This window comes from Prevotella sp. Sow4_E9_plate, assembly GCF_052116205.1.
Taxonomy (GTDB): domain Bacteria; phylum Bacteroidota; class Bacteroidia; order Bacteroidales; family Bacteroidaceae; genus Prevotella.
In genome coordinates this window covers 1-57,671 of sequence record NZ_JBQKLN010000005.1, presented here as the reverse complement: position 1 = coordinate 57,671, position 57,671 = coordinate 1, and the positions used below count along the sequence as shown (strand labels likewise).

Annotated in this window: 50 protein-coding genes and 3 pseudogenes (1 of these 53 running past the window's edge); 29 read left to right on the top strand and 24 right to left on the bottom strand. The window is 45.4% G+C overall.

Annotated elements, in window-relative coordinates; all coding sequences use genetic code 11:
* Positions 1-104 carry the beginning of a Rossmann-like and DUF2520 domain-containing protein gene (locus ACTQ53_RS03235; protein ID WP_441932003.1) on the bottom strand. 730 nt of this gene lie to the left of the window's left edge, so only the first 104 of its 834 coding nucleotides appear in the window; the start codon lies at positions 102-104; its stop codon lies off the left edge, out of view.
* Between the two features lie 101 nt (positions 105-205).
* Between ACTQ53_RS03235 and ACTQ53_RS03230 the strand changes: the two genes are divergently transcribed.
* On the top strand, positions 206-1,180 hold the full coding sequence (locus ACTQ53_RS03230; RefSeq protein ID WP_294968207.1) for a GNAT family N-acetyltransferase: 975 nt from the start codon (positions 206-208) through the stop codon (positions 1,178-1,180).
* A gap of 67 nt (positions 1,181-1,247) precedes the next feature.
* On the opposite strand, the gene ACTQ53_RS03225 is transcribed toward ACTQ53_RS03230, so the two are convergent.
* Positions 1,248-1,868, bottom strand: a complete 621-nt coding sequence (locus ACTQ53_RS03225; RefSeq protein WP_295346896.1) for a TetR/AcrR family transcriptional regulator — start codon at positions 1,866-1,868, stop codon at positions 1,248-1,250.
* A 174-nt stretch (positions 1,869-2,042) separates the two neighbouring features.
* On the opposite strand from ACTQ53_RS03225, the gene ACTQ53_RS03220 reads away from it, so the two are divergent.
* Positions 2,043-4,331: an NADP-dependent malic enzyme gene (locus tag ACTQ53_RS03220; RefSeq protein ID WP_441932002.1), complete on the top strand. Its 2,289-nt coding sequence runs from the start codon at positions 2,043-2,045 to the stop codon at positions 4,329-4,331.
* 411 nt (positions 4,332-4,742) lie between these two features.
* Here ACTQ53_RS03220 and nqrF read toward each other — a convergent pair whose 3' ends face one another.
* The 6 genes from nqrF to ACTQ53_RS03190 form a co-directional block, all read right to left on the bottom strand.
* Positions 4,743-6,017, bottom strand: coding sequence for an NADH:ubiquinone reductase (Na(+)-transporting) subunit F (gene nqrF / locus ACTQ53_RS03215; RefSeq protein WP_089542481.1), 1,275 nt, complete (start codon positions 6,015-6,017; stop codon positions 4,743-4,745).
* A 144-nt stretch (positions 6,018-6,161) separates the two neighbouring features.
* Positions 6,162-6,785, bottom strand: a complete 624-nt coding sequence (nqrE, locus tag ACTQ53_RS03210; RefSeq protein WP_006848996.1) for an NADH:ubiquinone reductase (Na(+)-transporting) subunit E — start codon at positions 6,783-6,785, stop codon at positions 6,162-6,164.
* Between the two features lies 1 nt (position 6,786).
* Positions 6,787-7,413 (bottom strand): NADH:ubiquinone reductase (Na(+)-transporting) subunit D, encoded by a 627-nt coding sequence (locus ACTQ53_RS03205; RefSeq protein ID WP_441932000.1) that lies wholly within the window; start codon positions 7,411-7,413, stop codon positions 6,787-6,789.
* A 123-nt stretch (positions 7,414-7,536) separates the two neighbouring features.
* Entirely contained in the window at positions 7,537-8,139 is a 603-nt protein-coding gene (locus ACTQ53_RS03200; protein ID WP_089542478.1) for an FMN-binding protein, read from the bottom strand.
* Positions 8,140-8,157: 18 nt separating this feature from the next.
* The gene (locus ACTQ53_RS03195) at positions 8,158-9,315 is read right to left on the bottom strand and encodes an NADH:ubiquinone reductase (Na(+)-transporting) subunit B (RefSeq protein ID WP_441931999.1); all 1,158 of its coding nucleotides are present in this window, start codon (positions 9,313-9,315) and stop codon (positions 8,158-8,160) included.
* Positions 9,316-9,342: 27 nt separating this feature from the next.
* Positions 9,343-10,698, bottom strand: coding sequence for a Na(+)-translocating NADH-quinone reductase subunit A (locus tag ACTQ53_RS03190; protein WP_294968191.1), 1,356 nt, complete (start codon positions 10,696-10,698; stop codon positions 9,343-9,345).
* A 390-nt stretch (positions 10,699-11,088) separates the two neighbouring features.
* Between ACTQ53_RS03190 and ACTQ53_RS03185 the strand changes: the two genes are divergently transcribed.
* The 6 genes from ACTQ53_RS03185 to ACTQ53_RS03160 all read left to right on the top strand — a co-directional run bounded on the left by ACTQ53_RS03185 (position 11,089) and on the right by ACTQ53_RS03160 (position 21,911).
* The gene (locus tag ACTQ53_RS03185) at positions 11,089-15,390 is read left to right on the top strand and encodes a translocation/assembly module TamB domain-containing protein (RefSeq protein ID WP_441931997.1); all 4,302 of its coding nucleotides are present in this window, start codon (positions 11,089-11,091) and stop codon (positions 15,388-15,390) included.
* Positions 15,391-15,713: 323 nt separating this feature from the next.
* Positions 15,714-16,961, top strand: a complete 1,248-nt coding sequence (locus ACTQ53_RS03180) for a phosphoglycerate kinase (protein ID WP_089542760.1) — start codon at positions 15,714-15,716, stop codon at positions 16,959-16,961.
* A gap of 197 nt (positions 16,962-17,158) precedes the next feature.
* A complete protein-coding gene (locus tag ACTQ53_RS03175; protein ID WP_295347418.1) occupies positions 17,159-18,853 on the top strand; it encodes a putative transporter in 1,695 nt (564 codons plus the stop codon).
* A gap of 225 nt (positions 18,854-19,078) precedes the next feature.
* Positions 19,079-20,092 carry an OadG family protein gene (locus ACTQ53_RS03170; protein WP_441931995.1) on the top strand — a complete coding sequence of 338 codons (1,014 nt, stop codon included), beginning with the start codon at positions 19,079-19,081 and terminating at the stop codon, positions 20,090-20,092.
* A gap of 111 nt (positions 20,093-20,203) precedes the next feature.
* On the top strand, positions 20,204-20,668 hold the full coding sequence (locus tag ACTQ53_RS03165; protein WP_441931994.1) for a biotin/lipoyl-containing protein: 465 nt from the start codon (positions 20,204-20,206) through the stop codon (positions 20,666-20,668).
* 94 nt (positions 20,669-20,762) lie between these two features.
* Positions 20,763-21,911, top strand: coding sequence for a sodium ion-translocating decarboxylase subunit beta (locus ACTQ53_RS03160; protein WP_441931993.1), 1,149 nt, complete (start codon positions 20,763-20,765; stop codon positions 21,909-21,911).
* A gap of 86 nt (positions 21,912-21,997) precedes the next feature.
* Here the strand turns inward: ACTQ53_RS03160 and ACTQ53_RS03155 are convergent, their stop codons facing one another.
* Complete coding sequence (locus ACTQ53_RS03155; RefSeq protein ID WP_295347412.1) at positions 21,998-22,801, bottom strand: DUF4738 domain-containing protein; 804 nt, start codon at positions 22,799-22,801, stop codon at positions 21,998-22,000.
* Between the two features lie 13 nt (positions 22,802-22,814).
* A complete protein-coding gene (rfbC, locus tag ACTQ53_RS03150) occupies positions 22,815-23,369 on the bottom strand; it encodes a dTDP-4-dehydrorhamnose 3,5-epimerase (protein ID WP_295347410.1) in 555 nt (184 codons plus the stop codon).
* A 138-nt stretch (positions 23,370-23,507) separates the two neighbouring features.
* Here rfbC and ACTQ53_RS03145 point away from each other — a divergent pair, with 138 nt between their 5' ends.
* From ACTQ53_RS03145 to ACTQ53_RS03095, 11 genes are all read left to right on the top strand, one after another.
* Positions 23,508-24,602, top strand: coding sequence for an HU domain-containing protein (locus ACTQ53_RS03145; RefSeq protein WP_295347408.1), 1,095 nt, complete (start codon positions 23,508-23,510; stop codon positions 24,600-24,602).
* Positions 24,603-24,634: 32 nt separating this feature from the next.
* Positions 24,635-25,168, top strand: coding sequence for an FHA domain-containing protein (locus tag ACTQ53_RS03140; protein ID WP_153122835.1), 534 nt, complete (start codon positions 24,635-24,637; stop codon positions 25,166-25,168).
* Between the two features lie 202 nt (positions 25,169-25,370).
* On the top strand, positions 25,371-26,012 hold the full coding sequence (hisH, locus tag ACTQ53_RS03135; RefSeq protein WP_294968158.1) for an imidazole glycerol phosphate synthase subunit HisH: 642 nt from the start codon (positions 25,371-25,373) through the stop codon (positions 26,010-26,012).
* On the top strand, positions 26,009-26,728 hold the full coding sequence (gene hisA, locus ACTQ53_RS03130; protein WP_217759853.1) for a 1-(5-phosphoribosyl)-5-[(5-phosphoribosylamino)methylideneamino]imidazole-4-carboxamide isomerase: 720 nt from the start codon (positions 26,009-26,011) through the stop codon (positions 26,726-26,728). The genes hisH and hisA overlap by 4 nt, the downstream gene beginning before the upstream one ends.
* Before the next feature lie 55 nt (positions 26,729-26,783).
* Complete coding sequence (gene hisF / locus ACTQ53_RS03125) at positions 26,784-27,563, top strand: imidazole glycerol phosphate synthase subunit HisF (protein ID WP_153122829.1); 780 nt, start codon at positions 26,784-26,786, stop codon at positions 27,561-27,563.
* A gap of 30 nt (positions 27,564-27,593) precedes the next feature.
* Entirely contained in the window at positions 27,594-28,241 is a 648-nt protein-coding gene (gene hisIE, locus ACTQ53_RS03120; RefSeq protein WP_441931991.1) for a bifunctional phosphoribosyl-AMP cyclohydrolase/phosphoribosyl-ATP diphosphatase HisIE, read from the top strand.
* A 28-nt stretch (positions 28,242-28,269) separates the two neighbouring features.
* A complete protein-coding gene (locus tag ACTQ53_RS03115; RefSeq protein WP_153122825.1) occupies positions 28,270-28,986 on the top strand; it encodes a cell division ATP-binding protein FtsE in 717 nt (238 codons plus the stop codon).
* A 38-nt stretch (positions 28,987-29,024) separates the two neighbouring features.
* On the top strand, positions 29,025-30,344 hold the full coding sequence (locus tag ACTQ53_RS03110; RefSeq protein WP_217759855.1) for an aspartate kinase: 1,320 nt from the start codon (positions 29,025-29,027) through the stop codon (positions 30,342-30,344).
* A gap of 117 nt (positions 30,345-30,461) precedes the next feature.
* The gene (lysA, locus tag ACTQ53_RS03105; RefSeq protein WP_153122821.1) at positions 30,462-31,619 is read left to right on the top strand and encodes a diaminopimelate decarboxylase; all 1,158 of its coding nucleotides are present in this window, start codon (positions 30,462-30,464) and stop codon (positions 31,617-31,619) included.
* 57 nt (positions 31,620-31,676) lie between these two features.
* Entirely contained in the window at positions 31,677-32,834 is a 1,158-nt protein-coding gene (locus tag ACTQ53_RS03100; RefSeq protein WP_441931989.1) for a glycosyltransferase, read from the top strand.
* A gap of 78 nt (positions 32,835-32,912) precedes the next feature.
* Complete coding sequence (locus ACTQ53_RS03095) at positions 32,913-33,686, top strand: glycosyltransferase (RefSeq protein WP_441931988.1); 774 nt, start codon at positions 32,913-32,915, stop codon at positions 33,684-33,686.
* 538 nt (positions 33,687-34,224) lie between these two features.
* Here ACTQ53_RS03095 and ACTQ53_RS03090 read toward each other — a convergent pair.
* On the bottom strand, positions 34,225-34,575 hold the full coding sequence (locus tag ACTQ53_RS03090; protein ID WP_441931987.1) for a hypothetical protein: 351 nt from the start codon (positions 34,573-34,575) through the stop codon (positions 34,225-34,227).
* Positions 34,576-34,943: 368 nt separating this feature from the next.
* Here ACTQ53_RS03090 and ACTQ53_RS03085 point away from each other — a divergent pair, with 368 nt between their 5' ends.
* The 3 genes from ACTQ53_RS03085 to aroC all read left to right on the top strand — a co-directional run bounded on the left by ACTQ53_RS03085 (position 34,944) and on the right by aroC (position 37,149).
* Positions 34,944-35,231 carry a hypothetical protein gene (locus ACTQ53_RS03085; protein WP_294968134.1) on the top strand — a complete coding sequence of 96 codons (288 nt, stop codon included), beginning with the start codon at positions 34,944-34,946 and terminating at the stop codon, positions 35,229-35,231.
* 70 nt (positions 35,232-35,301) lie between these two features.
* A complete protein-coding gene (locus ACTQ53_RS03080; RefSeq protein ID WP_153122812.1) occupies positions 35,302-35,898 on the top strand; it encodes an FKBP-type peptidyl-prolyl cis-trans isomerase in 597 nt (198 codons plus the stop codon).
* Between the two features lie 126 nt (positions 35,899-36,024).
* Positions 36,025-37,149: a chorismate synthase gene (gene aroC, locus ACTQ53_RS03075; RefSeq protein ID WP_441931985.1), complete on the top strand. Its 1,125-nt coding sequence runs from the start codon at positions 36,025-36,027 to the stop codon at positions 37,147-37,149.
* Positions 37,150-37,217: 68 nt separating this feature from the next.
* Here aroC and nth read toward each other — a convergent pair whose 3' ends face one another.
* The 3 genes from nth to ACTQ53_RS03060 form a co-directional block, all read right to left on the bottom strand.
* Complete coding sequence (nth, locus tag ACTQ53_RS03070; protein ID WP_294968131.1) at positions 37,218-37,865, bottom strand: endonuclease III; 648 nt, start codon at positions 37,863-37,865, stop codon at positions 37,218-37,220.
* A gap of 5 nt (positions 37,866-37,870) precedes the next feature.
* On the bottom strand, positions 37,871-38,482 hold the full coding sequence (locus ACTQ53_RS03065) for an OmpH family outer membrane protein (RefSeq protein WP_218416334.1): 612 nt from the start codon (positions 38,480-38,482) through the stop codon (positions 37,871-37,873).
* A gap of 73 nt (positions 38,483-38,555) precedes the next feature.
* Entirely contained in the window at positions 38,556-38,750 is a 195-nt protein-coding gene (locus tag ACTQ53_RS03060; RefSeq protein WP_217759863.1) for a hypothetical protein, read from the bottom strand.
* A 126-nt stretch (positions 38,751-38,876) separates the two neighbouring features.
* Between ACTQ53_RS03060 and ACTQ53_RS03055 the strand changes: the two genes are divergently transcribed.
* Together ACTQ53_RS03055 and ACTQ53_RS03050 are read left to right on the top strand one after the other, a co-directional pair.
* Positions 38,877-40,334: an aminoacyl-histidine dipeptidase gene (locus ACTQ53_RS03055; protein ID WP_441931984.1), complete on the top strand. Its 1,458-nt coding sequence runs from the start codon at positions 38,877-38,879 to the stop codon at positions 40,332-40,334.
* 36 nt (positions 40,335-40,370) lie between these two features.
* A complete protein-coding gene (locus ACTQ53_RS03050) occupies positions 40,371-40,757 on the top strand; it encodes a hypothetical protein (RefSeq protein WP_294968126.1) in 387 nt (128 codons plus the stop codon).
* Between the two features lie 108 nt (positions 40,758-40,865).
* Here ACTQ53_RS03050 and ACTQ53_RS03045 read toward each other — a convergent pair whose 3' ends face one another.
* The 7 genes from ACTQ53_RS03045 to ACTQ53_RS03015 all read right to left on the bottom strand — a co-directional run bounded on the left by ACTQ53_RS03045 (position 40,866) and on the right by ACTQ53_RS03015 (position 49,375).
* A complete protein-coding gene (locus ACTQ53_RS03045) occupies positions 40,866-41,399 on the bottom strand; it encodes an RNA polymerase sigma factor (protein WP_441931982.1) in 534 nt (177 codons plus the stop codon).
* Positions 41,400-41,594: 195 nt separating this feature from the next.
* Complete coding sequence (gene htpG / locus ACTQ53_RS03040) at positions 41,595-43,652, bottom strand: molecular chaperone HtpG (protein WP_295347387.1); 2,058 nt, start codon at positions 43,650-43,652, stop codon at positions 41,595-41,597.
* A gap of 72 nt (positions 43,653-43,724) precedes the next feature.
* Positions 43,725-44,585, bottom strand: a complete 861-nt coding sequence (locus tag ACTQ53_RS03035) for an N-acetylmuramoyl-L-alanine amidase-like domain-containing protein (protein ID WP_295347385.1) — start codon at positions 44,583-44,585, stop codon at positions 43,725-43,727.
* Positions 44,586-44,597: 12 nt separating this feature from the next.
* On the bottom strand, positions 44,598-45,821 hold the full coding sequence (locus ACTQ53_RS03030) for a DUF4421 domain-containing protein (RefSeq protein WP_441931981.1): 1,224 nt from the start codon (positions 45,819-45,821) through the stop codon (positions 44,598-44,600).
* Between the two features lie 23 nt (positions 45,822-45,844).
* Positions 45,845-46,828, bottom strand: coding sequence for a Gfo/Idh/MocA family protein (locus ACTQ53_RS03025; protein WP_294968118.1), 984 nt, complete (start codon positions 46,826-46,828; stop codon positions 45,845-45,847).
* Positions 46,829-46,843: 15 nt separating this feature from the next.
* Complete coding sequence (gene yihA, locus ACTQ53_RS03020) at positions 46,844-47,449, bottom strand: ribosome biogenesis GTP-binding protein YihA/YsxC (protein ID WP_153122788.1); 606 nt, start codon at positions 47,447-47,449, stop codon at positions 46,844-46,846.
* Positions 47,450-47,551: 102 nt separating this feature from the next.
* On the bottom strand, positions 47,552-49,375 hold the full coding sequence (locus ACTQ53_RS03015) for an ABC-F family ATP-binding cassette domain-containing protein (protein ID WP_441931979.1): 1,824 nt from the start codon (positions 49,373-49,375) through the stop codon (positions 47,552-47,554).
* 169 nt (positions 49,376-49,544) lie between these two features.
* On the opposite strand from ACTQ53_RS03015, the gene ACTQ53_RS03010 reads away from it, so the two are divergent.
* The 3 genes from ACTQ53_RS03010 (at position 49,545) to ACTQ53_RS03000 (ending at position 54,670) form a co-directional block, all read left to right on the top strand.
* A complete protein-coding gene (locus tag ACTQ53_RS03010) occupies positions 49,545-52,226 on the top strand; it encodes a valine--tRNA ligase (RefSeq protein ID WP_264949946.1) in 2,682 nt (893 codons plus the stop codon).
* Positions 52,227-52,313: 87 nt separating this feature from the next.
* On the top strand, positions 52,314-53,606 hold the full coding sequence (locus tag ACTQ53_RS03005; protein ID WP_441931977.1) for a clostripain-related cysteine peptidase: 1,293 nt from the start codon (positions 52,314-52,316) through the stop codon (positions 53,604-53,606).
* A 68-nt stretch (positions 53,607-53,674) separates the two neighbouring features.
* Positions 53,675-54,670 (top strand): GYF domain-containing protein, encoded by a 996-nt coding sequence (locus ACTQ53_RS03000; protein WP_441931976.1) that lies wholly within the window; start codon positions 53,675-53,677, stop codon positions 54,668-54,670.
* Positions 54,671-54,865: 195 nt separating this feature from the next.
* Here the strand turns inward: ACTQ53_RS03000 and ACTQ53_RS02995 are convergent.
* Positions 54,866-54,970 (bottom strand): annotated as a pseudogene (locus ACTQ53_RS02995) (AAA family ATPase); the annotation flags it as partial.
* 591 nt (positions 54,971-55,561) lie between these two features.
* On the bottom strand, positions 55,562-55,723 hold the full coding sequence (locus tag ACTQ53_RS02990) for a hypothetical protein (protein ID WP_441931975.1): 162 nt from the start codon (positions 55,721-55,723) through the stop codon (positions 55,562-55,564).
* 153 nt (positions 55,724-55,876) lie between these two features.
* Here ACTQ53_RS02990 and ACTQ53_RS02985 point away from each other — a divergent pair, with 153 nt between their 5' ends.
* Positions 55,877-56,818: an ORF6N domain-containing protein gene (locus ACTQ53_RS02985; RefSeq protein WP_441931973.1), complete on the top strand. Its 942-nt coding sequence runs from the start codon at positions 55,877-55,879 to the stop codon at positions 56,816-56,818.
* On the opposite strand, the pseudogene ACTQ53_RS02980 reads toward ACTQ53_RS02985, so the two are convergent.
* Positions 56,816-57,280, bottom strand: a pseudogene (locus ACTQ53_RS02980) (IS982 family transposase); the annotation flags it as partial. The gene ACTQ53_RS02985 and the pseudogene ACTQ53_RS02980 sit on opposite strands and share 3 nt — an antisense overlap.
* Positions 57,281-57,527: 247 nt before the next feature.
* Between ACTQ53_RS02980 and ACTQ53_RS02975 the strand changes: the two are divergent.
* Positions 57,528-57,671 (top strand): annotated as a pseudogene (locus tag ACTQ53_RS02975) (IS256 family transposase); the annotation flags it as partial.

The window sequence follows — 57,671 nt, the reverse complement described above, 5'->3', positions numbered from 1 at the left end:
TGCATCGTCCTACTATAAACCTGTAAAATATCGTGACCGGCATCGGTTAAAGCCACAGCCAAACTGGTGGCTAAATTGCCAGCACCTATCATAATTATCTTCATAATGTGCAAAAATACTAAAAATAAGTCATACTTTTGATAAAAGACTTGCATTTTTATGATTAATTTATTATTTTTGCATAAAACAGCAGAAAGAGAAAGATATGAATGATTTCAGCATCAGGATATATACAGAAAGCAATGAGTTGCCCGAACTCCTGGAAGGCAACTTCTTTCACAGCAAAACACTGTTCCTGATAGAGGAACAGACACCCAAAGACACCCCTTACATGGCCGTAGCAACCAGAGACGGCGAAGTAAGAGGACAGCTGCTCGTCATCGTACGCAGACGAGGTTCGCTCTTTCCACCTTATTTATATACGCACGCACATGCGCATGGGGAAGGATGCTATGCGGACGAGACAGAGACAGAAACCCTCTTTCCACTGCTGCTGAAGGCCATCACCCTGAAGCTTCGCCACCGCCTCTGCTTCTACATCGAATTTTCGGACATGAAGAAGAAAATGTTCGGCTATCGCTTCTTCCGCAGACTGGGCTACTTCCCTATCGCCTGGCAGGAAATACACCATTCGCTCCACAGCAAGGCACCGGAAAGCAGACTCTCTGCCAAGATGGCAAACATAGTAGAGCGCATGACGGCAAAGGGAGTGGAAAACCACGAAGCCACATCGGCTCAGGACATCGCCCTCTTCTACCGGATGCTCAAGAATTTCTATCGGTTAAAGCTGAGAAGATTCGTCCCAGCTAAGGAGTTTTTCATGCACTTTGCAGGAAACCCCGAGAGCAGAATCTTCGTTACCACATACAAGGGGAAAGTGATAGGAGGCTGTGCCTGCGTCTTCTTCCAGGGCAATGCCTACCTTCTTTATGCAGTGGGCAAGCGCAAGAGCCGCCTCCATCTGCATCCAGAAGCCATGACCATCTGGTATGCCCTGAAGTATGCCCATGAGCACGGCTACGCCCATTTCCGCTTCATGGATGCGGGTTTACCCTGGAAGCAGAATCTATACAGGGAATTCCTCCTCAACTTCGGTGGCAAACCCGTAACAAGCTACAGATGGTTCAGATTCTATACCCGAATCATCAACAAAATTTTATATTGGATTTACAAACAGTAATAGACTGGGCTTTCGCATAGGGGGAAGTTAAGGGAAGTTAGAGGAAGCCCCTAGAGGGGCTGCAGCTTTACAGACCAGCCAAAGCCCTATCCAGCGCCATGAGTCCACGCTCGGTACAGAAGCCCCTGATAACCGTAAGCACATAATTATCAAAAAGTTCCTGCATTGAATAAGTGCGATAAAGCTGACGGTGCATGATTTCTTCCATGGTAACATGCCCCACTTCAGACAACACCTCATAATTGAGATTAGGGCGGAACAATCCCTCCTTCACACCTGCAGCAAAAAACTTGCTTCTCTCCTCACACTCCTTAGAATGATACTCGCGCATGAATTCCACAACACGGGGAATCTTATGGATCTCCTCATAGAAAACCACTCCCACCTGCTCATTGCGACGCATCTGCAGCTTATACACATAACTGATGATATCAATCACATTGCGGGCTTGCGTATTGGCAAACTCTTCCAGCGACTGCAGTTCTTTCGCCTGCTGCATCTTCATGCCGGCAAGAAGAAGCTCCTCCTTGTCACCGAATATTTCATAAACAGTGCGCTTAGATACATGAAGTCCGCGAGAGATTTCATCCATCTTAACCGCTTTTACGCCTCGTTTGTAAAACTCAGCCATGGCATAGTCTATGATTTTATTTCTCAGCTCTTGTCTGTATTGATTAATTTCTGCCATATCTATATGTCAATTTATATGCTTTGTGGACTTATTTTTGTGCAAAGATACAAAAAAAAATAAAAAACCATTCGTTTTTACTAAGTTTTTTATTACCTTTGCACAAACTTTTAGAAATCGCTGCTTAAAAGCACGAATCTGTAAGAAAATAAAACTTCAAACCAATATATTATTATGGTAAAAATCACAAAAGAGGCGGCTCTTCTGTATCATGAGAATGGCCGTCCTGGTAAGATTGAGGTAAAGCCAACAAAACCTTACCACACACAGACAGACCTGAGCCTTGCTTACTCTCCAGGCGTAGCATTCCCTTGCCTCGAGATTCAGCAAAACCCAGATGACGCATTCAAGTATACTGACAAGGGTAACTTGGTAGCAGTAATTAGTAACGGAACTGCCGTGCTCGGTCTTGGCGACATTGGCGCCATGAGCGGAAAGCCAGTTATGGAAGGCAAGGGATTGCTTTTCAAGATTTATGGCGGCATCGACGTTTTCGATATCGAAGTGGCTGAAAAAGACCCTGAGAAATTCTGCGAAACCGTAGAACGTATTGCTCCTACATTTGGTGGTATCAACCTGGAGGACATCAAGGCACCTCAGTGTTTCTATATCGAGGAGCGCCTGAAGAAGAACCTTGACATCCCTGTCATGCACGATGACCAGCACGGTACAGCAATCATCTCTGCTGCCGGTTTGAAGAACGCTCTCGAAGTGGCCGGCAAGGACATCAAGAACGTAAAGATCGTCGTAAACGGTGCAGGTGCTGCTGCTATCAGCTGTACAAAACTCTATGTTGCTCTCGGTGCACAGATCAAGAACATCGTGATGCTCGACTCTAAGGGCGTTATCACAAGCGACCGTGAGAACCTGACCGAGCAGAAGAAGATGTTTGCTACCGACCGCCGCGACATCCATACCCTGGAAGAGGCTGTAAAGGGTGCTGACGTATTCGTTGGATTGAGCAAGGGCAATGTACTGACTCAGGATATGGTTCGCTCTATGGCTGACAGTCCTGTAGTATTCGCCTTGGCTAACCCTGTTCCTGAAATCAGCTACGAGGATGCCATGGCTAGCCGCCCAGACGTACTGATGTCTACCGGCCGTTCAGACTATCCTAACCAGATTAATAATGTAATTGGTTTCCCATACATCTTCCGTGGTGCGCTCGACGTTCACGCACGCGCCATCAACGAAGAGATGAAGATGGCTGCCGTTCATGCTATCGCTGATTTGGCAAAGCAGCCTGTACCTGATGTAGTGAATGATGTTTACCACGTAAACGACCTTTCATTCGGTCCTAAGTACTTCATTCCAAAGCCAGTTGACCCACGTTTGATTACTGAGGTTTCTGCAGCAGTAGCCAAGGCTGCTATGGACAGTGGCGTTGCACGTACTCCTATCACAGACTGGGAGCAGTACAAGCAGCAGTTGCGCCAGTTGCTCGGTCAGGAGACCAAGCTTACCCGCAAGCTCCACGACACAGCTCGCCTTCACCCACAGCGCGTAGTATTCGCAGAGGGCGGTAACCCTACCATGCTGAAGGCTGCCGTGCAGGCTAAGAGCGAGGGTATCTGCCAGCCTATCCTGTTGGGTAACCCAGATCGTCTGAACCGTGTGGCTAACCGCCTGAAGCTCGACCTCTCTGACATCGAAATCGTAGATATGCGTGCAGACAAAGAGCAGGGTCGCCGTGCCAAGTTCGCCAAGCACCTGGCTGAGAAGCGTGCTCGTGAGGGCTACAGCTTCGAAGAGGCTTACGACAAGATGTATGAGCGCAACTACTTCGGAATGTCTATGGTTGAGCAGGGTGATGCTGATGCTTTCATCACTGGTCTCTATACTAAATACAGTAATACCATCAAGGTGGCTAAGGACGTTATCGGTATCCGTGACGAATACAAGACATTCGGTACCATGCACATCCTCAACACCCAGAAGGGCGTATACTACATTGCAGATACATTGATTAACCGTCACCCTGACGAGGATGTCCTGACCGACATCGCCAAGTTGTCTGCCGGAACAGTGAAGTTCTTCAACGAGGAGCCTATCATGGCCATGTTGAGCTACTCTAACTTCGGTACCGACAACGTAGGTTCTCCTGTCAAGGTAAAGAAGGCTGTTGCTGAAATGCAGAAGGAATTCCCTGAACTTGCCATTGACGGTGAGATGCAGGTGAACTACGCTCTCAACAAGGATCTCCGCGATGAGAAGTATCCATTCTCTCGTCTCAAGGGCAAGGATGTCAACACATTGGTATTCCCTAACCTGAGCAGTGCCAACGGTGCTTACAAGCTCCTCCAGGCATTGAATCCTGAGGCTGAAATCATCGGTCCTATCCAGATGGGTCTTAACAAGCCTATCCACTTCACCGATTCTGAGAGCAGCGTTCAGGACATCGTTAACATTACTGCAGTAGCAGTGATCGATGCTTACGTAGAAAAGATTAAGAAACAGAAATAAAAGGATTTTTTCCGTATTCTCTTTACATCTAGCGAAATGATTTTTAGAGAGTACAACAACTGGGCTGGGACGTGATGTTTCGGCCTTTTTTTTATTATCTTTTATCAGTTTTTAGTTAAAGAATTTTAATAAACATTATTGTGTCCCCACACACCACATTCCTTTATAAAATACTGCTCAAATAATTTGGTAATATTAAAAAAAATGTATACCTTTGCAGCAGTTATCCTGAAAACAATCTTTTTACCTTAAGGAAAACTAATACCTATTGAAGATTTGGAGCGGTAGCCTGTGAAGGTCATCGCTTTTTTTATGCCCAAAAATGAAGACGATCGCAATATGACATAAACAAATAAAGGCTGCAATGTTCATCACATTGCAGCCTTATATTTTATATCTGAACCTTTCAGATTATCCGAAGTTATCATACATGATGCTCTCAGGATCAACTCCCAGAGAATCCAGATAATCTGTAACGGTCTTGATCAGCATTGGAGGTCCGCAGAGATAGTACTCGCAATCCTCTGGTGCCTCGTGATCCTTCAAGTAGGTATCACGGATGCAGTTAACAGCAAAGCCCTCGTAGTACTTCACGCCCTGAGCATCTGCCACTGGGTCCTTGCGGTCCAATGAAAGATGGAAGTGGAAGTTAGGGAATTCCTTCTCAAGCTCCCAGAAGTCCTCAAGGAAGAATGCCTCACCCAATGCACGCGCTCCGTAGAAGAAGTGAAGCTCACGATCTGTGGTGTGCAGGGTCTTGGTCATGTGCATGATCTGAGCACGCAATGGAGCCATACCGGCACCACCACCAATCCAGATCATCTCCTTGCCTGATGTGAAATTAGGATGGAAGTCGCCGTAAGGACCACTCATCATTACCTTGTCGCCTGGTTTCAGAGAGAAGATGTAAGAAGAAGCGATACCTGTAGGTACGTTCTGGAATCCTACCTGTGGACGTGGCAAGAATGGAGTTGTGGCGATACGGACAGTAAGAGTGATGATATCACCCTCGTCTGGATAGTTCGCCATAGAGTAAGCACGAACGGTAGGCTCTGGATTGTGAGCCTTGAGAGAGAAGATATTGAACTTCTTCCATGCTCCGATGTACTCCTCGCCAATGAGATCCTTGTCGAAGTCCTTGTCGTAATCGATGCAGTCGTATGCAGGAATCTTGATCTGAGCGTAAGAACCCGGAACGAAGTCCATGTGCTCGCCTGGAGGCAGAGCCACCTTGAACTCCTTGATAAATGATGAAACGTTCTTGTTGGAGATAACCTCGCACTCCCACTCTTTCACGCCCATCACGCTCTCAGGCACCTTGATCTTCAGGTCGCCCTTCACCTTGCACTGGCATCCCAGACGCCAGTGGTCCTTAATCTGCTTGCGGGTGAAGTGAGGCTTCTCGGAATCGAGAATCTCGCCGCCGCCCTCGAGCACCTGAACCTTACACTGGCCACAGCTTGCCTTACCGCCGCAGGCAGAAGGCAGGAAGATGCCGTTCTCATTCAGCGTAGTCATCAAACTGCTGCCCTGAGGCACGTTGATGGTCTTGTCGCCATTGATTTCGATATTTACATTTCCGCTAGGGCTCAGATACTTCTTAGCCACGAGCAGGATGATAACCAGCAGGAGAATCACCACGAGGAAAACTCCGATACTAGCCAATATAAATGATGTATTACCCATATTTTTATACTTTGAAATTTGAACTTTGAACATTGAACTTTATGATATGCTTTGTATTGAACCTATACCCATCTCAGCTCGTATATGAGAGATAAGAAAAGGTAATCATAAAGTTCAAATTTCAAAGTTCAATGTTCAATGTTATTAAATTTTCAAGCCTGAGAAGCAAAGCATAGCCATTGCCATGAGGCCTACTGTGATAAATGTGATGCCGAGTCCCTGCAGTGGCTTTGGCACGTCGCAATACTGCATCTTCTCGCGGATGGCTCCCATCAGAACGATGGCGAGAGTCCAACCCAAACCGGAACCTACGGCATAAACGATGCTATCCCATACAGAGGTGATAGCCTGAGTATTGGTAGGCTCCATCAGGATGCGCTGCTGCATGAAGAGCGATGCACCCATGATGGCACAGTTTACGGCAATCAATGGCAGGAAGATACCCAGCGCTGCATAGAGCGATGGTGAGAACTTCTCTACAATCATCTCTACCAGCTGCACGATGCCGGCGATGACGGCGATGAAGAGGATGAAGCTCAGGTAAGTGAGGTCAACACCCAGAATGCCATCGGCGCTGAGCACCTTGGTCTGCAACAGGTAATCTACAGGCACGGTGATGAGCAACACGAAGGTTACTGCCAAGCCCAAGCCCAAAGAGGTCTTCACGTTCTTGGATACTGCCAAGTATGAACACATACCCAGGAAGTAGGCGAAGATCATGTTATCGACGAAAATCGAACGGAAAAACAAACTTATTGCGTGCTCCATCTTACTTCTCCTCCTTATAAATATAGGCACGATGTACCCAGATTACACATCCAACGAGGATCAATGCCATGGCTGGCATGGTCATCATACCGTTGTTAACATATCCAAAGCTGTAAGCTCCCTCTGGAATCAGCTGGAAACCGAGCAGAGAACCACGGCCCAAAAACTCACGCACTGCACCCACAATCACGAGGATGAGGGCGTAACCCAAACCATTACCTACACCATCGAGGAATGAAGGCCAAGGCTTGTTCATCATGGCGAATGCCTCCAAACGACCCATCAGGATACAGTTGGTGATGATCAGACCCACATACACTGAGAGCTGCACGCTCACGTCGTAGGCAAAAGCCTTCAACACCTGGCTCACGATGGTAACCAGGGCAGCAACTACCACCAGCTGGACGATGATACGGATGCGCTGAGGGATGGTGTTGCGGATGATGGAAATAATCACGTTAGAGAATGCCGTGATGATAGTAACGGCAAGTCCCATCACAATGGCTGGCTTCAGCTGGGAAGTAACAGCCAGGGCACTACAGATACCAAGCACCTGGACGAGGACAGGGTTGTCGCCGTTCAGTGGCTTGATGAATGCCTCCTTATTTTGTTTACTAAATAATGCCATATTATTTACTTTGAATTTTGAATTTTGAACATTGAACTTTATGATATGTATATATTTCTCTAAACTTCATCTAAGCTCGAAAGCTAATCATAAAGTTCAAATTTCAATGTTCAACGTTCAATGTTATTTAATGAATTTAGCAAGACCTTCCTTGAGCATGGCATCCACACCGTCGGATGTCAATGTAGCACCGGTAACGGCATCCACATTGTTTGGGTCGCCGGCAGGAGCGTCTTTCTCAACGCCCAGAGCGATGCCCTCTACTCCATCCTTGTGAATCTTCTTGCCCTGGAACTTCTGCTGCCACTTCAGGTTGTCCTTGATTTCAGCACCCAGTCCGGCTGTCTCGCCTTCGTGGTTGAAATATACGCCATAGATGGTGTTGTTGTCGGCATCAACGGCGATGAAGCCTGAAATGCCACCCCAAAGCCCCATACCCTTCACGGAATATACGGTCTTCTTCTGACCATCAATCTCGCACTCGTAATACTTCATGCCGTCCTTCTCCTTCTCGTCCTTCACCACCTCTTTATATTTGGCAGCCGCAGTAGCGTTGTCAAGGTCGCGCAGGTTGAGGGAGTTCAGAATCTGCTTCTGAGTATCAAGAGCCACGTTGGCATCCTGTGTTGCCTTCAGCGAAGAAGACACGAACGCGAGCAGGAATGCCACGATTACCACGATGATAACCGAATAGATAATAGTATAGCTATTTGAATTTGTCTTCATATCTACATTCCTCCTACATTATTTAATAGCACGTTTAGCACGGCGAGAGATGTTGCTCTGAACTACACAGTAGTCGATGAGTGGAGCAAACATGTTGCCGAAGAAGATAGCGAGCATCATACCCTCTGGATAACCTGGGTTCATCACACGTACGATAACGGCGATGGCACCGATGAAGAATCCGTAGAAGTACTTACCTTTCTCTGTACGGGCAGAGGTTACAGGGTCGGTAGCCATGAACACGGCACCGAAGCAGAAACCACCCAGCACGATGTGCTCATACCAAGCGATAGGTGTCATACCGAGAGCCTGGAAGATAAGCGCCATCACGATGCCGCCTGCGAATACGCTGCCCATGGTCTTCCATGATGCGATGCCTGTCCAGAGAAGGATGATGGCACCGATGGCGATGGCGATGACTGAAGTCTCACCGATACAGCCAGGAATGAAACCGATGATAGAATCGCAGAGACTAGCTGAAGGCATGCTGCCCTGAGCCAGCTGACCGAGAGGAGTAGCAGCAGTAAAGCCATCAGGCAGGGTATTACCCAAACCGAAGATAGCATCCTTAGCCACCCAGACCTTATCACCACTCATAGCCAATGGATATGAGAAGAAGAGGAACATACGGGCACCCACAGCCACATTGAAGATGTTCATACCTGTACCACCGAAGATTTCCTTGCAGAAGATGACTGCGAAGGCGCACGCCAGAGCGAGCATCCACAGCGGTGTAGAGATAGGAATGATCAATGGGATGATGATACCGCTGACGAGGTAACCCTCCTGGATTTCCTCATGCTTCCACTGAGCCCAGGCAAACTCGATGCCGAGACCCACGATGTAGCTAACCAGCAACTTAGGAAGGACAGCCAGGAATCCGAAGCCGAAGACCTCGATGAAGCTGGTAGCATCCAGTGTACCTGCAGCCTTGAAATTCTGGTATCCCACATTATACATACCGAAGAGCAAAGCAGGAATCAGGGCGATTACCACAAAGCTCATGATGCGCTTCGAGTCGATTGAATCGTGGATGCTGGCTCCGCTCTTCGCTGTCGTATTTGGCACGTACAGGAAGCTCTCAAAACCGTCAAACACGCTCTCGAAGGCATGCAGCTTACCTCCCTCTTGGAAGTTAGGCTTTATCTTATTGAGATAATTTCTTAATGCACTCATTATTTTAATAATTAACAGTACTAAAAACTAAGCATTCTCCTTGCGCAGGGTGTTCAAGCCCTCACGTACTATCTTCTGCAATTCGAGCTTAGAGCTATCCACGAACTCAGCTACCGCAAAGTCCTCAGGACTAATCTCGTAGATACCGAGCTGCTCCTGCTTGTCGATATCGCCTGCGATGATTGCCTTGATGAGATACTCACCGAAGATGTCCATAGGGAGAACCTGGTCGTACTCGCCGCTCATAATCATATGGCGCTCGCCACCCTTGATGCGGGCATCGAGATTGTACTCCTTCTTCTTGCCGAAGAGCCAGGAGAGATAAGAACGCGATGTAGAGAACTGGTTGGTGCGTGGAAGAATCCAGCCCAACATCTCGTCGCAGTCGTCACCCTCTGGGATGGCTGTGATCTCTGATGTGTGTCCGCCTACAAAATCTGCCACGGTAGTCTTGGTACCGGTCAATGGATTACCATTGATAAGACGTACATGTTCTGTAGCCTTCAACTGATTACCAACAAAAGTACTCAGCGGTGTACCAACCAAAACATCAGCATAACCCGGTTTCTTCATTTCGCTACCAGCAACAGCAACCACCTTGTGAAGGTTAACCTTGCCAGTAAGGAACAAACGACCAAAGAAAATAACTGATGCAGGATCAACGGTCCAAACCACCTCACCCTTATTAACAGGATCGATGTTGTTCACCTGAACACCCACATTACCTGCAGGACAAGGACCATCAAACACATTCACCTCTACATTCTTGGCGCCAGTCAAAGCAGCACTCTGCTGCTGAGCACCAATACCGAGATAAGTTTTCGCAATCTTGCTCAAGGCTGTCAAACCTGCCTGGAAAGCATCCTCGTTGCCAGCGAGTTCCACCTCAAAGTCGGAAGCCAAAGGCATGTCTCGAAGTGCAGACACGAAAATCGCCTTAGGCTCTGTACCAGGTGTGGTTGACACAGCATAAGGCAACTGGTTGATGTAACCGAACAGACCAGCCTCAAGCAATGCCTGCTTAACAGCTTCGCCATCCAATGCATCCACATTCTTAGCACCAAAATCCGTAGAGGTCTGCACAGCGTCGGCTTTCACCTTTACGCATAGCACCTTGCGGCGCTCACCTCGCTCAATGGCAGTGACTTCACCGCTCACTGGTGAGGCAAACTTCACCTCTGGGCAAGCCTTGTTCACAAACAAGGCGTCTCCGGCGTTGACATGGTCACCTTCGCGTACGACAACCTTAGGAGTAACGCCCTCGAAAGCAGCAGGTACCAGCGCATATTCGCTAGCCTGAGCCACAGGAACAGTTACATCCTTGGAAGCCTTACCCGTAAGGTTTATGTCCAAGCCTTTACGTAACTTAATTACATTTGCCATAACTACATTTAAATTTATAAAAATACTTTATATTCTAATTCTAAACCGTTTTCTACATATTATTTCAGAAACTTCATTCTAAAGTTGCCGTTATTTTTCTTCTATAAATTAGTCAAAACATTCAAATATTGGTGCAAAAATAGTGAAAATTTGTGAGATATGGAAGAAAAATCTGCGAATTATTCGAATATTCGCTAAAAATAGAGTACTTTTGCACTAAAATTTAATGATTATGCAATAAGCAAAAGAGAAATTGACACTTGCAGTTTACAAAAATGAGTCAGTAGCTCAACATTAATTAAGATTTATAAACTAGAAAATTTATCAGCTCTGAAACGCATTAAACATATTATCATAGGCATTGTCTGGACGCTTGCTGCGATCTATTTCATGCTCATCGTACTGGTGCAGTTGCCACCAGTACAAGCCTTCATTGGCTCTCAAGCAGCCAGTGCTTTAAAGGACAAGTTTGGAACAGAAGTAAATATAGGGAAGGTAAATCTGGGTTTTCTGAACCGCATTATCATCGATGACGTGATGATGAAAGATCAACAGGGAGACAGCATGATCTACGCTTCGCGCATTTCTGCAAAAATAGATCTTCTGCCGCTGAAGGAAGGAAAGATTTCCATTTCTTCAGCACAACTGTTTGGATTGAATGCCAACCTCTACAAGCAGAATGCAAGAAGCAAGACCAACTTCCAGTTCCTACTCGATTCACTGGCATCTAAAGATACTACCAAGCATACTCCTCTCGATTTACACATCGGAAGCATTATCATCCGTCATGGCGCAATTGCCTATAACCAGCGAGATGTAGCAGCCATAAATGGTATTTTTTCGCCTAAGCACATCGGCATCCGGGAATTGTCAACACACGTCATTATCGACCATATTACCGATACAGATATACACCTGGTTATCAAAAAATTATCTTTTTCGGATAAATCAGGACTTCAACTAAAGAATTTACGTTTCAAAGTAGATATTAACCAGCAGGAAGCCATCCTCAGAAACTTCCATCTGGCACTGCCCCACTCACAGGTAGAGTTGATGGATCTGCATGCCACCTATCGCATGCAGGAAGGCAAGATTGTGATGCCAAGCCTACAATTCAAAGGAGGCATCAAACCATCTCAGGTAACCCTTTCCGACATTGCCTGCCTTGTTCCAGCACTTAGGAACTTCGATGATGAGTTAACACTTGAGTGCAATTTTTCTGGCTCCAGCACATCGCTCAGATGTCCGAACCTCAACTTCAAAACACGTAGTGGAAGCATCTTTTTCAACGCAAACGGAAAAGTAGCCAACTTCGACTTTGCCTCAAAGAAAGAAAAGGACAAGACGACAACGAATGGCTCAAGCGCAAGAAGCAGGAACGACCTCCACTGGAATGTAAACATCAACACACTTAAGCTATCGGGCGATGGTATCAGACAAATAGCCAAGAACTTCGGCAAGAAAATCAACATTCCACAAGAAGTATTGCGCCTTGGTGATATATATTTTAAAGGTATCGTTTATGGTAAAGGACCAAGTATCGGTACACAAGGCAACCTGCGAACCGATGTGGGCAATGCCAGTCTAAAAGCCGAAAAGAAAGGTGAAAATCTCTTGGCTCGCATAGACACCAAGGGTATTCTACTTGGGAAAATAATCAACAGCAAGCAGCTAGGTACCCTGGCTGCCACTCTCGACATACATGGCACCAAGAAGCACCTCTTTGCAAAAGGAAGCATTCCTAGACTGAACTTCAACAAGTACAACTATCGCAACATCAAAATTGACGGAAGCTACAACCAGGGACTCCTGGAAGGATTGGCAGCCATTGCCGACCCTAATATCGACCTGCAGGTAAGCGGACAATACCATATCAAGAAAAAGCAATATGCAGCTACAGCCAACATCAACCACCTTCTGCCTAGCATCTTAGGCATAAAGATGGCTGACCCTAGCTACACACTCGACAATATCAGTGTGAGTGCCAAGAACGAAGGCAGAGACAGCTACTTCGACCTGGAAGCTCCATTTGCAGATATCCACGTAAAGGGACAGTACGACTATGCAACTCTCTATCAGAGCTGCAAGAACTTAGTGGCCAGCAAACTGCCTACCCTACCAGGAATCGGCAAGATTTCGAATCAAGCCAGAAACAACTTTGCCATCAACCTGGAGGTTCGCTCTACCGAGATTCTCAGAAGAATGCTCGGCATTCCTCTCGACATCAACAGTCCAATCTATGCTGATGGCATGATTTCCGATAAGGAAAAAGCAGCCAACCTCTATGCAAATATCCCAGGATTTGTATATAACGGAAAGGCATTCAGCAACGGCTTGGTTAATGTTCACACTCAGGGCGACACGCTGAAACTGAAGGCTAGTATCCAGCAAGGAGCACAGGGCACAGTTGGTCCTATCGTCAACATCAAGGCGGCAGCAGCCAACAACACCCTCGCCACTCAGTTGCATTACGACAACCGTTCCAAGAAACTGCCAGTAGATGCTACTCTCCAATCGCTGGCTCAGTTCTATAAGAATCAGAATGATGTATCAACAGCCCATATCAGCGTATTGCCATCACAGTTTAAACTTGGCGACAAACCTTGGGAAGTACATCCTTCAGAAATAACATACAGCAAGAATCATCTAGAGATAGATCACTTTGCCGTAAGTCACAACCAGCAGCACATCATCATCGACGGCCTCGCCACTCCAAACAAGAAAGACTCTATTGTGGCAGACCTGAAGGATGTAGACGTAGCGTATATTCTGAACCTGGTCAACTTCCATTCGGTAGACTTCACCGGAAGAGCTTCGGGCAAGGCTATCGTAAAAAGCATTTTCAACGATCCTGACGCACAAGCTCACCTGGACGTCAAGGAGTTCACCTTTGAGAATGGACCGTTGGGTATATTGCACGCCAATGTATGCTACAATAAGGAGCAGGAGCAGATTGACATCAACGCTGTGGCAGATGACGGTCCAGAACACCAAACCCTCATTGCCGGCTATGTATCTCCTAAGCGCAATTATATAGATCTTGGTATTGATGCAAGAGGAACCAGCATGAAGTTTATAGAGAACTTCTGCGGCAGCTTTATGGACAACGTAGAAGCTTGGGGCAACGGAAAGTTGAATGTCGTAGGCAATCTGAGCAACATCAACCTCGTTGGCGACATCGTGGCACATGGCAAGATGCACATGAAGCAGCTGAATACCGACTACACTTTCAACAGACTGCGTGCCCATGCCATTCCTGATGATATCCAGTTAGAAGGAGATACCATCTACGACCGCAACAACAACTTTGCCATCGTCAATGGCGGCATCCACCATAAACACCTCACCAAATTGAGTTACGACCTTGACCTGAAGGCTCGTAATTTTCTGGGATATGACACCCATGAGTTTGGAGACAACACCTTCTATGGCACGGTTTATGCAACAGGCGATGTAGGCATTCACGGCAAGAGCGGAGAAACCATTATAGACATCAATGCAGAACCAGAAAAAGGAAGTATCTTCGTATACAATGTAGCCAGCCCTGACGCCATCAGCGATAAGAGCTTTATACACTGGCATGAGATTATACCGGAACTTGCCGACAGTATCAACAGGCAGATGACACTCAAGGATCAAGAAGATAATGACGACATCGACTTCTCATCGGATATGCGCATCAACTTCCTCGTCAATACCAACCAGAACCTCACCCTGAAGCTCATTATGGACGAGCAGTCAGGTGACTATATCTCTCTGAACGGAAACGGTGTGATTAGAGCCAATTACTATAACAAAGGAGCATTCGACATGTTTGGCAACTATGTGGTAGATCATGGCATGTATAAACTCACAATCCAGAATCTTATCAAGAAGGAGTTTGAATTCATGCATGGCGGAACCATTGCCTTCGGTGGAAATCCATACAATGCGCCTCTCAATCTGCAGGCAAAATACACGGTAAACGGTGTACCACTGAGCGACCTCAGCATAGGAAAATCTTTCAGCAGCAACAACATCCGTGTAGACTGCCTGATGAATATCACAGGCACACCGGAATCTCCGAAAGTAGACTTCTCCATGGATTTGCCAACAGTAAACAGCGATGCTAAACAGATGATTTACTCTATCATCAATTCACAGGAAGAGATGAACCAGCAGGTACTCTACCTCTTAGGAATCGGCCGCTTCTATTCACAGACAAACAACAATCAGGCAAGCGAAGATGCTGCCCAACAGAGTCAGACATCATTAGCCATGCAGAGTCTTCTGAGCGGCACCATCTCACAACAGATAAACACTGTACTTTCCAATGTCGTAAAGAGTAACAACTGGAATTTCGGTGCAAATATTTCTACGGGTGACGAAGGCTTCAATAATGCCGAGTATGAGGGCATCCTGAGTGGCAAGCTACTCAATAACCGCCTGTTGTTCAATGGTCAGTTTGGCTATCGCGACAATGCGAATGCCACACAGAGTTTCATCGGTGATTTTGACATGAGATACCTCATTTTCCCGAATGGTAATTTGGCTATCCGAATGTATAACCAGACAAACGACCGTTACTTTACCCGTAACAGTCTTAACACACAAGGCCTCGGTCTCATCATGAAGAAAGACTTCAACGGTTGGCGTGACTTCTTTGGAATCAACAGATTGAAGAAGAAGAAAAAGAAAAGCGAAAAGAAGTAACGATACAAAAAGAAAAAAGGCAAAAAGCGTAACTGGCACCGTCACAGTTACGCTTTTTGCTACCTAGATATTGCAATTCATTGCCATCTAGAACAAAAAATGATTAAAACGTCGGCAAACATTTGGCTATACCAATTATTTTTCTTACTTTTGCCTACGCATTGAGTTGAAAAATATTTAATTCAAGGAAGACTCGAGATTAACAGTGCTGAAAGGACCAGTCTGTATACAGATAAGTTTCCAAATAAAAGCAGCTACCTACTCGGGAATTCAGAAAAGAGAAATAAACAATTAAGTAATAACTAATATAAAATTTAGGAAAAATGAAGATTGAAAATTTTAACTTTGCCGGTCACAAGGCAATCGTACGCGTTGATTTCAACGTGCCATTGGATGAAAATGGTAATGTAACAGACGACACTCGTATCCGTGGTGCCCTCCCTACTTTGAAGAAGGTTCTCGCTGACGGCGGTGCGCTCATCATGATGAGCCACATGGGCAAGCCAAAGGGCAAGGTTAAGCCAGAGCTTTCTCTCTCTCAGATTGTAAAGAACGTTTCTGACGCTCTCGGTGTAGAGGTTAAGTTCGCTAAGGACTGCGGTAACGCTGATGCTGAGGCTGCTGCCTTGAAGCCAGGTGAGGCTCTCTTGCTCGAGAACCTTCGTTTCTATCCAGAAGAGGAAGGCAAGCCAGTTGGCGTAGAGAAGGGTACACCTGAGTTCGACGCTGCTAAGGCTGAGATGAAGGAGCGCCAGAAGAAGTTCGCTGCTAAGTTGGCTTCTTACGCTGATGTATATGTAATGGATGCATTCGGTACAGCTCACCGCAAACACGCTTCTACAGCTGTTATCGCAGATTCATTCGACAAGGATCACAAGATGCTCGGTTTCTTGATGGAGAAAGAGGTAAAGGCTGTTGACGCAGTTCTCGGCAACATCAAGCGCCCATTCACAGCTATCATGGGTGGTTCTAAAGTTTCTACCAAGATTGGTATCATCGAGAACCTGTTGACTAAGGTTGACAACCTGATTCTCTGCGGTGGTATGACTTACACATTCTCTAAGGCTCTCGGTGGCAAGATCGGTATGTCTATCTGCGAGGATGACAAGCTCGACGTTGCTCTTGACGTAATCAAGAAGGCTAAGGAGAACGGCGTAAACCTCGTACTCGGTACAGACTCTATCTGCGGTGACGACTTCAAGAACGACTGCAATACACAGGTTTGCCCATCTAACAACATCCCTGACGGTTGGGAGGGTATGGACGCAGGTCCTGAGACTCGCAAGGCATTCGCTGCAGCTATCAAGGGCGCTAAGACAATCCTCTGGAATGGTCCTGCAGGTGTATTCGAGTTCGACAACTTCGCTGGTGGTTCTAAGGCTATCGCTGACGCAATCGCTGAGGCTACTAAGGAAGGTGCATTCTCACTCATCGGTGGTGGCGACTCTGTAGCTTGTATCAACAAGTTCGGTTTGGCAGATCAGGTATCTTATATCTCTACAGGTGGTGGTGCTCTCCTCGAGGCTATCGAGGGTAAGGTATTGCCAGGTGTAGCAGCTATTGAGAAGTAATCAATAGGTATCTATATACATAGTTCGGGGGCATCCCATTGCGGATGTCCTCGATTTTTCAGTTATCAGATATAGGTATCCTAACGAAGGTAGCCATATCCGGTACACACCTTAATAAGAAAAGATACCAAACAGACTCAATCGATCTTTCAAAATTCCCTTTAATCATTATAAAATTAAAATTTTAAATCAAATTCATGGATTGGATTATTAATCTTTTCACCAATACGGAGTCAGTGGCACACATCGCCCTACTCTATGCAATAGTGATTGCCATTGGTGTCTATCTAGGCAAGATCAAGATTTTCGGCATCTCGTTGGGTGTAACCTTCGTGCTCTTTGCTGGTATCTTGGCTGGACATGTAGGCTTTACAGGCCCAAAAGAAATCCTCACCTTCGTACAAGACTTTGGATTGATTCTCTTCGTCTTCATGATTGGTTTGCAGGTAGGTCCAGGTTTCTTCGAGAGTTTTAAGAAAGGTGGTGTAACCCTCAATATGTTGTCGGCTTCTGCCATCTTGCTCAACATCCTGGTGATGTTCGGATGTTATTACCTCTTTTTTGACACCAGCAATCCTAACAACCTGCCAATGATGGTAGGTACGCTCTATGGTGCCGTTACCAACACCCCTGGTCTTGGTGCCGCCAACGAGGCTTTGCTCAGCGTTTTCCCTAATGGCGCTCCTAGTATCGCCAACGGTTATGCCTGCGCTTACCCTCTCGGTGTAGTTGGTATCATCGGTGCAACCATCCTTATCAAGTACATCTGTAAGATTGATACAGATGAGGAGGAACAGCAGTTGAACGATGAGGACGCGGCTAACCCTCATGCCAAGGCTCATAATATGCATTTGCGCGTTGAGAACGCTTACATTACTGGAAGAACCTTGAGAGAGGTTTCTGAGTTCTTGAATCGAGACATTGTCTGCTCTCGTATTCTCCACGACGGAGTAGTAAGTATTCCTAACAGCAAGACACATTTCGAGGTTGGCGATGAGTTGCTCGTTGTTTGTGCAGAGGCAGATGCTGAAGCAATCAAGGCTTTCATCGGTCCCGAAGTAGAAGCAGAATGGGATCGCGAGAAGGATGAAGTTCAACATTTCGTATCTCGCCGTATCATCGTTACCCGTCCAGAGATGAATGGTAAGACCCTCGGTAAGATGCACTTCTCCAGTGTATACGGTGTAAACGTTACCCGTATCTCACGCCAGGGTATGGACATCTTTGCTGGCAGAAACCACCACTTCCACGTGGGTGATAAAATCTTGGTTGTAGGTCCAGAAGAGAACGTAAACCGCGTAGCAGAAATTATGGGTAACTCTGTGAAGCGCCTTGATGCACCAAACATCGCTACCATCTTTATCGGTATCATGGTCGGTATCATCTTCGGTTCTCTCCCATTTGCTATTCCAGGCATGCCTGTACCTCTGAAATTGGGTATCGCAGGTGGTCCGCTGATTATCGCCATCCTCATCGGCCGTTTCGGCTATCGCATGAAGCTGGTAACCTATACCACAACTTCGGCTAATATGATGCTGCGAGAAATAGGTTTGGTACTCTTCCTGGCAAGTGTGGGAATCAAGGCTGGTGCCGGATTCTGGGATACAGTGGTACAGGGCGACGGATTGAAATATGTGGGATGCGGTTTCCTCATCACCATCATTCCTATCCTCATCATCGGTACTATCGCTCGATTGAAGTTTAAGTTTAATTACTTTACTATCATGGGTATGCTTGCCGGTACTTATACCGACCCTCCAGCATTGGCTTATGCCAACGCATCATGCTCTAAGGAGGCTCCAGCCGTAGGTTACTCTACTGTATATCCATTGAGTATGTTCCTCCGTATCTTTACAGCTCAGATTGTTGTGCTGTTCTTCTGCGGAGGATAAAGGCTTACAAAAGTTAACAAAACAACTAGTAATAGTTATAAATTATAAAAGAGGTGCACAAAGATAAAAATTTGTGCACCTTTTTTTGTTGCCTTTTCAGAAATTATTCGTACCTTTGAGCACAAGAAATAAACCTAATGAATCTATAGAAACATCTGAAGTTTCTACATGATAAAAGAGTATTTCGAAACAAGAAACAATAACCCTATAAAACGTTAGAAGCGTATGAAGAAATTGGGATTTTTGATAACCATGCTAGTCTTCACTTCCTTGCCCACTTGGAGTCAAGGAGCCAAGAGCATCCGTATTACGGAGGTGATGACCAACAACCGTACAAATCTTGTAGATGAGTACGGCCTGCACAAATCATGGGTGGAATTAAGCAATTCCTCCTTTACCACGTATAATGTGCGTGGTATGTTCCTAACCACCGACCGAAGGGTTCTCGACAAGAAAATGTCGCCAGAACTACGCCGCCAACTGATGTGTCCATTACCGAACAATGAACCCCGAACCACACTGGGGGGCAAGAAGAGTATCATCATCTTTGACAGCAGTTCCTGGTACAAAGATGGCCGTAACGGGCATCAATGGAAGGCAAAGGATTCTGCCAAAACGGGACCTTTTCATCTCAACCTTATTCTTCAGGAAAAGAAGACCAACTGGATAGCGCTTTATGATGGAAATGCCGTCGACCTGATAGACTCCGTAAGTGTGCCGATATTGGCAGCCGACGAGAGCTACAAGTTGAGCCAGGATTTCAAGACATGGGATAAAGCCATTGCAGGTGCCATAACTCCAGGCTATCTGCCACAGCACGTAGGCTTGAGCAAGGCGCAGCTTCTAAAGAAGCAGGACCCCTACGGCATCGGCATAGCCGTACTTTCAATGGGAATTGTATTCTCTTGTCTCGCCCTGCTCTTCGTCGTATTCTGGGCATTCGGAGCCTACATGAAACACAAACAGCGCATTGCCCGCGCCACAGAGAAGCATGCCACCTTATTATATAAGACGGGTAAGAAGACCATCGAGGTAACGCAAGACCTGAGTCATAAGACCAACGTGATTCTGAAAGATGGTCTGAAAACCAAGGGAATCGATAAGGAAATTTATATGGCAGTGATTTCACTCGCCCTCAAGGAATATCTGGAGGATGTACATGATGTGGAATCTGGCATCATTACCATCAAACCTAAACAGACAAGATGGAATGCTCCGAAATTTAAAAATATTAAGTAAAGAACGAAAAGTGAAGAGTGAAGAAACAACGTTCGGCGACCGAGGGGTAAGCCTATTCTACAGCTTTACACTTCATAGAGTTCAAAGTTCAATGTTCAAAATTCAAAGGATATGAAGTATCAATATACAGTGAAAGGTATCGACTATGAGGTCGAAATCCAAGATATAGAAGGCAATATCGCCAACGTAACCGTAAATGGCATCCCATTCGAAGTGGAAATGAAACTGCCTGTGAAGGCTGGCAAGCAGAAAGTGAAGTTGAGTGGAGAACAAAAGGAATCAGCACCGACTACCACATCGACCGCAACAGCCACACCGGCAGCAACCACAACAGCTGCCACCCAACCTGCCGCTGCAGCCTCCGGCAAGCCAGTAGTAGCCCCTCTGCCAGGAACCATCAATGAAATCAAGGTGAAGGTGGGCGACAAGGTTAACACTGGCGATACCGTCGTGATCCTTGAAGCCATGAAGATGCAGAACAACATCGAGGCTGAGACTTCCGGAACCATCACCAGCATCAACGTGAACAAGGGCGATGCCGTGATGGAAGGAGATACACTGGTGACTATCGCCTAACACGCGATAAAGCAGGAACAACTATGATTACTCTTTCAAACAAGAAAACTAATCATAAAGTTCAAAGTTCAACTTTCAAAGTTCAAAGTAAATTATGGATTTCATCATACAAAACTTCAATGAGTTCCTGACCTATACTGGCTTTGCAAATGCCACGGCAGGAAATCTCGCCATGATTGTAGTGGGAGCCCTCTTTATCTGGCTTGCCATTAAGAAGGATTTCGAACCGCTTCTTCTGGTTCCTATCGGACTAGGTATCATTCTTGGCAACATCCCCTTCCGTGCAGATGCCGGACTAGAGATTGGCCTGTACGAAGACAACTCAGTATTAAACATTTTCTACCAAGGAGTAAAGCTGGGTTGGTATCCCCCACTCGTCTTCCTGGGTATCGGAGCGATGACAGACTTCTCTGCATTGATATCCAACCCGAAGCTGATTCTGATTGGAGCCGCCGCCCAATTTGGCATCTTCGGTGCTTACATGATAGCCTTAGCGCTAGGTTTCGAACCCAATCAGGCAGCCGGCATTGCCATCATAGGGGGTGCTGACGGACCTACCGCCATCTTCCTGAGCAGTAAGTTAAGTCCTAACCTGATGGGAGCCATCGCCGTTTGTGCCTACTCCTACATGGCATTGGTGCCAGTAATCCAGCCTCCATTGATGCGTCTGCTCACCACCAAGGAAGAGCGTATCATCAAGATGAAGCCAGCCCGCCAGGTATCGCAGACCGAGAAGATTCTCTTCCCAATCGTAGGTTTGCTGCTCACAACCTTCATCGTACCATCGGGACTTCCATTGCTCGGCATGCTCTTCTTTGGAAATCTTCTGAAGGAAAGCGGAAAGACTACCCGACTTGCCAAGACGGCAGGTAGCAGCCTGAATGACATCGTGGTGATGCTGCTCGGACTTACCGTGGGATGCTCCACTCAGGCATCGGAGTTCCTGACACTGAATACCATCAAGATTTTCGCCCTCGGTGCCCTGGCATTCATCATCGCTTCATCCAGCGGTATCCTCTTCGTGAAACTGATGAACCTCTTCCTGCCAAAGGGCAAGAAGCTGAACCCGCTCATCGGAAACGCCGGCGTGAGTGCCGTGCCAATGAGCGCCCGCATCAGTAACAACCTCGGTTTGGAGTACGACCGCCACAACTTCCTGCTCATGCACGCCATGGGCCCTAATGTTGCAGGAGTTATCGGTTCTGCCGTAGCAGCAGGAGCCCTGCTTGGCTTCTTCAATTAAACGATAAAAGGGAATTTGCTCATTTGCAAATTCCCTTTTATCATATATAGGTTTATTACTTCTTTCTATCTTTCCCGAAAAACAGCTTAGCTTTTCCGGATTGTCATTTTACCTTCACGCGAAATGATGATTTCCACCTGATAACTCATACTGCTATCCGGCATCGCCAGCACCACTCTATAATGAACGCCATCAGCATCAACCTTTCTGAACACGATATCACTCAATATCGATTGCTTCAAGAACTCATGAGGAACCTGCTCCTTGAAATCCTCCTTGCGGAAATCTCGACCAAAAATCTTGCGGGAGCCTTGATAGATATTTACATTTACGATATTATCATGGTAAACATTATCAACCTCTACCCCATCATCGTTGTAGTTGCTCTTATAGACCTTGAAAGTTGTAGGATTCACCTGTACATACAGATGCAATTTCTCATCTCCAGCATTCACAACCGTATCACGCTTTACAAGCTTGTTCTGATTAAGTGTCACAGGCTGTTCATGAGAGAATTGCTGCAGATAAGACAGATCATCAGTCTTGACAAGCTTGACAATATCACCATTCTGAACCTTAAACTGGAAAATATGTGCAGCCTGCTTCATGATAGGATACTTGCTCAGATTAGCTCCTTTCATCACGAGCGTATCACCCAGAATGTAAAAGTACACAGGCTGGCTAGTAGAATCAGGATAATAGATTGTATCACCTTTAACCCGGAAGACAACATTATCCTCGTCATCTCCATCAAGCCAAATACCCTGCAACAGCTTCTTGGCAGTAGTATCCTCCTTTTGTTCAGGCTGTTCTTTTTCAGACTTCTGTCCACATGCAGCCACCCCCATCAGGAAGCATACCAACAACAAAATGTTAAATGCTTGTTTCATGTTAAATTTAATATTACTCAAAATAATCAGCCTCCTCAAAAGCCTTTGCCTTATTGAGGTCTTTATCTGAGAGTACAACGTTTTCGCCCTCTATAGGCCAAGATATACCTACGGTTTCATCATTCCACCTGATACTAGCCTCATGCTGCGGTGCATAGACGTTATCAACCTTATAAGTAAAAACAGCCTCCTCACTGAGCACAAGGAATCCATGGGCAAAGCCACGAGGAATAAAGAACTGGCGCTTATTATCCTCGCTCAATTCCACCATTATATATTTACCGAAAGTCTTGCTGCTCCGGCGCAAATCAACGGCAACATCCAGAACCTTGCCTTTGATAACACGTACCAGCTTAGCTTGTGAGAATTCACCTTTCTGATAATGAAGTCCGCGCAACACACCGAAACTAGACTTAGACTCGTTGTCTTGTATAAATTCCACATGATGACCTATATGCTCATCAAACTCTGCCTGTTTCCATGCCTCGAAGAAATAACCTCGGGCATCATTGAAAACCTTAGGTTGGATAATCCAAACGCCATCGATTTCTGTTTCTGTATATTCCATTATACCTTATTTATTTTTTGGCACAAAGATAATGTTTTTTCTCGGAATGACAAAACAATTAGAACTTTTTATCATTCCGGATAAAATTTTCTTCAAAAACCGTTGGTCTTTTCCGAAAAAATAGCTACCTTTGCAAACGTGAATGAACTAAAAAGACATATAGAGATCCTACTTTTGAGCAACGATTGCGTGATTGTCCCAGAGTTTGGTGGCTTCATGGCTCATCATGTAGATGCACGTTACGATGGCAGAGACAACATGTTTTTGCCACCGCTGAGAACCATTGGCTTTAATCCACAGCTCACAATGAACGATTCTCTGCTCGCACTTTCATACGTAGAAACCTATGACATCAGCTACCCAGAAGCGCTGAACCGTATTGCAGATGAAGTTGCAGAAATCAAACAGACATTGGAGAATACAGGCAGATTCGAACTCAACGATATCGGCACCATCATATTGAATGAAACCGGCAATTATACTTTCGAACCTTGTGAAGCTGGCATCTTAACACCTGAGCTGTATGGTTTAGGCGGTTTCGACATGCTTCCACTCGCACAGATTTCGAATACGGAAACAGCCGAACATACTACAGTCGTTGAGATGACTGCAGACGAATACAAGCCTGCTCAGCAGAGAGAGAGTTCCGACATTAAGAAAGAGGCAAACATTGTCTCTGCCAACAACTCCGTATTCATCAACGAAGAAGAGGAAGAAGAGAACTCAAGTACAGAATTTATCAGTATCCGAAAGAGTTGGCTTCGCAATATAGCTGCAGCCTGCATCGCCATCATTGCTTTTTTCACACTTTCTACCCCATTAGGCACTTCTAATGTCCAGAAGAGTCAAATCGACACAGGTATGCTTACCAAGGTAATGCCTAAGGAATTGACACAGCCTGCCCACGAGTTGGTATTAGCCAACAATGTTCAGGCTGCAGAAACCCCTGCCGCCAATACTGGCAAGATGACCCAGGACAGCGAAATAACCACCACATCTTCTGCCTATTACAGCATTGTACTGGCTAGCCGTATTACCAAGCGCAATGCTGCCACATACGCAGAATATTTACAGAACAAGGGGTTCAAGGAAGCTCGAGTACTTATCACCGATACCAATGTAAAAGTAATCTACGGATCGTACAGCACAGAAAATGAGGCATATACAGCTCTCAATCGCTTACACAGCTATGAGGAGTTCACGGATGGCTGGATTACAAAAGTAAAGGAATAATCAAGAAACAAAAGAAATAAAGAAAAAAACATATGAAAAGAGTACGCTGCCCGAAATGCGATAATTTCATCACATTCGATGAAACCAAGTATGAAGCAGGTCAAAGCCTCGTCTTCGTTTGCCCAAACTGCAACAAACAGTTTGGAATCCGCATGGGTGTATCCAAACTTCGCGAAACCCGCAAGGAAGAGACTATAGACGAAAATGCCAATGAAAACGGCGTGGGTTCTATCGTAGTTATCGAGAACGTATTCGCATACAAGCAGGTCATTCCACTTCAAATGGGTGATAATGTAATTGGCAGATACATGAAAAACAGTGGCATCAACTGTCCTATTGAGACTGTAGACCCTAGCGTAGACATGAACCACTGCGTCATCAATGTCAGCCGCGACAAAAAAGGACGTTTAAAGTACGTTCTCCGCGATGGTCCAAGCTATACAGGAACCTTCGTAGACAATGAGATATTGGGCGACCGTGAACGACGTGTCATCGAAGACGGTACCCTCTTCACCATCGGAGCAACGAGTATCATTCTCAGAACGGCTGATAGCGAAGAAAAATAAAAGAAAAAATAGAAGACAAGATAAAATGACAGAAAAACCGTCTTTATTATCACCATTCGGGATAATAAAGACGGTTTTTCTGTCCCTTTTACTAACTATCTGCAAGAATTTTCCTTGTTTCCGTAATCTTTTTGCTAATATTTTCTTTAAATTGAAAGAAAATATGTACCTTTGCAACTGAAAATTAGAAACACGTTAGGTTATGGATGTAGCAATCGTAAAATACAATGCCGGAAACATCTATTCGGTAGTCAACGCCATGAAGCGTTTAGGGATTGAGCCTATGCTCACCGATGATGCCGAAATACTTCAGAAAGCAGACCGTGTACTCTTCCCGGGACAAGGTCAAGCTCGAGAAGCCATGGATTATCTAAAGGCACACAAACTGGATCAAGTGATAAAAAACTTGAAACAACCCGTCCTGGGCATCTGCGTAGGGCAGCAACTGTTGTGCCGTCACTCGGAGGAAGGCAATGTAGACTGCATCGGCATCTTTGATGTAGATGTAAAGCGTTTTCAACCGCAGAAGCATGAAGACAAAGTGCCAGCTATGGGATGGAATGAGATTTACGATTTGAAAACAGACCTTTATAGGGGATTCGGCAACAGAATTGACGAAACAGACGAAGTCATTTCAGATGCCTTATCACATCCCTACTCTTATTTCGTACATAGTTATTATGTACCTCTCTGCGAGGAGACAATCGCCAAGGCAGATTATATTCTTCCCTACAGCGCATCGCTCCACAAAGACAATTTCTTCACTTGCCAATTTCATCCGGAAAAAAGCAGCAAGGTGGGAGAACAGATTATAAAGAACTTCTTAGAGATAAAAGAAATATGATAGAATTAATTCCAGCCATCGACTTGATTAATGGTCAGTGTGTCAGACTTACCAAGGGCGACTACGACCAGAAAAAAGTCTACAATGATAATCCTGCCGAAGTGGCTAAACAATTTGAAAGTCTGGGATTTAAGAGACTTCATGTAGTAGACCTGGACGGTGCCAAATCAAAGCACATCGTGAATGATGCCGTACTGAAAGCCATCACTGCAGAGACAAATCTTGTGGTTGATTTTGGCGGTGGCATCAAGACCGAGGAAGATATAGAGAAGGCTTTTGCCGCTGGGGCAACGATGGTAACAGTGGGTAGTATCGCCGTGACCAATCCCGACCTTTTTATGGAATGGCTGGACAAGTATGGAGCAGATAAACTCATTCTGGGAGCCGATGTAAGAAACGGCAAGATTTCCATCAATGGCTGGAAAGAAGATTCTTCAGAAGACCTTCTTCCATTCCTCAAGAAGTACATTGATAAAGGAGTGCGCTACGTACTCTGCACGGAAATCAGCAAGGACGGAACCTTACAGGGTCCAGCCATCGACCTATATAAAAAGGTTATGGAAACCTACCCTCAGTTGCATCTCATCGCTTCTGGCGGTGTAAGCTGCAATGAAGACATACTGGCTTTGGAAGCCGCTGGCATTCCTGCCGTAGTCTTTGGAAAAGCATTCTACGAGGGTAAAATCAATATTGAAAAGCTGGTTGTTAGTGATTAGTTGTTAGTGATTAGTGATTAGCTAGGAGTTAAGTAATCATAAAGTTCAAAGTCCAATGTTCAAAGTTCAAAGTAAAAAAGGCTTGGCAAAACGAATCGTCCCTTGCCTCGATGTCAAGAACGGAGAGACAGTAAAGGGTACCAACTTCGTCAACCTCCGTAGTGCAGGCGATCCGGTAGAACTGGGTAAAGCCTATAGCGATGCCGGAGCCGACGAACTCGTCTTTCTCGACATTACTGCCAGCTTCGAAGAGCGCAAGACCTTTACCGATATGGTGACTCGTGTGGCTGCCGAAATCAACATTCCATTTACTGTGGGCGGTGGCATCAACGAGCTTAAAGACGTTGATCGTCTATTGAATGCAGGAGCCGACAAGGTGAGCATCAACAGTGCTGCCATCCGACATCCTGAACTCATCAATGAGATAGCCAATCATTACGGTTCTCAGGTTTGCGTATGCGCCATTGATGCCCGCCTGGATGCAGATGGATGGCATTGCTACGTGAAGGGTGGCCGAGAACGGGTAGAACTTGGCTTGTTCGACTGGGCAAAGGAAGTAGCTGACCGCGGTGCTGGCGAGATTCTCTTCACCAGTATGGATCATGACGGCGTAAAGCAAGGTTTTGCCAACGAAGCTCTTGCCCGACTGGCCGAAGAGGTAAGTATCCCAATCATCGCATCAGGTGGCGCAGGCAAGATGGAGCATTTCCGTGATGCATTCACATTAGGAAAAGCTGATGCAGCCTTGGCAGCCAGCGTCTTCCACTTTGGCGAAATCGCCATTCCTGACCTCAAGCACTACTTGAGAGAAGAAGGTATCAACGTGAGAATATAAAAAGAAAATAAACTGTTTAAACAAGATACAATGGAAATAGATTTTGAAAAAATGGGTGGACTTGTTCCGGCAATCATCCAGGACGCAGTAACCAAAAACGTCTTGATGCTTGGCTTCATGAACAAGGAAGCATACGATAAAACCATAGAAACAAAGAAGGTAACCTTCTGGAGCCGCTCCAGAAACTTCCTTTGGACAAAAGGCGAGACATCAGGAAATTTCCTCAACCTCGTCAGCATCCAGAACGATTGCGATAACGACACCTTATTGGTAAAGGTACATCCAGACGGACCTACCTGCCACAAGGGTACAGATACTTGCTGGGCAGAAGAGAACACTCTGAATCCGATTCTCTTCCTGTCAGAACTTCAAGACTTCATTGATAAGCGCCATGAAGAGATGCCAGAAGGCAGCTATACAACAAGTCTTTTCAAGAAAGGCGTTAACAAAATGGCACAAAAGGTTGGAGAAGAAGCAGTTGAGACTATCATCGAAGCCACAAACGGCAATGACGAAAAGCTCATCTACGAAAGTTCAGACCTCCTCTACCATCTCATCGTATTGCTCACCAGCAAGGGCTTGAGAATAGAAGATGTAGTGAAGGAATTACAGATGCGCCACGACCCGGAATGGGATAAGAAACGCCGCATAGCCAAAAGCAAGGGCGAGATGAAATAAACCAATAACAAAGAGAAAAAATTAGGAGATGTTAATAGATTATCAAAATGTAAGCATATACCAAGCCGACAAATGCATCCTCAAGGACATCAATTTCCATATTGATGAAGGCGAGTTTGCTTACCTTATCGGTAAAGTGGGATCTGGTAAGAGTTCTCTTTTAAAGACTCTTTATTGCGAGCTTGATCTAGTAGAAGGCGAAACCGAGAAAGCAGAAATCCTCGGTAGAGACCTCAAGACCATCAAGCGCAAGGAAATACCAGCATTACGCAAAGAACTGGGCATTATCTTCCAGGACTTCCAGCTGCTCCACGACCGCACAGTCCGCAAGAACTTTGAGTTCGTGCTCAAGGCAACTAAATGGAAGGGAAAGAAAGAAATCACCCAGCGCATTGAGGAAGTTCTCAACGAGGTTGGCATGATAGATAAAATCGACAAGATGCCTCATGAACTCTCTGGCGGTGAGCAGCAGCGTGTGGCTATAGCAAGAGCTCTGCTCAACAATCCTAAGATTATCATCGCAGATGAGCCTACGGGCAATCTCGACCCAGAGACTGCCACCAACATTGTGAGTCTGCTGAAAGACATCACCAAACAAGGCACCGCCGTAGTGATGACAACCCACAACATCCCGATGCTTGACAAATTCCCAGGTATCGTATATCGCTGCAAAGACGGAATTTTACGCGACGTAACAAAAGAATACAATCACATCGACCTCACCGAAGATGGCGAGGAGAATTAAATGAAATGTAAATTATAAATTATTAAAATATTACGACTATGAAGGTAATGAAATTCGGAGGTACTTCTGTAGGCTCACCAGAGCGCATGAAGGGAGTAGCCTCTTTGGTTACAGAATCAGGTGAACCAACTTTCATCGTATTGTCTGCGATGAGCGGTACAACAAACTCTCTCGTTGAGATCTCTGACTATCTTTACAAGAAGAACCCAGAGGGTGCAAACGAGGTAATCAACAACTTGGAGAAGAAATACATGCAGCACGTGGAAGAGCTCTACTCTACAGATGAGATGAAACAGACCACACGTGAGTTCCTGCAGGGAGAGTTCAACTATCTCCGCTCATTTACCAAGGATCTCTTCACTTCTTTCGAGGAGAAGAGCATCGTAGCTCAAGGTGAGATGATGAGCACCAACATGGTTGTAAACTACTTGAAGGAACAGGGCGTAAAGGCAGTATTGCTCAACGCATTGGATTTCATGCGCACAGACAAGAATGCTGAGCCAGATCCACAGTACATCAAGGAAAAGCTTGCCGCTCTCATGGAGGAGAACCAGGGCTATCAGATTTACATCACCCAGGGCTTCATCTGCCGCAATGCTTACGGTGAGATAGACAACCTCCAGCGTGGTGGTAGCGACTACACAGCATCACTCATCGGTGCAGCTCTCCCGGCTGAGGAGATTCAGATTTGGACAGATATCGACGGTATGCACAATAACGACCCTCGTATAGTTGAGCACACAGAAGCTGTTCGCCAGCTTAACTTTGAAGAGGCTGCCGAGTTGGCTTACTTCGGTGCAAAGATTCTCCATCCTACCTGCGTACAGCCAGCTAAGTATGCCGGCATTCCTGTACGCTTGAAGAACACCATGGATCCAAAGGCTGACGGTACCATCATCGACAACGTCATCGTTCGTGGCAAGATCAAAGCTGTTGCTGCCAAAGACAACATCACAGCTATCAAGATTAAGAGTAGCCGCATGTTGCTCGCCACAGGTTTCCTGCGCAAGGTATTTGAAATCTTCGAGAGCTACCAGACTCCAATCGACATGATTGCTACCTCAGAGGTAGGCGTGAGCATGAGTATCGACAACGACACTCACCTCAACGACATCGTCAATGAGCTGAAGAAGTATGGTACTGTTACCGTAGATGCAGACATGTGTATCATCTGCGTTGTTGGTGACCTGGATTGGAGCAATGTAGGCTTCGAGACCATCGCAACCGATGCATTGAAGAATATCCCTATCCGCATGGTTTCATACGGTGGCAGCAACTACAACATCTCATTCCTCATCAAGGAAAGAGACAAGAAGCAGGCATTACAGAACTTGAGCAAGGTATTGTTCGAGAAGTAATATAACAGTGAAGAACGAAGAGTGAAGAGTGGAGAATTCGTATGTAATGATTCCTGTCCACTCTTCGTTTGATTTCTAATTTGACTATAATAAAATTTTAATTTAAAACTAAGCGAAATGAAAGGAACATTTCCGATAGACAAATTTCAGGAGATACAGACTCCATTTTACTATTACGACACCAATGTGTTGCGCCAAACCTTGAAGACCATCAACGAAGAGGCTGGCAAACATCCGGGATTTGAGGTTCACTATGCCGTGAAGGCAAACGCCAATCCTAAGGTGCTCAACATCATCTGTCAGGCAGGATTAGGAGCCGACTGCGTGAGCGGAGGAGAGATTCAGGCTGCCATCAAGGCAGGTTTCCCTGCCAGCAAGATTGTATATGCAGGTGTAGGCAAGAGTGATTGGGAAATCAATCTCGGTCTGGAGAAGGGCATCTTCTGCTTCAATGTAGAGAGCATTCCGGAACTTGAGATTATTAACGAACTTGCAGAAAAACAGAATAAGATAGCTCAGGTTTGCTTCCGCATCAACCCTGATGTGGGCGCTCATACTCATGCCAACATCACAACCGGTCTGGCAGAGAACAAGTTCGGTATCGCCATGCGCGATATGGAGAGCGTCATCGAGGAAGCTGCAAAAATGAAGAACATCAAGTTCCTGGGACTTCACTTCCACATTGGTAGTCAGATACTTGACATGGGTGACTTCGAGGCTCTCTGCAACCGAATCAACGAGTTGCAGAACCAGCTGGAAGCTCATCATATCGTGGTTAAGAACATCAACGTAGGTGGTGGCCTGGGCATCGATTATAACCACCCTAACCGTGTACCAATCCCTGACTTCAAGGATTACTTTGATACATACGCCAAGAAGTTGAAGTTGCGTGATGGTCAGAAACTCCACTTCGAGTTAGGTCGTGCCGTAGTAGGTCAGATGGGAAGCCTCATCACCAAGACCCTCTACATCAAACAGGGTACAGCCAAGCAGTTCGCCATCGTTGATGCCGGAATGACCGATTTGATTCGCCCTGCCCTCTATCAGGCATATCACAAAATCGAGAATATCTCCAGCGATGAACCTATGGAGACATACGATGTGGTAGGCCCTATCTGTGAATCAAGCGATGTATTCGCTAAGGCAACCGACTTGAACAAGACCCATCGCGGCGACCTCATCGCTCTCCGCTCTGCCGGCGCTTACGGTGAGATTATGGCGAGTCAGTACAATTGCCGTCAGTTGCCAAAGGGTTACATCACTGAAGACTTTTAAAGTCAAATGCCATATGCCCCCAGAAGGGCAAAAGCATAAGAAATACGAGAAAAAGAAATGATGACAATTAGTTTAACAACTATTATAGCTGGCGCAGCAGTGGTTTTATTGGCGATTCTCGGATCGCTGATAAACCCATTCCTGCGCTCGCTGCGTTTTCCTAAAACAGAGGAAAATGAGGAAGATACTCCGGTATCCAAAGAACCGATAACAGTAATTATTACCGTTCATGATAATCTGCCCGAACTGGAACGCAACCTCCCGCTGTTCCTCAAGCAGCAATACGCTGCCGATTATCAGGTCATCGTAGTCTGCCAAAGCACAGATGCAGAAACCCAGGACTATCTCAAGCGCTTGTCTGCAGAGAATCCTCATCTGTATTATACATACATTCCTGAGAGTTCCCGCTATATGAGCCGCAAGAAATTGCAGATTACGCTCGGTGTAAAAGCAGCCAAGTATGAATGGATCATCCTCACCGAGCCAAACTGCAAGCCAAAGAACGACAATTGGCTGACAGCCATGTCTCAACACTTCTGTCAATCATGCAATCTGGTCCTGGGCTATGTAGAACTGGATGAAGAAACCAAAGGAGTCCGCCGCTTCGACAGCATACGCAAGGCATTCTATCTGTTAAGACGTGCCCAGCACTCTTATGGCTATCGCAGCCACATGCCAAACGTAGCTTTCCGCAAGAGCCAGTTCATGCAGGAACAAGGCTACCAGGGCAACCTGGAGTATGTACGTGGAGAATATGATTTCCTTGTCAACAAGTATGGACAACTGGGAGAAACAGCTGTAGTATTGGATAGCGATGCCTGGCTGGTCCGTGACGAACCAACCAACAAGTCATGGCACAACGCCCACCTCTATCACCTGTCATCACGAAAGAGGTTAGATAGGGCGAAATCGATGCGTACTCTGATGTTCTTCGATCATCTCTTCCCTCATCTCAGCCTCATTGCTTCTATTGCAGTATTAGCTTTCGCCATCATCACGCAGGATTGGCTCTTAACGGGAATAGCCGGCTTCGCTCTCCTGTTGCTCTTCCTGCTCCGCATGATCATTGCCATCAAGGCCATCAGGCACTTCGACGATGAGATGAACATCATCAAGTTGCCGTTCTATGAATATGGAATCATCTGGAGAAACCTCGCCAACAAGATAAGATATTGGCGTGCAGACAAGAATGACTTCACCAGCCATAAGCTGTAAGATACCGGAGAAATAGATTTCGGGAAATAGATTACAAGAGGAAAAATCTGGATTAAAGGATTTTTAAAAGACACAACCATGAAAGTATATTTGTATATAGCTAAACAGAAGAAGACGCTGAAAATGTACCTCCCATACATTGAAGCACTTGGCAAAAAGCTCGACATCACCCACAATCTGGCAGATGCCGACATCGTTATGATATTGGGAGCATGGACCATGCAGGGAGCACAGCTTGCCGGAAAATCACGCAAGATGGGCATTCCATACATGGTGTGTCCACTCGGAGACATCTCTGAACTAAACCGGAAGAATCCTCACCTCAAGCGCAGCCTCCAGTCGCTCGTGTATCAGAAGACGATGTATCAAAAAGCTGATCTCGTCATCGCCACAACACCGATGGAGAAGAACTATCTCGCCCAGCTGGGTTGGAACAAGAACATCGCCCTGATCAGATATTTCGGTTACAGTCATCTCACATCAGAAGGCGCCATGCTGGACAACTGGGCAGACACCAACATCTCTACCCTTTCCGGTTTTGAACAGCACAAGGCAGAAATGATTGCAGCACAGACCAAGGAACCTATCATCGCTCAAATCCTGCAGATAAAGAGTCGTATGCCTCACCAGAACATTCCACAGAACTATCTGGACAGCCTGCATACCTTATTATATGCCGATAATTATGATGAGGATGCCATCAATGAGGAATTGCAGACGCTGAAGCTTTCCGGCTATGCGGCAGCAGTATTCCAGGCGATGACAGAGAAAACCGGACTTACCGAGGGCTTCATGCCCCTTCCGGCAAAAAAAAGCAGAAAAAGCAAGGAGATACTGAGATATGTAAAATAGGACAAAAGCAGAAAAGGGCTACCTTCACAGGCAGCCCTTTCTACATATTATACAAAAACATTATGAATTATTTCTATTAGCGAACAAGATTCTTATTTTTCTGATAAGTAACTATTCTATCTAAAAGTCACAATAAACCGAATATATCTTAAGTTTCAAACATCTTCTTGTTTTCGTTTGCAAAGGTACTACTTTTTCTCTGAATGTGCAATACCTAAAAATGGGGGGTTTCACGATTACCTAATAGTAGGTATCTGAAAAAAGATAAACATACGATAGTTTCTGGAATATACAGGATCAGGACAAGAAAACTGCGCATTTCTGAATAGAATACACAGAGATATGAATTTATATCACAGAGATACGGAGTGAAAAACACAGAGATACGGATTTATTTCACAGAGATATCCCGGAAAAACCCAGAGTTTTCAAACGCAGACAATAAAAAAACTGCAAGTCAGATATGAAATCCAACCTGCAGTTTCTATTAAAATCTCTCTCTCAATCTATTTTGATTCTTGAATCTACACCTGCGTGATTACTTCAAACCACGGTTGATGAGTGTAGCATTCAAAAGCATCACGTACTTGCGATACTGTGTATTGTTGAGGATGCTGTGCATGTACTTCAAATCCTTGATGACAGCCTTGTCAATCATAGCTGCACGATCCTCCTTAGATGCAGAAGCAGCATTCATCATGTCTGCTGTGAAGTTCTTGTGAACGTCAGAAACAGCATCAACCTGATCGATATTAAGTGACAATGCCTCAGCCAAGCTTCCCATCTTGATGTTCATGTTGTAAGCTGCTGTTGCGTTTGTAGCCTCTTCTGCTGCAAAAGTAGTTGTCATACTCAACAATGCTACTGCTAAAATCATAATCTTCTTCATAATCTTTTTACCTTTCTTTACTTTACGAGTCTCATGGAGCAGATATCCTAATTGCTCCGTTTCCAGAGAACTCTTGTTAAACATTATCCTATAGTCTTATTTCTTTAAGACGCTGCAAAGATACGAACTTTCTGCTGTGTGCGCAAACATTTATTTGTTTTTTTTCAAAAATCCGTTTATTATTTGACATAAATCAACAAGAGCAGTCTAAAACCAGGAGCAGATAGTAATTTTTTACAGATTTTAGCTAACAAATTGTAAGATGGCTCAAAATAATTAAGGTGGAGAGGAAAATTTCCTTGATTTCTCTTCCATATCCCAATATTTATTTGTACCTTTGCAGAAGTTAAGCAACAATTAAAGAATAAATGGAACAACAGACACATATAGACAAGGCACTGGCATTTATGGAAAGCTTGGAAAAACTCGGCAGCCAACTGAAGGCAGCCGAAGAACAGCAGAAGCATTTCATCGCCCGCATGCTTGAACTGAAAAAGGCAAATCAGACAGAAGGTGATGAATATGCAGAACTATCCCAAAAGAGCAAGAGCCTGCAAGACATCATAGACAAATGGCGTCCTATCTATCTGGAGCGCATGGAAATGGTGAAAAGCGTCAGCATTCAAAGACGCCAACGCATGAATAAGAAAAAATAAAATCATATTGCCTATATATATAAAATAGGTAATAGTATCAAAACAAGATAAAATAAAAACATAAATAATAATGGAATCAAACAACAAGAACAAATTTATTGTAGTGTCTTATGCACTCTACGATGTAACTAAAGGTGATAACGGTGAAGAAATGCTCATCGAGCGTACAACAGACGAGCGTCCTTTCATCTTCATCAGCGGCATGGGCGTAACATTGCCAGCATTCGAAGAGAAGATGGTAAATCTTGAAAAGGGCGAGGAGTTCGACTTTGAGCTGGAGCCAGAGCAGGCTTATGGCCTCCACTATGACGAGCGCGTACTCGATCTCGACAAGCAGATCTTTACAGTCAATGGCCAGTTTGATGCTCAGCACGTACAGGTTGGTGCCATCATCCCATTGCAGAACGAGGACGGCAACCACTTCAATGCTGTCGTTAAGAATATCACCGACGAGAAGGTTACATGCGACCTCAACCATCCATTGGCAGGTTTGAAGCTCAACTTCTGCGGTCAGGTATTGGAAAGCCGTGAAGCAACAGCTGAGGAAATCGCTAAGATGGCTCAGATGATCAGCGGTGAAGCTGGTGGTTGCGGTGGCGGTTGCGACAACTGTGGTGGCGACTGCAAGGACGGCAACTGCGAAGGCGGCTGCGATTGCAACAAGTAATATTTGAGAATAAACTATAGCGGCTGTCTCAAGCAAAATTGGGATAGCCGCTCTTCATATCAACTCATGAGGCTTACCTACCCTGTCATCATGGGAAGAACGAGCCTCTATATCATACATAGGACAATGAGGAATACATTTGGCAATCTTTTCACTCTCACCACTTTCGGAGAGAGTCACGGCATAGCTGTAGGAGGCGTCATCGACGGTTTCCCTGCTGGCATTGACATAGACATGGACTTTATCCAGAGCGAACTGAATCGTCGACGCCCTGGACAAAGTCACATTACTACTGCCCGAAAGGAAGCAGACAAGGTGGAATTTCTAAGTGGTGTCTTCGAGGGAAAGTCAACGGGAACACCTATCGGCTTTGAAGTACGAAACCAGAACCAGCATTCTCAAGACTATGAGAACATGCGCTGTCTGTTTCGCCCATCACATGCCGACTTCACCTACAACGAGAAGTATGGCATCAGAGACCATCGTGGAGGCGGACGCTCATCTGCCCGCATCACCATCTCACGCTGCGTGGGTGGCGCCCTTGCCAAGTTGGCACTCCGCCAGCTGGGCATCAGCATCACTGCCTACACATCGCAGGTGGGAAACATCGCTTTGGAGAAAGATTACCATCAGTATGACCTCAACACCATCGAAGACAATCCGGTACGTTGTCCGGACCAGGCTAAAGCCAAGGAGATGGAAGACCTCATTGCCCAGGTTAAAGCCGACGGTGATACCATTGGAGGCATCATCACATGCGTAATCAAGGGATGCCCTGCGGGACTGGGTGAACCGGAATTCGACAAGCTCCATGCACAACTGGGTGCAGCCATGCTCGGCATCAATGCCGTGAAGGGTTTTGAATATGGAGAGGGATTTGCTGGCGTTACCGCTCGTGGAAGCGAACAGAATGATGTGTTTGTTCCGAAGGATGAAAATACAAATCAGGCTGCAGATAAATCCATCAACCAGGATGTTGCAACCCGCATCACGACCAGAAGCAATCATAGCGGAGGTATCCAGGGCGGTTTGAGCAATGGTCAGGATATCTATTTCCGGGTAGCATTCAAGCCTGTAGCCACCCTATTGATGAAACAGGACACTGTGGATTTGGAAGGAAATCCGACCAAGCTTACAGCCCGCGGCCGACATGATCCATGCGTATTGCCAAGAGCCGTACCAGTAGTAGAGGCAATGGCAGCCATGGTTATCCTGGATAACTATCTGATGAATAAAACCATAAAACTTTAATTAGTGATTAGTTAGTAGTGATTAGTGATTAACAAACTAATCACTACTAACTAATCACTAATTATTACCTAAAGTTTACTGTCCTTTAATAGTTTAGGGCAATGCTCATTGAAAAAGCATTTATCACAAAGCGGCTTGGCACTCTTGCAGATATATCTGCCATGCAGCAGAATCCAATGATGAGCATTCGGAATATCCTCTGCAGGAATATGCTTCATCAGATAATCCTCTACCTTGCGAGGCGTATCTGCCGTGCGGGGCACCAATCCCATACGATGGCTCACACGATAGACATGCGTATCCACCGCCATCGTAGCATAGCCGAACCATACGGCACGAATCACGTTCGCAGTCTTGCGCCCCACTCCAGCCAACTTCACCAGATCATCAGTCGCCTCAGGCACTTCGCCCCCAAACATCTCCACCAATTGACGGGACATCTGGGCAAGATGCTTTGCCTTGGCATTGGGATAGCTGACGGAACTGATCAGTTCATAAATATCCTCCTCACTCGCCTGCGCCATGTGCAGAGCATCGGGATAACGGGCAAAAAGAGCCGGAGTAACCATATTGATACGCTTATCGGTACATTGGGCCGAAAGCAAGGTAGCCACCAAAAGCTGAAATGCGCTACCGAATTGCAACTCGGTAGTCACATTCGGCAGCGCATCTCTGAAGTGATTCAATATAAAATTATATCTTTCGTTACGAAGCATATTGTTTATTTTTTAGCAGGAGTTTTCTCTGCACCCTTCAACTTACCCTTGTAAGCCTTGTTCAAGCCAGCAATAACCTCGTTGGTAATATCCAAAACCTTATCAGCATAGAGCAGGTTATCACCACTCTTAGAGAAGATGATGCTATACTTCTTTTCCTTGTTATATCTATTGAGATAGTTGGCAATGCTGTCGTGGAGAGCCTTGTTATACTTGTCCTGCTCAGCAGCAAACTCATTGCTCAAACGCTGCTGCAATCCCTGAAGGTCATTGTTCTGCTTCTGAAGACCAGCCTGAATAGCCTCAGCCTGCTCACGAGTATATGCGTTCTGCTGAATCTTCTGCTGGAAATTAGCAGCAGCAGCCTGCAACTGCTGCCCCTTCTGTGCGATAGTAGCCTGAATATTCTGACCCTTCTTCTCCAAGATAGAAGAATACTCCTTAGCAAAGGTATACTGAGTCATGATTGAGTCAACCTCAACGTATGCAACCTTCAACCCCGTAGAAGCCTTAGTCTCTGACTTAGCCTCAACCTGAGGCTGTGACTTGTTGCAAGATGCCAATGACAAAGCAGCAACAGCAGCAATAGCCACTGAACTCAAAATGTTCTTTTTCATTTTCTAGTATTTTATAATTTATATTTCTACTTATTAATTTCTTACTCCCGGTAAATTCAATTCATTCATATTTCTAATAAGCCTTATTGGCTTCACGCGCCTCGCGATCCTGATCTACCACACAGTGGATGCCCATCTTGCGCAAGCCCGGATTATCGTGAACATGCTGGGAAGAGAACTTACCATTCTTTTTGAAAATCAATTTCACGCTAAATAATGCCATTGCTATAGCAATTATTAACAGACTTAATAACATTAATTTTACCATTTTTATTACCTTTGCAGTGCCTTAGTGCACTTCGCGTTGCAAAGGTACGATTTTTCGAGGAAAACTCAAAATAAAATAAAGAAATAATAGAAAATTCAAAACAAAATAACATAAATATATCAATAAATGGAAAAAAAAGAATTAAAACCTGCTCTCGTGTTTGAGCAGTTCGCTAAAATCAACGAAATACCTCGCCCTTCCAAGCATGAGGAAAACATGATTGAGTACTTGAAGGAATTCGGCAAAAGCCATCAGCTCGAGACTCTGGTCGACGAAACAGGAAACGTTCTCATTCGCAAGGCTGCAACTCCAGGATATGAGAACGCTGATACCATCATCCTCCAGAGCCACATGGATATGGTTTGCGATAAATTGGTAGACGTAGAGTTCGACTTCCATAAGGATGCCATCCAGACCTACGTAGACGGTGAATGGCTGAAGGCAAAGGGTACTACCCTCGGTGCTGACGACGGTATCGGCTGTGCCATCGAACTTGCCATCCTCGCTGCCGACGATATCGAGCATGGTCCTATCGAGTGCGTCTTCACCCGTGATGAGGAAACAGGATTGACAGGTGCCGTTGGCATGAAGGCTGGTTTCATGACCGGCAAGATGCTCATCAACCTCGATTCAGAGGATGAGGGACAGATTTTCGTATCATGTGCAGGCGGCCAGACTACCAAGGCTACCTTCCACTTCAACCGCGAGGAGGCTCCTGCAGGTTATTTCTTCATGGAGGCTGCCCTGAAGGGTCTCAACGGTGGTCACTCAGGCGATGACATCAACAAGAAGCGCGCCAATGCCATCAAGTTGCTTGCACGTTTCCTCTTCCTGGAGAATGAGAAGCTGGGTGGTGAACTCCGTCTGGTTAGCTTCAACAGCGGAAAGATGCACAATGCCATCCCTCGTGACGGCAAGATTGTCTTCGCTGTCAAGAATGAAGCTAAAGAGCAGGTACGTGCTGATTGGAACATCTTCGCTTCTGAAGTAGAGGATGAATTCCATGTTACAGAACAGTCTATGCAGTTCAACATGGGTTCTGCCGATGCTGCTCCTGTCATCGAGAAGACCGTTGCAGACAAGTTCATCATGGCTTTGCAGGCTGTAGACAATGGTCCTCTTACCAACTGTCAGGACGAGGCACTCGCCGAGATGGTAGAGACTTCCAGCAATGTGGCAAGCGTTGCTACCGACGGGAACAGCATCCACATCGTGGCTTCTCAGCGCAGTAACGTGATGAGCAACCTGGATAATATGACCAACACTGTAAAGGCAGCATTCCTCCTGGCTGGAGCCGAGGTAAACGTTGGCGGAAAATACCCAGCATGGAAGATGCGTGCCAACAGCAAGCTGACCGACATCACCGTGAAGAGTTACGAAAAGCTCTTCGGCAAGAAGCCATTGGTAAAGGGCATCCATGCCGGTCTGGAGTGCGGTCTCTTCTCTGAGCGTTACCCAGACCTCGATATGGTAAGCTTCGGTCCTACTCTTCGCAATGTCCACACTCCAGACGAGGCTCTTCTGATTCCTACCGTCCAGATGGTATGGGATCACTTGCTGGACATTCTGCGCAGCGTTAAATAACAACAGATATTGTTTCATTTCCCACATTCTCAGGATATGAAAAAGATATTATATGTATTGACATTGGGCTTCGTATTGGCTCTCACCTCCTGTGGAGACCAGTACAAGGCCAAGTCACTGGTCAAGGATTTCCTGAATGAGAACCTTGCCACGGACAACGACTGCAGCTATGAGCGATTCAGCAATCTCACTCCTACTGCCATGATTGACATAGATAAAGTAAAATCAATGCGCAAGGAGATGAGCACTTTGCCATACATCAAGAAAGACATCAGCTATAATGACAATGCCATTACCGACACCTTATTATATATAAGGGCCACTTATAAGCTGACCGACAAAGATGGCAAACAGCAAGAGCTCACACAGACATTCTATATGGACAAGGCGCTGACTCATGTTGTCGCCTTCAAGCAAAACTAACCAAAAAGGTGCCAGCCATTCTCTGACGAGATTGCTGACACCTTTTTCTATTTTACACACATATTTTCTATCTTATACACATATTTCTTTCTTACACACATATAAAAACTAAGAAGCCATTTCCTCTTTTACGTATCTTCGTACACTCTTACGCGCATTACCTAAATAATGCTCTGCACACTTATATTTGATGTTCAGGTGGAGAGCAATGTCCTTCACTGTCATTCCTTCCAGGTTTAACCTATAGACACTACTTTGCTTCTCTGAAAGTTGTGCAATACCATTTTCCAGTTTCGCCTGAATCTCATGGGCAGAATAGATGGTAGCAACATCATCTACATACCTGTTCTGCCAATCAGTATTCCGGACCACATACTCATATTTTTCCAGACAGTGCCTGTGACGCCAATAATCCAGAATAAGATTGCGTGCTATAGTATATACCAGACAAGGTAAAGTAATACGTGTAATCATACAATCCATCTTCAACAAGCGCACGAAAACATTCTGCACGATATCTTCTGCCTGCTCGGCTTTTTCATCCCCCAGCAAGCGAGAAGCTACAAAACCTTTCAATTCGACGTAGCACTCTGTATAGTATTCAGCAATGATGCTGTGCTTAGATTCAATGTTCTGTTCCATGATGGTGGTTTTGATTATTATGTTTTTACATTAATTGTATTGCAAAGGTACGAAAAACAGATAGCATCACCAAAGAAATGAGATAAAAAAATGTGCTAAATGTCTGCTTTGAAACATTTAGCACATATCTAGAAACAATTTGTAACCTTCAATGTTACATTTCGTAAAGTAATATACACTTTAATAAAGCCCCAATTACTTGATCATATCCACACTTCTCTTCAGGAAAGCATCAAGAGAAGCACCCTTCAGCATACCGTTCTGCAACAGGGCGAGGTCGATAAGCTGATGAACAATGTTGTTGTTCTTGGCATAACCCGAGATGATATCATTGCGCTTTGCCTTCTCATCGCTGATAGCCTTCTCTGTATTGTGAACATCATCCTTCTCTTCCTGGGTAATCTCCTCTGGCTTCTTCTTGCCCTGCTCCTGATGAAGTACTGCAAGACGAGCCTCCTGACCCTTGATTTCAGCAAGGATTGGCTTCAATGCATCTGCTGTATTAGCCTCAGCATCCTCCAATACCTTCTTCACCAAAGCATGGTCGGAGTTCAACACGATGTTGTAGCTGTCTGGCATCTGACCGTAGAAGTTCATGCCTGTCTGGAACTGGCTCATCGCCTTCATACGGCGCATGTACTCATTCTGGGTGATGAGCACTGGCTGGTTCTGCTCGCCCAAAGCCTGAATCTCTACAAAGAACTCTGCCTTGTCGAGCTTAGGCATCTGAGAACGGAATACTTCTGTCAAGTTGTCAGATTGGTCTTTTGTCAAATCTGTCTTCTTGGCATCTTCCTTTACGATGAGTCGGTCAATGATATCCGCATCCACACGGGTGAAGCGGCTCTTCTCCAACTTCTGCTCCAGCATATTCACCATTGGGGTATCCAGCTGACCTTCCATCAGAAGCACTGAGTAACCCTTCTGCTTGGCAGCCTCGATGTAAGAGTACTGCTCCTCCTTGTTGTTGGCATAGAGATATACCAGGTTGCCATCCTTATCGGTCTGGTTGTCCTTGATGAGTGTCTTGTACTCCTCGTAAGTGAAGTACTTACCCTCCACATCCTTCAGGAGAGCGAAGTCCTTGGCGCGGTCGTAGAAGTCATCCTGTGAAAGCATACCGTAGTTGATGAAGAGTTTGAGGTCATCCCACTTCTCCTCGAATTCCTTACGGTTCTCCTTGAAGATAGAGTTCAAGCGGTCTGCCACCTTCTTGGTGATGTAGGTAGAAATCTTCTTCACGTTGCTGTCGCTCTGCAAGTAGCTGCGGCTCACGTTCAATGGGATATCCGGTGAGTCGATAACACCATGCAACAGGGTCAGGAACTCAGGAACGATGCCCTCTACCTGGTCTGTTACGAATACCTGGTTGCAATACAGCTGAATCTTGTTGCGCTGCATGTCGATGCTGTTCTTGATGCGTGGGAAGTAGAGAATACCCGTCAGGTTGAATGGGAAATCTACGTTCAGGTGAATCCAGAACAATGGATCGTCCTGCATTGGATAGAGAGTATGATAAAACTTCTTGTAGTCCTCATCCTTCAAGGTGCTAGGAGTCTTGGTCCAGAGAGGCTCTACATTATTAATAATGTTATCCTCGTCTGTCTCCACGTTCTTGCCGTCCTTCCACTCAGTCTTCTTGCCGAAGGCTACAGGCACTGCCATAAACTTGCAGTACTTGTTCAGGAGTTCCTCAATCTTGCTCTTCTGGAGAAATTCCTTGCAGTCGTCAGCGATATGGAGAACGATATCTGAACCGCGGTCAGCCTTGTCAGCGTCCTCAATTTCGAAAGCTGGTGAACCGTCGCAGCTCCACTTTACAGCCTTGCTACCCTCTTTGTAGCTCTTGGTGATGATTTCCACCTTGCTGGCTACCATGAAAGAAGAATAGAAACCGAGACCGAAGTGACCGATGATGGCATTGGCATTCTCCTTATACTTGTCGAGGAAGTCTGTTACACCAGAGAATGCAATCTGGTTGATATATTTATCGATTTCCTCCTCTGTCATACCGATACCACGGTCGCTGATAGTGAGGGTACCAGCCTTCTCGTCGAGAGAAATGCGAACGGTAGTGTCACCTATCTCACCCTTGAAGTCGCCCTGGGCAGCAAGAGTCTTCAACTTCTGTGTAGCATCCACAGCGTTGGAAACCATCTCACGGAGGAAGATGTCATGATCTGAATATAAGAATTTCTTGATGACAGGGAAAATGTTCTCTGTCGTTACACCGATATTACCTTTCTGTGCCATAGTTATTATATCTTTTAATGTTATTATTTTATTTTTTATGTTTGCTATGGCTTATACAAATAGCGTGCCAAATTACAGCACCCTACATACCCTGATGCCAATCTGCACCGGATGTTTCTGCATATAGGTATACAGTGTCATCGGTTCGTCTATTACTTTTTTATGTATACTGCTCGCATTGAGCAGGTGGAGTCCGTCCCTGTGCCAGGAAGCCAGACCGATATGCGTGGTGTCCAATCCTTTCTTGTTGGTAACAATCACGATGATGTCACCGTCATGAATAGCCTTTCTGAATATCTGGTTATTGGCAATGGTCGATTTGGGAACATAACGGTATTTTTTCCCGTTTACGCTCTTCTCCAACTGGCGAATGCCTGCTTTCCACTCAGGATGAGCAGAAAGCATCTTATAGCTCGATGTATGAGTAGACATCCAGTTGACATTGACGGTCTGGACGGCAGTAAATGGCGGATTAGGAGCGATGTTTCTGACAATACCCTCCTTTTCATTATCGTCCATCCAAATGGTAAAATAATGCTGGCGCTTCACATAAGATACTTCCCCGCCTACATATCTCACGTGCTTCAAATGTTCGCAGAAGGAAGCAAAGGAGGTTTCATGCTTCTGGGCGCACATCGTCAGGGCTGTCACCATCTCTACATAGGTGGTACAGTCGAGTTCACGTGTATTCACGATGAGAACCTCTTCCTTTGTCCTATCCAAGGTACCTCCAACGTATGGAATCCCCACAAACTGCTTGCCAAACCACAACATCCAGTTGGCAGGTTTCGTCTTCAAGGCTTTTGCCTGCTTCAACAAGTTGACGATACGAATACTGTCCTGGCGCTGATACACAACACCACTCTTTGCCATAGATGGCATCAACGACAAGACAGCCAAAACTAATACAGATATTCTCTTTAGAATTTTCATCTTCCTACAGTTTTAATGATTACGTTTTCTTCCAAAATTAACTCCGAAATACAGATTTACCGAACCGAAGGAATTATTGGTAGAAAACTGAGATTTTCTATAATTATAAGAATGGATGATAGTACTCATGCCCGCATACCATCGGGTATTGTTCCATACTACTCCAAATCTTCCTATACCATCCAAGTTGACATTCCTGAAACGGAAGTTCATGATGTCGAAATGTTCACTTTCGGTATCCGAGGTAGACTGGTTGTAGGCAAGCCCCACCGAGAGCGAGGCATTGAAAAGCCAATTCTTGGCGAACACCCAGTTATAAGCATAGCCACAACTTACATTGATATCACTATACTTCACCTGCGAAAACATCAGGCTACTGTCTATCTTAGCCTGCTCTCCAGGAGGAACACCCTGGTTCAAGCAATCATCAACAAGCTGGGTGAGCTTGTCCCAATCCACTTCCAGTTTGTGTTGGGTATATCCGATGCCCAGGAGCATGGAACCGGCACTTCTGCGCTGTACGGTACTCTGTGCATAAGCAGCTGGATAAGAGAATCTTCGATGATTAAAGATATAGTAAAGGTTGAGCCCCTTGATACTCGATTTAAATCCCCCGAAAGGCGCCTTTCTCATCGCATTACAGTTGATATATTCTCCCAGATTCATGCGCTTGACATGATAATCATTACCTGTCTGACGCCAGAAGAGATCAACACCCAGCAGACTGCTGTAGAGACTCAAGTCAAACTCCTTTTTATTCGTATGACTGTTATTGGCATTGATATGCTTCAAGTCGAAAGTATAACCCAGGAATACCCATCGCCATCCCAGATACGGACCTAATCGCCAGGAAGGGTCAGGGGCAAAGGTAATGCTCTGTCCCTCCTTGTTGCGCAAGGTATAAATCTCGTAGGTATTCGTATTCTGCAGCATTACTGTATAGTTGTAATGCTGGTCTTCGATATAGGAAGAATCGGTGGTATTGAATTCCCGGAAAAAGCGGGTAAAGACGTTGCCCACCTGATGAAAGAAAGTCCGCTTATGACGGGTTCTTATCAGGCTATCCGTGGAGTTGTGCTTAAACATGGTAGAATTGAAAAGATGGCGTACAAAAAGGGTGTCTGCCACCTCCACCCTCTTTTCATTGTCTTTTGCAGACAAAGATTCCTCTTCTGCTGCTCCTACAGGCAGCAGAAAAAAGGTTAACATCATCCACAAAAAACAAATTTTTCTCATACAGAGACTTTTTTATTTTAAGTCTAATTCTTCCACAAAACACGGTCTAGCACCCAGTTAACCGGTGTAGCCGAGATACTCGTACAGTCGCAATGCCCGATGCCCTGCAAATGCTCTATGACATGCTTGATCATCGGCAATTGCACATAGGAAGGATTTGGTACGGTAATACTCTGTTTTCCTTCACTGGTGATGAGAACAATAGGTTCATATGTAAATACCGAAAAAGACAAGGAGCCCTTATCACCGATAATCTCGATACGGTCTTCCTTTGCACTCTCATGTCCCACAAAGCACCAGCTTCCACTGCCCGTAACCCCATTTTCGAAGAAGAAACAAGCTGAAACGGTATCCTCTGCCTTGTAGAGATGAGCACGATTGGCAGGATAACCATGTGCACGGGTGATAACACCGAAAATATTCTGCAACAAATCAATCTGGTGTGGGGCCAAATCATAGAAATAACCTCCACCCGCAATATCCGGCTGCAACCTCCAAGGCAATTCCTTTTCGTTTTTATAGTCAAGGTCACGAGGAGGCACAGAGAACCTTATCTGAACATTGATTACCTTACCGATGGTACCGTTTTCAATGATCTCCTTCACTTTCTGGAAATATGGAAGATAACGACGGTAATAAGCCACAAAGCAAGGAACACCAGTCTGCTCACTGATACGATTGATACGGATACAGTCGTTATAGCTTGCTGCCAATGGCTTTTCTATATAAACAGGCTTGCCTGCACGCATTGCCATGATGGCAAAGGTGGCATGAGACGATGGCGGCGTAGCGATATAGATGGCATTTACATCAGGGTCATCTATCAATTCCTGGGCATCCGTATACCATTTACGGATATGATGACGCTCAGCATAACTACGAGCCTTGTTCTCGCTACGGCTCATCACTGCCACAACCTGCGAACCTTCCACCTCATTGAAGGCCGGTCCGCTCTTCTTTTCGGTTACTTCTCCGCAGCCGATAAATCCCCAATTAATCTGTTTCATACGTTTCGATGATTTTTATTCTCCAGCAAGCGACTTGTTGATCTCGTCAATATAATCGAGTACTTCGTCGCGTCCCATCTTTTTCTCACTACTAGTAATAAAGTAAGGAGGAAGCTCTTCCCAGCGATCTTCCAATGCATGCATCCATTTCTCGGCATTCATACGAGCCTTTACCGGTCCCAACTTATCTGCCTTGGTGAAAACGATACAGAATGGCACATTGCTTTCGCCCAACCAGTCTACGAATTCACGGTCAATCTTCTGCTGGTCATGGCGTACGTCGATAAGAACAAAGACGTTTGCCAACTGAGGGCGCTGAAGGATATAGCTGCTGATCATCTGCTCCAACTGCTTCTGGACAGTCTTGGAGCGCTTGGCAAATCCATAGCCGGGAAGGTCAACCAGATACCATTCATTATTGATAATGAAGTGATTGATCAGCAACGTCTTACCCGGTGTGGCTGAAGTTTTAGCTAAACCTTTATGATTGCAAAGCATATTGATAAGACTAGACTTACCCACATTGCTTCGACCGATAAAGGCGTACTCAGCCTTATTATCCTTTGGACACATGCTCACTCGTGGAGCAGATATTGTAAATTCAGATTTCTTAATTTCCATCGTTATGTTTTCTATTATTATGTTAATCACTAAATGTCAGCAAACGAACTAATCAAAAGTTCAATGTTCAAACCTCAAAGTTCAATGTTCAAAGTTCAAAGTCTATAGCATCTCTGACAATTCCAGCCATCTCATTTCCTTCTCATCAAGTTCATCCTTGATTTCCGGCAGTCGCTTGCTCTTTTCCGTCAGTTCATCTACCGAAAGCGTTCCGCTGCAAAGGGCCTCTTCCAATTTTTTCTGCTCTTCGGTAAGCTTATCAATTTCCTGGGTCAGCTGTTCATATTCACGCTTCTCCTTGTAGCTCATCTTGCGCTTGTTCTCAAAGTTGGCGTCACGCTTGGCTGTGCCGGCGCCATCATTGACTGCAGCATTATTGCTGGCAGTTTTAGCCGCAGCTTTCTCTGTCTCATCCTTCTCCTGCAATCGGCTCCAGTCACGGTATTGGGTATAGTTGCCAGGGAAATCCTGTATCTCGCCCTCGCCCTTGAACACCAGAAGATGATCCACTACCTTGTCCATGAAATAGCGGTCGTGACTTACTACGATAACGCAACCGGCGAAATCCTGCAAGTATTCCTCCAGTACCTGGAGTGTCTGGATATCAAGGTCGTTGGTAGGCTCATCGAGAACCAGGAAGTTAGGATTCCTCATCAGCACCGTACAGAGATAGAGCTTGCGCTTCTCGCCTCCACTCAACTTATATACGTAGTTGTGCTGCTCTTCTGGAGTAAAGAGGAAGAACTGCAGGAACTGCGAAGCCGTCATGTGCTTGCCATTACCCAAGTCGATATAATCGGCAATCTCAGTAATGACATCAATCACCTTCTGGTCTTCCTTGAACTTCAATCCCTCCTGCGAGAAATAACCGAAGCGAACCGTCTCACCGATGTCAAACTTACCGCTGTCCGGCTGAACTTCACCCAAGAGCATCTTGATGAAGGTAGACTTACCCGTTCCGTTATTACCCACAATACCCATCTTCTCGAATCGGGCAAAGTTGTAATAGAAGTTATCGAGTATCACCTTCTTCTTACCACGGTCATCGAAAGCCTTGCTTACATACTGACATTCAAATATCTTGGAACCGATATATACGGTAGAAGCCTTCAGACGCACCTGTCGGTCTTCGATACGCAGCTTAGCCACCTTCTCCAGTTCATAAAAGGCATCTTCACGATACTTAGCCTTATGACCACGTGCCTGAGGCTGGCGGCGCATCCAGTCCAACTCCCTGCGGTAGAGATTCTTGGAATGCTGAATTTCAGCCCGGAGATTCTCCATGCGCTCCTGACGTTTCTCCAGATAGTAAGCATAATTGCCTCTATAGGTATAGATGGTCTTATCGTCAAGTTCCAGGATGGTATTGCACACCTTGTCCAGGAAGAAACGGTCGTGAGTAACCATGAAGATGGTCTTGTTTCCTCTGTTCAAGTATCCCTCCAGCCATTCTATCATTTCCAGGTCAAGATGGTTGGTAGGCTCATCGAGCATCAGGAAATCGGGCTCCTCTATCAGCACATTAGCCAGGGCAACACGTTTCTGCTGTCCCCCGCTAAGCTGCCCCATCGGCTGCTCCATATTGGTAATATGTAGCTGGGTCAGGATCTGCTTGGCACGGAGCACCTTCTCCGGGTCTCCCTCATGATTGAAACATGCATCGAGCACGCTCTCCTCTGGATCGAATTGAGGAGACTGCTCCAAATATCCAATCTTCAAATCGCGACGATAGATGATATCACCGCTTTCATGTCCCTCCTTATTCATCAGAACAGACATCAAGGTAGACTTTCCCGTGCCATTACGTGCCACGAGTCCCACCTTCTGTCCTTCAGCGATAGAGAAGGAAATCTTATCAAAAAGAACCTGCGCACCAAATCGTTTGGTGAGGTTTTGTACGTCTAAATATGGTATCTGACTAGCCATTCTGCAATTTTTTCATGCAAAGATAATGATTTTCGCTCAAAAAGTAGTATCTTTGCACCGTATTTTTAAGGAAACTTGCATATTTTATCGTATAATTGATTGTTTGCGGTAACTTTTGGGGCAGTTTTCGAAGATAAAAAGATTAGAAAATTAAAAAGACATATTAAGAATGGAATTAGCAAGTAAGTACGATCCACAAGCAGTGGAAAGTAAATGGTATCAGTACTGGCTCGACAACAAGCTTTTCAGCTCTAAGCCAGATGGTCGTGAACCTTATACAGTGGTGATCCCTCCACCAAACGTAACGGGTGTGCTCCACATGGGACACATGCTCAACAATACTATCCAGGATATTCTCGTTCGCCGTGCTCGCATGGAGGGCAAGAACGCTTGTTGGGTACCTGGAACCGACCACGCCAGTATCGCTACCGAGGCTAAGGTGGTTAACCGCCTCGCCCAGCAGGGTATCAAGAAGACCGACCTTACCCGCGAGGAGTTCCTCAAGCACGCTTGGGACTGGACTCACGAGCACGGTGGCATCATCCTCAAGCAGCTCCGCAAGCTCGGTGCCAGCTGCGACTGGGACCGCACAGCATTCACCATGGACGAGACCCGTTCCCGTGCCGTCATCCACGTATTCTGCGACCTTTACCAGAAGGGCCTCATCTATCGTGGCGTGCGCATGGTTAACTGGGACCCTAAGGCTCAGACTGCACTCTCTGACGAGGAGGTTATCTACAAGGATGAGCACTCTAAGCTCTACCATCTGAAGTATTATGTAGTAGAGCAGGACTGCCAGCAGGTGGACGAGGAGAACGTGATTCACAAGGATGAGAAGGGATATTATGCAGTAGTAGCAACCACCCGTCCTGAGACCATCATGGGCGACTCTGCCATGTGTATCAACCCAGAGGATAAGAAGAATACCTGGTTGAAGGGTAAGCACGTGATTGTGCCTCTCGTAAACCGCGAGATTCCTGTCATCGAGGATACATACGTAGATATCGAGTTCGGTACCGGTTGCTTGAAGGTAACTCCAGCTCACGATATCAACGACCACGCACTCGGTTTGAAGCACGGTTTGGAAACCATCGATATCTTCAACGACAACGGTACCATCAGCGAGGCAGCAGGTCTCTATGTTGGCATGGACCGCATGGACGTGCGCAAGCAGATTTCCATCGACCTTCAGAACGCCGGTCTGATGGAGAAGATTGAGGACTATAATAATAAGGTGGGCTTCTCTGAGCGCACCAATGTGCCTATCGAGCCAAAGCTCTCTACACAGTGGTTCCTCAAGATGCAGCACTTTGCTGACATCGCCCTCCCTCCAGTAATGGACGATGACATCGAGTTCTATCCTAAGAAGTACAAGAACACCTATCGCCACTGGTTGGAGAACATCAAGGACTGGTGTATCAGCCGTCAGCTCTGGTGGGGTCACCGCATCCCAGCTTACTACTTCGACAATGCCGGCAAGAAGGATTTCGTGGTAGCTGAGACTGCAGAGGAGGCTCTGAAGCTCGCTCAGGAGAAGAATGCCAGCATCAAGGCTGAGGATCTTGAGCAGGAGAGCGACTGCCTCGACACTTGGTTCTCTTCATGGTTGTGGCCTATCTCTCTGTTTGATGGAATCGAGCATCCAGACAACGAGGAGATTAACTACTACTACCCTACTTCCGACCTCGTAACTGGTCCGGATATCATCTTCTTCTGGGTAGCACGTATGATCATGGCTGGCTACGAATATCGTGGCAAGATGCCATTCAAGCACGTATATTTCACAGGTATCGTTCGCGATAAGCTCGGCCGCAAGATGAGCAAGAGTCTCGGTAACTCACCAGACCCACTGGATCTGATTGACAAGTTTGGTGCCGACGGTGTTCGTATGGGTATGATGCTCAGTGCTCCAGCCGGCAACGACATCCTCTTCGACGAGAGCCTTTGCGAGCAGGGACGTAACTTCAACAATAAGATCTGGAATGCCTTCCGCCTCGTGAAGGGTTGGGAGACTGCAGATATCGAGCAGCCTAAGAGTGCAGAAATCGCCGTGAAGTGGTTTGATGCCAAACTCAAGGAGGTGAACGAAGAGATGCAGAAGCAGTTCAAGGACTACCGTATCTCTGAGGCTTTGATGACTGTATATAAGCTGTTCTGGGATGAGTTCTCATCTTGGTACCTGGAGATGGTGAAGCCAGCTTACGGCCAGCCTATCGACCAGAAGAGCTACGACGCTACCCTCCGTTTCTTCGATGCCCTCCTGAAGATGTTGCATCCATTCATGCCATTCATCACCGAGGAATTGTGGCAGCACATCTACGACCGCAAGGATGGCGAGAGCATCATGCGCGAGAAGCTGGAGATTCCTGCACCTACAGCTGAGGAGCAGAAGTTGGCAGCAGATATCGAGGCTGTGAAGCAGATTATTGCCGGCGTTCGTACCGTTCGCAACCAGAAGAACATTGCCCAGAAGGAGCAGTTGTCTCTTCAGGTAGTAGGCAAGAACGATTTCGAGGCTTACAACGACGTAACTCTAAAGATGGCCAACCTCGACAAGATTGAGGTCATCGCAGAGAAGAGTGCCGATGCATCAAGCTTCATGGTAGGTACCGACGAGTTTGCCGTTCCATTGGGCGACCTCATCGACGTGGCAGCCGAGATTGAGAAGGCAGAGGCTCAGCTCAAGCACCTGGAGGGCTTCCTGATGGGTGTACGCAAGAAGCTCAGCAATGAGAACTTCGTAGCTCACGCTCCTGAGAAGGTAGTTGCCCTGGAGCGCAAGAAGGAAAGCGACTCTGTAGAGAAGATCGCTGCCCTCAAGGCAACCATCGAGGAACTCAAGAAGAAGTAATAATATTATATTTGTCATGTTAAGCGTTGAATGTTAAGTGTTTGAACTTAGCATTTCACGCTTAACATTTCATATTTTAAGAGAAACATGATCAAGAAGCTTTTCACCTTATTTATATGTTTGTTTTCGCTTGCTATGACTTTCACCAGTTGTAGCGATGAAGCCGTTGATGTGGAAACTGTCAACAAGCAGACTATTTTCGTCTTCTTTCCATGGACAGGCGATACGGGCTCATCGGGTCTATATAGTGAATTGAAAAATAATGTAGACAGTATGTGCGCTGGCATTGTTGACAAGAAGGGACTTACCAATACAAGAGTTTTGGTTTTCTTCACCGAAAAATACAATCAGAGCACACTCTACGATCTTCAGTATGACGCAACAACCAAGACCGTGAACCGTATTCCTATCAAGAAATACGAAGGCAACCGTCATTGCACAGCTGAAGGATTCGCTGACTTGCTGAACGATGTAAGACAAAACGCAGAAGCCCTCAACTACTCCTTGATTATCGGAGCACATGGTTGCGGATGGACTTACGCCAACGACTGGGTGAATTATCCATATAAGGCACGACCAAAAGGCGGTTCCATCAGAAATGGAAATGATGAAAATGCTGTATCCAATGCTCCTTCCAACAGTTTTAGCGGCATCCAGTTTGGCAATGATCCCAACAAACCTGTCACCCGCTTCTTTGGAAGCGTAAGTCAGGCAGACAATGCCATCGATATTTCCACCTTGGCCGAAGGCATCAAACTCAGCGGACTCAAGATGCAATTCATCCTCTTCGATGCCTGCTACATGGGCAATGTGGAGACGGCTTACGAACTGAAGGATGTAACCAACTTCCTGATCAGTTCCAGCAGCGAAGTGATGGGCGAAGGCATCCCATACAAGACTATATGGAGTTATCTCTGCTCATCTGTACCCAACTATTCAAGCGCAGTATCAGGCATCGTCAACTTCTACAAGAACTCCAATGTCCCTTACTGCAACATGGCTGCAATAGACTGCCGACAGATAGACAAACTGGCAAGCATCATGAAGGAGATCAACAGCAAGTATACATTGGCTTCGACAGTGCCACTCGACTCTATCCAGCCTCTGGATGGTTTCTCGCCAAATCTCTTCTACGATCTCTCGGTTTACGTAGACAGCCTCTACCCTAGCGGCTATCTGAAAGATGAGTTCACATCACAATTAAAGCTCACCATCAAGGCAGCGGAACATACGGATGAAGCCTATACTGCCTTAATGAGTTTTTATGGCAAGACCTTCAAGGTGAAGAACTATTGCGGTCTTTCCATCTCCGACCCTAGCCAGAACAGCGTAGCTATCAAGGGAAGAGAGAAGACCGGTTGGTGGAAAGCTACACATTAACATGAAACGGTTTGACCACAGGTTAGACCGCTTCATTAAGTTCAATGTACAAAAATTAAAAAACAAAGATGGAATATTTTATCATAGACAATAACGGTCAGCAAGCAGGTCCTTTCAGTCAGGACCAGCTTGTCCAGAAAGCCATCAGCCCAGAAACATTAGTCTGGAAGCAGGGAATGGCAGATTGGACACCGGCTTGGAAAGTTGAAGAATTGAGAACTGTACTGGAGGCTGTTGAAGCCAACAAGACAAACGCCACGAACCAGCAGGAAAACCAAGAGCCTCAGCAGCAAACTTCTGAGCAGGCTCAGCAACAGGCATATCAGCAGGCTCAGCAACAGGCTTACCTGCAAGGTTTCCAACAGGGAGCAGCCATGAATGCCAACTTCCAGCAGCAACCAAAGAAACGAAAGAGCCATATGGCAATGAAGCTGATTATCGGCTTGATTGTCTTCATCATAGCCGTTTTCGCTGTTTCCAATCCAGGAGCTGATGCCCACAAGGAGAAGGTTCGCACGGAAGTAGGCAAAGCCATCGAAAAGGCAACCAGCACTTCTGACAACAATTTCTTCACTCAAGCCCTCCGCTCGGTAGCCAAGATGATGGCGGGCAGCGTCATGGATGAAGCCATGAACCAGCTCTTCGAATACCACAACTACATTGTATGTTCTAAAGGTACCGTAGAGTTTAATGGCAAGCAGCACACCGTCAGCTTCGGTATCCTTGGCACAGTTTACACCATGAATGCCGATGATATGGTAAAGGCGCTGGAAGGTGCCGACAATCTGCAGCTGGAAGAAATGAACTCTTCCTCATCCGACGACACCTCTTCCATTGATGGAACCAACGATGAAAGCACCAGTTCTTCCAATGATACTTCTGATGATGAAGGTTTTGGTGCCAAGGTTCAGAAAAGACTGGAAGACAAGGCAAACCAGGCCATGGATAAAGCAGCAGAAAAGGTAGGCAAGAAAATAGAAGAAAAGATAAACCAGAAGTTAGATGAGGCTACCGATTCTTCTAAAGTAGAAAAGCTTATCGATAAGATTCTGGAATTCCTATAATCTGCAGGAATTTCTAATGCTAGGCTAAGATTAATAAATGATGCCCAGCATCAATAAGAAAGAGGGTGCGTCATTAGTTTATGACACACCCTCTTTCTGTTGGTATAAATATGTTGTACGATAGTTGTTCCATCAGCGTCATTAATCACAGCCTATTCTGCCAGCATTTGATTATTCCTATTAAGCTTCTAGGACTTTACCATTAGTCACTAAGTCATAGACCAATGCCGTCTTATCGAGATAAACATAATCATCTTCTATGATTTGTTCGAAACTCTGTATTCCGATAGGATATTTCATATTGCAGCCTTTTTAATAAAATATGGTGCAAAGATACAATTTTATTTTCATATATCCTTGGTTTACCTGTCGTTATTTTGCATGATAGATTCAAAGGAGGAAGAAACCTGCACAAAACTTTGGTGATTTCAAATATTAATCGTATTTTTGCATCAAATTAGAGTAACAAAAATTAAGGAGGATTACAATATACCTAAAATAATGTCAAACTCAAAAGAACGACTAAACGATAAAGCCCAACGCTTTTTCGAAACTATTTGAAGATACAAGAACACGACTTGCCAAATCAACTATTGCTGACTACAAGAAATTCACAGAAAAGAAAGAATATTTAGAAAAGACTGGTATTTCGGTATTATTAAGTTGGGCATTTGATACACGCCGATATAAATTTGGAGATAATGGAACGACCTATCTTGATGACAATGGTAGACCTCAGAATCCAAGAAATGAATGTGCTACGTCTGTAGCTGTAGCTATACTTATCTTATTTTTAGCTGTATGCTGCTTATAAAAACAAGGATATTCGGGAAAAAGAGTTTGACGCACATTTTCAGTGCATCAAACTCTTTACTTTTTATCTACAATAGTTTATTTTACTGCAACCTTGATTGCATTATCACCGAATTTTGCAATAACCATAGTTTCTGATACAGCGCAGGATGCGGTACCGTCCACGACAGAAGATGAGCCGATAAGCTTGCCATCAGCTGCATAGAACTTAACCACCTCGATTAATAAAAGTACAATCACAGCAATAAAACTATTAATTTTACGTTCTTTTCAAAAAAAGGGGTTGTGCAATAGCAATAGTGTCTTAAAGGCTAAAAGCACTACCTTTGAATGCTGTTAAATATGGTAATGTTCAAAGTCACAATTTGTGATTTTGGAAAAATGAATATAAATATGACAGATAAAATAGAAAAAAAGGAGAGCAGCGAACTGACCACAAAAAGTGACCAGTTGGTTGGTGTTGACAATATAGAGCCTCTAATAAAAATCATTAGAGGACAACAAGTTATGCTTGACCGTGACCTTGCCACACTTTATGGCGTTGAAACAAAGCGTCTTAATGAGCAAGTAAAACGTAATATTAAACGATTTCCAGAAGATTTCATGTTTCAATTGACCAAGGAAGAATGTTTAAGGTCGCAAATTGCGACCTTAAACGAAGGACGCGGACAACATTTGAAATACATGCCTTACGTATTTACTGAAAACGGAGTCGCTATGCTTAGTAGTGTTTTACGTTCAGACACTGCGATTGAGGTGAATATTCGAATAATGCGAGCTTTCACTTCAATGCGTCACTTTCTACAGAACAATGCCCAAGTGTTTCAGCGTCTCTCAACTATGGAATACCATCAATTGGAAATGCAACAACACTTGCAAGAATCCGACAAACGTATAGAAGAAGTGTTTCGCAGATTGGACGAAGGCAATGCAAAACCGAAACAAGGTGTGTTCTACAATGGGCAAGTTTATGATGCCTATACTTTCGTGTCCGACTTGATTAAGAGTGCGAAGAAACGTATTGTCCTTATCGACAACTATGTTGACGAGACTGTACTGACATTGCTCGATAAAAGAGACAATAACGTGTCTGCAATCATCTACACTCAGCAGATAAGCCGTCAGTTCCAACTCGACATAGACCGTCATAATGCTCAATATGCACCGATTGATGTTGAAACATTCCGTTTATCACATGACCGCTTCCTTTGTATAGACGATGATGTGTATCATATAGGAGCATCCATAAAGGACTTGGGCAAAAAGTGGTTTGGCTTCTCTAAGATGGAGATACTTACACCAGATGAATTGGTGGAAAGAATCAACAAAGGGTAATACTGTTACCAACTGGATGCCTTCCTCAAAAAGTGAATCGAAGAGTTTTTGCGAGATATAGCCTTTATCTGCAAACAGCTTACCATACAGACGTTTAGCCAACACATCGAATACCGCTGGATCTTTGTCGCTAACGTTTGCACCAGTGAGAACAAAAGCAATTATCTCACCTCTATCATTACAAGCCAGATGTAGCTTGAACCCATTACACCATCCCATTGTTCCCTTTCCATCTGTGGCAATGCCTTTGAACACTTTGTTGGCATAACGCCTGAGATTGTGGCATAGTGGTATCATGGTTGAATCAACAAAGGTTATACCTGTACATCTGCCAAAAGCAAGGAGATCCAGGAAGAACATGAGAGGGAAGAATACGCGACTTTCAAGTTCTACAAAACGGTTATAAGACACCGCATTTGGAAAATATGACTTCAATGTTCCTCTAATAAAGAATAGGTAATAACTTCATTACATTTTATTTTTTAGTTGTTTTCAGGGAGACAAAGATAGTGAATTTATTCGAAACTGCACAGAAAGTTGGGGGATAAATGTATGAAATAGGGAGCTGGAAGTAAGAAATGACAAAACGGCTACCTGACATTACTCATCAAGCATCCGTTTTAAAGATTCTATCATTTCTTGAATTGCGAGAGTGTAAACTAAACTGTGTCAAGCTACAATAAAAGTAGTTTAACACAGTTTTTATATTATGGACAACTTAGAAATTGATTACAAGAAAGCAGCTCAGCAGTTGCGTAGTGGTGAAGCCTTATTTGGCAAGGACGGAGCATTAGCTCCATTGTTAGAACGTATTCTCAACTCAGCTCTCGAAGGTGAGATGGACGCTCATTTA

Coding starts and splice junctions, on each gene's coding strand:
- ACTQ53_RS02985 (WP_441931973.1), top strand. CDS start 55,877: ATGACAGATAAAATAGAAAAAAAGGAGAGCAGCGAACTGACCACAAAA.
- nth (WP_294968131.1), bottom strand. CDS start 37,865: ATGCTTCGTAACGAAAGATATAATTTTATATTGAATCACTTCAGAGAT.
- ACTQ53_RS03185 (WP_441931997.1), top strand. CDS start 11,089: ATGCTCATCGTACTGGTGCAGTTGCCACCAGTACAAGCCTTCATTGGC.
- ACTQ53_RS03155 (WP_295347412.1), bottom strand. CDS start 22,801: ATGAAACAAGCATTTAACATTTTGTTGTTGGTATGCTTCCTGATGGGG.
- hisA (WP_217759853.1), top strand. CDS start 26,009: ATGATAGAATTAATTCCAGCCATCGACTTGATTAATGGTCAGTGTGTC.
- ACTQ53_RS03055 (WP_441931984.1), top strand. CDS start 38,877: ATGGAAAAAAAAGAATTAAAACCTGCTCTCGTGTTTGAGCAGTTCGCT.
- ACTQ53_RS03005 (WP_441931977.1), top strand. CDS start 52,314: ATGATCAAGAAGCTTTTCACCTTATTTATATGTTTGTTTTCGCTTGCT.
- hisIE (WP_441931991.1), top strand. CDS start 27,594: ATGGAAATAGATTTTGAAAAAATGGGTGGACTTGTTCCGGCAATCATC.
- ACTQ53_RS03030 (WP_441931981.1), bottom strand. CDS start 45,821: ATGAGAAAAATTTGTTTTTTGTGGATGATGTTAACCTTTTTTCTGCTG.
- ACTQ53_RS03065 (WP_218416334.1), bottom strand. CDS start 38,482: ATGAAAAAGAACATTTTGAGTTCAGTGGCTATTGCTGCTGTTGCTGCT.
- ACTQ53_RS03090 (WP_441931987.1), bottom strand. CDS start 34,575: ATGAAGAAGATTATGATTTTAGCAGTAGCATTGTTGAGTATGACAACT.
- yihA (WP_153122788.1), bottom strand. CDS start 47,449: ATGGAAATTAAGAAATCTGAATTTACAATATCTGCTCCACGAGTGAGC.
- ACTQ53_RS03180 (WP_089542760.1), top strand. CDS start 15,714: ATGAAGATTGAAAATTTTAACTTTGCCGGTCACAAGGCAATCGTACGC.
- ACTQ53_RS03195 (WP_441931999.1), bottom strand. CDS start 9,315: ATGAGTGCATTAAGAAATTATCTCAATAAGATAAAGCCTAACTTCCAA.
- lysA (WP_153122821.1), top strand. CDS start 30,462: ATGAAAGGAACATTTCCGATAGACAAATTTCAGGAGATACAGACTCCA.
- nqrF (WP_089542481.1), bottom strand. CDS start 6,017: ATGGGTAATACATCATTTATATTGGCTAGTATCGGAGTTTTCCTCGTG.
- ACTQ53_RS03225 (WP_295346896.1), bottom strand. CDS start 1,868: ATGGCAGAAATTAATCAATACAGACAAGAGCTGAGAAATAAAATCATA.
- ACTQ53_RS03095 (WP_441931988.1), top strand. CDS start 32,913: ATGAAAGTATATTTGTATATAGCTAAACAGAAGAAGACGCTGAAAATG.
- ACTQ53_RS03140 (WP_153122835.1), top strand. CDS start 24,635: ATGAAAAGAGTACGCTGCCCGAAATGCGATAATTTCATCACATTCGAT.
- ACTQ53_RS03025 (WP_294968118.1), bottom strand. CDS start 46,828: ATGAAACAGATTAATTGGGGATTTATCGGCTGCGGAGAAGTAACCGAA.
- hisH (WP_294968158.1), top strand. CDS start 25,371: ATGGATGTAGCAATCGTAAAATACAATGCCGGAAACATCTATTCGGTA.
- ACTQ53_RS03200 (WP_089542478.1), bottom strand. CDS start 8,139: ATGAAGACAAATTCAAATAGCTATACTATTATCTATTCGGTTATCATC.
- ACTQ53_RS03085 (WP_294968134.1), top strand. CDS start 34,944: ATGGAACAACAGACACATATAGACAAGGCACTGGCATTTATGGAAAGC.
- ACTQ53_RS03050 (WP_294968126.1), top strand. CDS start 40,371: ATGAAAAAGATATTATATGTATTGACATTGGGCTTCGTATTGGCTCTC.
- ACTQ53_RS03060 (WP_217759863.1), bottom strand. CDS start 38,750: ATGGTAAAATTAATGTTATTAAGTCTGTTAATAATTGCTATAGCAATG.
- rfbC (WP_295347410.1), bottom strand. CDS start 23,369: ATGGAATATACAGAAACAGAAATCGATGGCGTTTGGATTATCCAACCT.
- ACTQ53_RS03080 (WP_153122812.1), top strand. CDS start 35,302: ATGGAATCAAACAACAAGAACAAATTTATTGTAGTGTCTTATGCACTC.
- ACTQ53_RS03205 (WP_441932000.1), bottom strand. CDS start 7,413: ATGGCATTATTTAGTAAACAAAATAAGGAGGCATTCATCAAGCCACTG.
- ACTQ53_RS03165 (WP_441931994.1), top strand. CDS start 20,204: ATGAAGTATCAATATACAGTGAAAGGTATCGACTATGAGGTCGAAATC.
- ACTQ53_RS03035 (WP_295347385.1), bottom strand. CDS start 44,585: ATGAAAATTCTAAAGAGAATATCTGTATTAGTTTTGGCTGTCTTGTCG.
- ACTQ53_RS03170 (WP_441931995.1), top strand. CDS start 19,079: ATGAAGAAATTGGGATTTTTGATAACCATGCTAGTCTTCACTTCCTTG.
- ACTQ53_RS03220 (WP_441932002.1), top strand. CDS start 2,043: ATGGTAAAAATCACAAAAGAGGCGGCTCTTCTGTATCATGAGAATGGC.
- ACTQ53_RS03160 (WP_441931993.1), top strand. CDS start 20,763: ATGGATTTCATCATACAAAACTTCAATGAGTTCCTGACCTATACTGGC.
- htpG (WP_295347387.1), bottom strand. CDS start 43,652: ATGGCACAGAAAGGTAATATCGGTGTAACGACAGAGAACATTTTCCCT.
- ACTQ53_RS03045 (WP_441931982.1), bottom strand. CDS start 41,399: ATGGAACAGAACATTGAATCTAAGCACAGCATCATTGCTGAATACTAT.
- nqrE (WP_006848996.1), bottom strand. CDS start 6,785: ATGGAGCACGCAATAAGTTTGTTTTTCCGTTCGATTTTCGTCGATAAC.
- ACTQ53_RS03000 (WP_441931976.1), top strand. CDS start 53,675: ATGGAATATTTTATCATAGACAATAACGGTCAGCAAGCAGGTCCTTTC.
- ACTQ53_RS03010 (WP_264949946.1), top strand. CDS start 49,545: ATGGAATTAGCAAGTAAGTACGATCCACAAGCAGTGGAAAGTAAATGG.
- ACTQ53_RS03190 (WP_294968191.1), bottom strand. CDS start 10,698: ATGGCAAATGTAATTAAGTTACGTAAAGGCTTGGACATAAACCTTACG.
- ACTQ53_RS03100 (WP_441931989.1), top strand. CDS start 31,677: ATGATGACAATTAGTTTAACAACTATTATAGCTGGCGCAGCAGTGGTT.
- aroC (WP_441931985.1), top strand. CDS start 36,025: ATGAGGAATACATTTGGCAATCTTTTCACTCTCACCACTTTCGGAGAG.
- ACTQ53_RS03175 (WP_295347418.1), top strand. CDS start 17,159: ATGGATTGGATTATTAATCTTTTCACCAATACGGAGTCAGTGGCACAC.
- hisF (WP_153122829.1), top strand. CDS start 26,784: ATGTTCAAAGTTCAAAGTAAAAAAGGCTTGGCAAAACGAATCGTCCCT.
- ACTQ53_RS03015 (WP_441931979.1), bottom strand. CDS start 49,375: ATGGCTAGTCAGATACCATATTTAGACGTACAAAACCTCACCAAACGA.
- ACTQ53_RS03115 (WP_153122825.1), top strand. CDS start 28,270: ATGTTAATAGATTATCAAAATGTAAGCATATACCAAGCCGACAAATGC.
- ACTQ53_RS03230 (WP_294968207.1), top strand. CDS start 206: ATGAATGATTTCAGCATCAGGATATATACAGAAAGCAATGAGTTGCCC.
- ACTQ53_RS03110 (WP_217759855.1), top strand. CDS start 29,025: ATGAAGGTAATGAAATTCGGAGGTACTTCTGTAGGCTCACCAGAGCGC.